The following is a 55598-nucleotide window of genomic DNA, read 5'->3' as shown; positions in this document are numbered from 1 at the left end:
TTTCAGGCTCTTTAATCGGAGGGCGGGTAATTATTTTATCCACACTCTCAATCGATTTAAAGGTACAAGAACATTCTATATTCTGGCACTGATAATAGGCTTCTTTTGTCTGCTCAGATAAATAGCGACTGGCGCGAGTATGAGACGAATGTTTACACACAGGACAACGCATCATAATTATTGCTCCCCAGTTGGATTAAGTTTTTCTCGTTTTTCCCGAATACGCTGCCCTAATAACCCACGTTTCATTGGGCTGTTGTTTAAGTCAGAGTCCACATAACCCGGTTGTGGTGTCTGTAGTGTGAGTTCGGCTAATATCGATTCTTTCTCCATATCAAACGTATAGACTCCCGCTAATGAAAGAAGAGTTGCTGTTAGTGTACCCAGAGCTTTCTCCGATGATGAATCTGTGTAGAGTTCGTTCACAGCGACCTTTATTTTCACTGCCCGGATGAGTTCTGGTGACAGAGTTTTCATTGCGGCAGACATTTCCATCTTCGCATATTCCATCAAAGCTACTTTATGCGTGTCTTTATAGGGTCTGGCAGAAGCGCATAATTGCAGTGACGTGTAATCTTTATCCAGTTCCAGTTCTTCAATCAGATGCCCGAATTCTTGCGCCAGCTCCCGCTGTGAAATCCGGCGGATATGTTCGGTTTGCAGTTCCTCGGTCATTTCACCGCGCAAGCTACGAAACAGTTTGCGCCAACTGCCGTCAGCCTGTTGGCTCTGGTTTTCCGCGTCGCGCTGTTTTTGCTGGCTACGGGCAATGGACGCAATAATTTCTTCGTAGGTTTCTTCATTCTTCAGGTGTTGCGCTTTCGCCGCTTTAAAACTTTCAAGGGCGGGTGTAATCGGGTGTGGGGTTGTTTGGCTCATCTAGTTATAACTCCGTCTCAGTCAAGGTGGAGTCATTTTGCAAGCTCTCACACAACGTCTCAATCCATGCCCGTTGTACCATTTCCCATACAACACTCTCCCCACGGCCAAGCTAAAAAGGCCATAAAGATAATAGTTTTATAAAAACTGTTCACTACTCTTCACTTTGAGAAAAAAGTATTAATAATCAATAAATAAAAGGGTGAACAGTTCACTTGAAACTATTCACCAAGTGTTCACTACTGTTCACTGGGTTAAAAAGAGCTTTTTCTCTGGCTAGCTAAAAAACCATTCAGACAGAATGATAATTAACCAATCACTTATACTGTTTTCGCATTAAAATTAATTTTATATTCCAACTTCTCCAATGAAATGAGAGTGAAAAATAAGCGAAATAGTCATAGAGGCAAACAAAGGCAAATAAAGGCAAAAGAAGGCAAATGCGGCGAGTTTCTAGGATGAGTTCGGTTTGGTGAGTTTGCTGAACCACACAACAACGGCTTGTTGCATCAGGTAAAAATATTCTAACAATAGGGGGCTACCCAACTGAATCCCAGCAAACCCGGCGGTATGTGGCCGGACAACAACAAGGTAGCTTTTCATGCTTACAATGACACAACCGGCTTTATCCAATACACCACCACCGATGGCAACGTATTATCCCCGTGACCGCTTTATGCGCCTGCCGGAAGTGATTAACACCACCGCATTATCCCGCTCAACTATTTATGAATTGATTAGCCGTGACCACTTCCCCGCACAGATTTCCCTAGGCGGTAAGAACGTCGCATGGCTGGCCTCTGAGATTGAGGGCTGGATGGCAGAGCGTATTGCTAACCGTCAGGGGGTATCAGCATGATCACCCTAAAAATCGGCGAGCAATTCTTCACTCTGAATGATGGCGACGTGCAGTACATCGCTGAGGCGTTCCAGATTGCGCAGCAACAACCCGGCCTTGCTTTACCCAAGTACCGCAGCCAGCTAAACGGCGTGGTGCAAGTGATGTCGGGCAGTGCGGCAGGCACGCCAGCACAGGCCAATTTCTACTCCCGCGCACCGGCACAGCCCAAGCCTGATATTCAGACTGACTGTTAAACCGATGACGCTCATCCCGCAAAAAGGGCTTTTCTCTGGCTTGCATTTTTTGCAGGCCTTGCGTTATAGTCGCCGTGCTGTCGCAAAATCGACAGCCGGGCGTGAGAACCCGTGTTACTTATTGGCGACACAACACGCGCCAGGCGTGTTTTTTTATGTCGTGGCCTCGGCCTACCAGTTTTTTGCACAGTGGTTTCGACATCACTGTCGCTATCAAGCAATGGTGGCTCAGGCGGGGCAGCCTTCGGGCTGGCCGGTTTCCAATAAGGCCGGTTTCTCACCCCCGTCTGGGCTACCACCCAAGTGTGAGAACTTCCGTGGTAGCAATAACCAATACTTATTGGAGGCTGCCACTATGGCTACATCCCTCACCCCGTTACACCCGCAATTTATCTATCTGTTTGCTGCTGTTCGTCGTACTGAATTAACGGCGCGTCCCTGCATGTTGCGTACCACCGCCAGCAGTGAGAAGAACGCCCGCCTGCGTTTAACCGGTGACTACATCCTGTCGTTTGCTGGCCGTCTGCCGCTTGGGGAGGTCGCATGAATACCCTTGCCGCCCGTTATGACTGTGATACGCAGTACAGCATCCCTCACGCTGATTTCTTACGCCTCCAGCATGCACACAATGTCGGTGTGACGTTCCTCGATATGCTGGAAACGCAAAGCAGCCTGTTGCACGGCATTACCCCACCGTCGCCTGAATCGTTCGCCTCAATGGTGGCGTTACTGACTGACCAGCTCGGACAGGTGATGAACACCTGCGAATCACAAATCTTATCCCGCATGGAGGCACCTATCGCATGAATACCCTCAATCAATCCTGTTTGCCCGTTGAAGTCCGTACCGCTGTTTATCGCCGTGCGTTGGCCCACGCTTATCTTGATGTCTGTTTGTCTCACGGGGTACGCCTTGGTTACTCGCTGGATGAATTACAAATGACCATTGCGATGGATATTGAGGGCTATTATGTGCGCCGGCACGGGCCAGAAGCCGGCATGGATATGGCCTGTACCATGCTCAGTGACATGGTTCAGCCGGATATTTTGCTGGCTCCGCCGCGCCTGACAGTATTAGGGCAAAAAATGATGGATGAACTGTGCCAAGCGCAGATAACCACAACCCGCAAGACCACCCTGCACTGAGGAGAAACAGAGAATGACAACATTAAACGTTTCAAAAACCTCACGTGCAGCCACCGGCCAGTGGCCGGTATTGCTCCCGGCGCTCGGTATTCATATCACCGCCGGAGGGCGAGCGCAGCCCTGCCCGATGTGTGGTGGTAAAGACCGTTTCCGCTTTGATAACCTGCAAGGGCGTGGCACATGGTTTTGTAACCAGTGCGGCGGCGGCGATGGCCTGAATCTGGTTGAAAAGGCGCTGGCGGTCACGACCAAGGAAGCCGCCTGCAAAGTGGCCGAGGTGTTAGGGGAACCATCGAACCCGCCATTACCGGCACACAATGCCGGGCAGGAAGCGCAGGAGAAAGCGCAAGCACGGCAGCGGGCCGCAGAACAGGCTAAACAACTGCTGACTGTCGCCCGACCACAGACCGGGAATGCCTATCTGACCGCCAAAGGCTGGCCGGAGTTGGAGACGCTGACATTACACGATAAACCGTTGTGTGTTGGGGGGATTGCCTATCAGCCCGGCGACCTCCTATTCCCCCTGACCGACAGTAGCGGTGAGGTGGTTAACGTTCAGCTAATTAACGCCAACGGTGACAAGCGCACGCTGGCCGGAGGGCAGGTGAAAGCCGCCTGTCATTTTTTGGCCGGACAGGATAACGCCGTTATCTGGCTGACCGAGGGCTATGTTACCGGGCTAACGGTGCATCATCTGACCGGGGAAACGGTGTGTGTCGCGCTCAGCGCTAACAATCTGCCCGCACTGGTGCAACAGTTGCGTACCCACTACCCGGATGCATTGCTATTGTTGGCCGCCGATAATGACGAGAACGGCACCGGCCAGAGCCGTGCAACAGAGGCTGCCCAATTGAGCGGTGGTAAACTGGCGTTGCCGCCGGTTGTGGGCGACTGGAACGACGTTTATCAGCAGCAAGGTAAACTGGCCGCCCTGACCCAGTTACAGGCATTCAATCAGCCGCAACAGCCCAGCCCGTTTGATACGCTCAGTGACGCCGACCTGAAAGCCATGAGCGCCAGTGAAAAGGCCGAACTATTAGCAGAGCACTATCAGCACTTATTGGCGGTGCCACAGGTGGGTGAAGACCTGTGCCGCTATGAAAAAGGGGCGTGGCAGGTGTTACCATATCGGGTACTCAGCCGGGAGATTGCCGCCCTGTTCCAGAAAATCCGCGCCCCGTTCTCAGCATCAGGGATAAACAGCGTACTTGATACGCTCAAGCTGATGGTGCCACAAATGGGAACACCCGCCCGGCACTTAATAGGTTTTCGTAACGGGGTATTTGATACCACTACCGGCCAGTTCAGTGCACACCAAAAAACGCACTGGTTGCGTACCGTGAACAGTGTGGATTACACCCCGCCCAAAGCCGGGGAAAATCTGTCCGACCATGCCCCGCACTTTTGGCGCTGGTTAACGCGGGCCGCCGGGCAACAACACGAGAAACAGGAGCGTATTCTCGCGGCGCTTTATATGGTGTTGGCGAACCGCTATGACTGGCAACTGTTCCTTGAGGTGACCGGGCCGGGCGGCAGTGGTAAAAGCGTGATGGCCTCAATCGCCAGCTTGCTGGCCGGTAAAGACAATACCACCTCGGCTACCATCGATACGCTGGAATCGTCGCGGGAACGTGCCTCCGTAGTGGGGTTCTCTCTGATTATCCTGCCAGACCAAGAGCGCTGGAGTGGTGACGGGGCTGGCATTAAAGCCATCACTGGCGGTGATGCCGTTGCTATAGACCCGAAATACCGTGATGCCTATTCCACTCATATTCCGGCGGTGATTCTGGCCGTCAATAATAACCCAATGCAGTTCAGTGACCGCAGCGGCGGCGTATCCCGTCGCCGGGTTATCCTGCCGTTCCCGGAAGTCATTCCGGCTAACGAGCGTGACCCGCTATTACTGGCGAAAATTACCGGTGAGCTGGCGGTGATCGTGCGCCACCTGATGCAGCGTTTTACCGCCCCCAATGATGCCCGTGCGCTACTCGAAGCGCAGCAGAACTCGGATGAAGCGCTGGAGATTAAACGCGGTGCTGACCCGTTGGTTGATTTTTGTGGTTATCTGCTGGCGGTTAATACCCCCAATGGCCTGTATATGGGGAATGCCAATATTATCCCGGCTAATCCGCGTAAATACCTGTATCACGCTTACCTGTCATTTATGGAGGCGCGCGGCCACCAACGGCCAATGAGCCTGACCGCATTCGGGCGCGCTGTGCCACAAACCTTGAGCGAATATGAAATAGCCTTATTAAAACGTAAGACCAATCAGGGGATGCAAACCAATCTGATATTAAGTGAAGACTGCGAGGCCGATTGGTTGCCTAAATGTGAAGCATATTGAATAAACAACATCACGATCGTTTCTACCGATCAATATGGCGTTATTGATCTGCCTAACCCATTGGACGCTATCAGTTATGACACTTATAGTTGCGTTGTACAAACCTCATACATCCAACACCGGGGAGCAATGTATCAGTGTGTACTTAGGCCTGCTTGCAGGCCTTTCTTTTATCCCCCATTCGTCCCACAACTCTTGGCACCTCAACAATAATCACACCGGCCTAGGCCGGTGTTTTTGTATTCAATGGCGACTGTTCACAGCAAGTGACTAGTTAGGCTAAACTCATCACTAACTCATCACCACTTAATCTATTGTATTTAAATGATTAAATTCAAAAGTGAACAGTGTGAACAGTTTTTCTATAAATCTTTTTTATATGCTTTTGAACAACCATTATTAACATGTTAACCTAATACGGCCCTTAGTTAGAGAGTGCCTAATATGGTTACTTTCTTGTGGTTGGTGTATAGCCGACCCGGTATTGTTGTTTGGTTTCTCATCGCAAGATCGGGCCGCGTCGGTAGACGCTTCCCGAGCCTGCGTCTCGTGACCTATGTAAGGGTATTTTTGAATGTGGTTCAAGCATCCTAAGTACATCAATGCACGAAGTGATTTTGTTAAAAACTTCTCAGCGAGCGAACTTACACAGTTAAGTTACTCGCTGCCGAAGATTCTCTTTATTTGTGGGGGAGAGGAGAAGTCATGTAAGAACCGTGCCATCCTTGAAAACTATATAACAAAGCATCATAAAGAATATTTGACCTTCAGAGCTGAACTTGCATGGGAAGTAATTAGCAATTCTGAAAGTAGTAAGAATGTTAATGCCTTAGCTTTAGAAGAATGGCTAGCTGACTTTTCGGACATTGTAATTATTCTAGTTGAAAGTTTTGGTACTGTAGCAGAGTTAGGAGCGTTCTCATTAAGTCAAGGATTAAGGAAAAAGCTACTACCTATTCTTGATAAGAAGTTTGAAAGGCATAATTCATTTATTAACACAGGCCCAGTGATGTGGGTAAATAATGACTCAAAATATAAACCCGCCATTTACTCTGATTTCTCAACAATACTGACCTGCATACCTAAAATTAATGAAAGATTAACTAGAAAGCTACGTTCATCAGTCTCCGACCATAATCTTTATGGTGACTACAAGTACTCACCCAAAGTTTTACTATTCTTCTTGCTATATCTAATAGCATCTTTAGGCCCTATTAGAGCCAGAGAAATATCAGAATTAACAAGTACCATTATTAACTTTAGGGATAAAAGCAAAAACAAAAGCACAATACATTTCATGTTGTCTTTAGGTGTCGCACTAGGATTATTTAAAGAGTCAAGACTACACAATCAATCTTATTACTCATGTGTTGATTTTGATAAGTTATTCAATCATAACTCGACAGAAAAAATACTAGAAAACATATTGAAAAGCAGAGCTCGCGCGCTATCCGACTTGATAATGATTTCGCATTTTAAAGAGGAATTACGGAAGGTAATGAACAATGCTACTTAAATATCTCTCTGAAAGCCTAATTTTAACCGCTGACTTTATAACTAACCTTTCTAATACAGCAGACGAAAGGTATAACAAATTCGGTATTCCAAAAAAAAATGGTGGGACCAGAGTTGTTTACCAACCTCAGAAAGAGTTGAAATTATTACAACGCGTGTTACATGATGACTTTCTAAAAAAAATAAATGTTCATATAGCATGCACCGCCTATTGTGAAGGCTCCTCTGTTTTAAAAAATGCTAACATTCATAAAGAAAATAAATACTTATTACGCCTTGATTTTGTTGACTTTTTTAAATCAATAACTTCTAACGACATTAGGTTATTCTTAAATGAAAAGAAGGGCGAATTTAGTGATTCTTGGGATGATCTCGACTCTGACTTATTTTTAAAACTGGTTTGCTTTAAGGGAAGATTGACTATGGGAGGGGTTGCCTCTCCAATGATATCTAATTTAATTTGCTATAAATTAGATCTTCTAATAAATGAACTTTGTTTATCATTAGGTGTAACTTACAGCAGGTACGCTGATGACATGTATTTCTCTACAAACACACCCGATATACTATTTACAATACCTAAACGTGTCATTAGTATACTACGACAATTAGACTATCCTAAAAAACTAATTCTCAACACAAATAAAACCAAACATTTATCTAAAAAAAGAAAAATGATAATAACTGGGCTAGTCATTACAAATACAGGGACAGTGTCTTTAGGTAGAGAAAAAAAAAGAGAAATACGAAGCCTTGTTTACAAATGGAATATCTTAGACGATAAGAAAAAGAAATATTTGCAAGGTTATTTATCCTATTGTGCAAGTGTAGAGCCTTTGTTTATTAATGCATTGTGTGAGAAATTCAGCTCGCAAGCCATTAGTGAAATACAAACATATTGTCCTCCATCGACTTAATCATGCTCATTGACTTTATGTCTAAGTGGCATAGGTTTTAAGTGTAATAAAAAAATACTCTCTCTTGTAGCTTAATTAGAATTATAACATTACAGGATTCTTGCGTAGAACGACTTTAGCAGTGATAAATGCTATCAACATTATTTCCACCACCGTAGATAGCACTCGGATAGGGGTCACACGTTGGACTGTTTTACATCATTTTTTGTGTTCCCCTAGTTATCAGAAACACTAACTAGAAGCCTCTGAAATATGAACACCACAAAGCGCGGTTATCTGCATTGGTATACGCTTAGGTATACACTACAAATCTGAAATCATATTTAACCATTTAAAACATAAAGTTAGTTATTTTCATCAACTTCCCCCAGCCCGCTTGGGCACGCAAGAGTCGATAATCAGCCCTTCATTGTCACTACAGGACGGGCGAAGCGAGAATTTGCTGGGGAGTCCATCCCGAAAGGTGGCACAGACAGAAGGCCATGCGGTGCGGTTTTCTTCATGCGCAGCCCATTTTCCCCAACGTTCAAACACTGCCCGTACATCTCGCATTATTCAGCCCACGCCCTATGCCATGCCCTAACCAATTGATTTTAATTAAACACGGTATTTCACCGTATTCACCAACCCAAAAAGAAAAAATGCGGCTGATGAATCCGCAAAAAATCACGGGCAGATGGAACGCAACGTTTACACTCCCACCTGTCACCGCGTATTATTCCCGGTGAAAACGACAAAGGACGGTAGGCTTGCTCCCCTCGCGTAGAGGGTGCCAGAAACCATACATGGCAAGGACAACACGCCCAATCACCTGTCAATTATGGTCTAAAAGTGATGATTGAAGGATTAGATGCGTGCAGCAATGATTTTCATGGCCGTCTCTTCGGGAATTTGAAGTAATGACACTTTCCCTAATCCCTTATTAGGGGATCAGGGGTTAATTATGTCAGCAATCCAAATATGATCCCAATCTATAGCCGCACTGCTCAATGGCTTGTTTTAATGCTGGCAACGTCAGGACGTCCAACTCGGTCAGCCGTGGATAGCAATAGCCACTGGTCATCAAGATTTTGTCGATAAACGCCGGATGGCACATCACTTCAATAGAGTTAATTCCTTTTTGGTCTGCACTTTCCAGTAACTGCAAAAAGGTCTGTTCAGATAACGTCTCACCATAAAAACCGGCATCAAACCACTCAGTGCTGCGAGGATTGTTAAGTAGAGTCCGGTTCTGTTGTACTTCATTGCGGTCGATGCGCAGCGGAAGAGATTTCTCATGGGCGAAGGATTCAACCAGCGGATAAATCTGCGGCAACATATGTACGTGATGATGACTGTCGATGTGAGTGGGTGGGCGGCCAAAAACAGCAACAAATTTATCAAATTGAGCAGTCAATTCCCGCGCTATCTCGTCCAGATTCAGCTCTCCCGCCTCGGCGCGCTGCCACAACCATTTGCCCAGTTCACCATTGGCATCAACCAAAGATGGCATCGCGGTTAGCGGCCGCCCGTAAGTGAGCACCCAATGCATCCCCACGGGCAAAGTTGGATTTTGTTCACTAAGTTCTGCTGCATGGTAGATATCTGCACAGTTCATCATCGCGGTGGTCGATGAGACAATACCATGCCGGAATGCTTCAATGATCCCGTAACTCTGGCCTTTGCATAGACCAAAATCATCAGCATTAACAATAAGTAACTTTTCCATTGAGGGCACCTTGTAAGGCCATTCCAGCAAGCGATATCTGGCCGGAAACTAATCGGATAACCCCTCTCTGACGCAGTTGAATTTTTTGCGGTAGTTCCCTGGCGTAAAAGAGGTGAGTTTTTTGAAGTTTTTAATAAATAACGTGGTATCGCTGTAACCCGCTTCAAAGGCAATATCTGAAACTAAGTAATTCGTCATTTCAAGCTGGGTTTTGGCAAAATTGACTCTGATTTCATTGATAATCTGCATCGGCGTTTTCTGGTAATAACGCCGGGTAGCACGGGTTAGGTACTCTTGAGTTTTACCTGAAAGTTCAATCATATTCGCCAGTGCTTTTTCACCAAACATCGATTTATCATGCATTTTGTCGATACTGGTCTTCAGCCACAGCGGAATATCGTCATTGGCTTCACTCTCTTTATGGTGGCTGATGCGGTTAGTCACATAAAAAGTCAGCAACTCTACCAGTTCAGTAAGTTCATCTTCCCTAAAGTGTGGCGCAGAAATCGCCGACTCAATATAGGAAAGAAAATCACCTTTCAGACGATAAGCTTGAGAGGCCACAATAGGCCGCGAGAGCAAATGGAAATAGTGCTCTTCAAAGAAGGTTTTACTGATCCCCACGTTCAGGATGCGAGTAGCACCAAATTCATAGAAACTTTTATGGTGGGATCCCATAGGAATAAAAACAAAATCTCCACGCTCTAAAAAGACTCGCTTGCCGTTGATCTCTTGATAGCACATCCCCGTTAATATCAGGGTATATTCATAATAATCATGTTGATGTAAGCCGGTAGCACTTTCCGTCTTATTATAAATAAATAGATGGAATTCCTTTCCGTTAAAAAAGTCTTTTTGACGTACTAATCTGACTTCCATCTTATTTACCTTCACTCTATCGTTCAAAATAGCCGACGGGTGATACCAGACTCACCGTGACTTTTGATGTAATTCGATAAGCTCAGCAATTAACTCTCGAGCTAACATCGCTGTCATTAAATGGTCCTGAGCATGTACCAGTACCAACGTCATTTTGGTTTTACCCTCGCCCTGATCTGCTTCAATCAGCTTGGTCTGGACCAAATGAGCCTCATTCAGAGCAAGACGGGATTGTGCCATTAACTCATGAGCTTGAGCAAAATCACCGGTTTTGGCGTGTTTCAACGCGTTGTAGGCCAAACTCCGAGCCTCCCCTGCGTTGATAATCAACCCCATAACCACATCCTCCAGTCCATCGGTGGGTTGCACATCATCAACGATTTTATCTAAATCAAACATACTGTTGTTACTCCGTAAATTAAAGCCACTAATTAAAACCATTTTGCCTTGCGACATCTGCAAACCAATAGCCACTTTTCTTCAATACCCGTGTCTGATCGGCAAGATTTAGCCGAACCAGTCCATAGCGATTTTTGTATGCGTTGAGCCAGGACCAGCAATCAATAAAAGTCCATAAATGGTACCCTTTGCAATTGCTGCCCTCCTGTAATGCCTGATGCAACCACGTCAAATGATCACGAATAAAATCAATCCGATATTCATCATCTACCATCCCAGATGGCGTAATAAACTGCTCTTCACCCTCAACACCCATGCCATTTTCAGAGATATAGCAGGGGATATTGCCATAATTCTCTCTCAGGTTTTTCAGGATGTCATACAGCCCTTTTTCGTATATTTCCCAGCCACGGTGCGGGTTAATTTTCCGCCCTGGCATCTCATAAAAACTAAACAAATCCTCTGGCGTTTTCACCCACCCCTGAGGAGTTGGGATATCTTTCGCTTGAACTCGTCTTGGCTGATAATAGTTAACCCCTAATAAATCGACGACTCCACTGGTAATAAGTTGGCAATCATCTGATTCAATCTGTGGCAATAAGTTGTGTTCACGCAGCAAGGTGATCAGTTCGGCAGGGTAAACACCTTTAGTGACGGGATCGAGGAAGCTACGGTTAAGCAGTAAATCAGCCTGATTTGCAGCGATCTGGTCTGTCGCACTGTCGGAGCGAGGATAGGTTGGGGTGAGGTTCAAAATGATACCAATTTCACCGCCCTGCTTCAGTTCTCGGTAGTTTTCCACCGCTTTGGCATGAGCCAGTACGCTATGGTAGGCGACAGTGATCGCGCGTTTGAAATCAACCACACCAGGATAGTGCAGGTCGTTCAAGTAACCGGCCTCAACGGGCACAATCGGCTCATTAAAGGTAAACCAGTGTTTTACCCGGTCGCCAAACAAGGTAAAACAGATTTTGGCATAACGGGCATAGGCAGCAACAACTGCGCGACTTTCCCAGCCGCCTTTCTCTTGCATGCACAGCGGCATATCAAAATGATAGAGATTGATAAAGGGGGTGATACCATTCGCCAACAGGCTGTCGATCACTGCGTTATAAAAAGTGACGGCTTTGGGATTAAGCTCACCATCACCATTGGGGATCAGCCTCGACCATGAAATCGATGTCCTGAAGCTGTTATGCCCCAGTTGCTTCAACAGCAAAATATCCTGTTGATAGTTATCGTAAAAGGTGGAGGTGTTTTCAGGGCCGATCTGACCATGAAAACGTTCTGGAACGCTGTCATACCAATAATCGAAAATATTCTGGCTCTTGCCATCCCGCAATGACGCCCCTTCAGATTGGGTTGCAGAGGTGGCACTACCCCACCAAAAATTATCGGGAAATTGATATTTCATTCCAGCCTCCAGCCTCGTACGTTAATTAGGTCTAACGATTAGAATTTCAAGCTGTCAGCAATTTCTTCTTCGCTTTCAACTTCACGGTCTATCTCGTTTTGTGCTTTATTGGCAATAATCACGAACGGCAGATAAATCAGCGTTGCTATTCCGAGGTTGAACAAACTTAATAACATCGCCGCAATACTGCCGTTAGTGTTAAAGAAGGCACCCAAGCCAACCGGCATGGTCCACGGTGCAATATTGGTGATTGGTGGAATTAAGCCAGTGTAATACGCCACTGAAGTGATAATTGCCAAAACCGGCTGAACCAAGATAAACGGAATAAAGAACAGCGGGTTCATAATGACCGGTAGGCCAAACAGAATAGGTTCATTAATCTGGAAAATACTTGCCGGAGCACCCAGTTTTGCCACCTGACGATAATCTTCACGGCGGGAGCCAATAAAGATAGCAATAACCAGCCCAAGTGTTGCCCCGGTACCGCCCAGGAAGATATAGGAGTCAACAAATGGCTTGGCCCACATATGAAATTCTTTGCCGGCAGCTAATGCCGCAGCGACTGAACCATATTGGGTATAGGTTGCCACGTTTTCCAAGGCAAACGGCATCATGATACCGCTTTCCAGTGCAGATAATGCCATCGCACCGTGTATCCCGAAGAACCACAACAGCGAGGAACACATGACATATACCCATCCCACGACACTGCCCATTTTCGACAACGGCGATGAAATACTGTCCATAATGATCTGGTGGAAGTTGGTGCCATGCAAGCCAAGGGCATAAGCAATCACGCCCATAATGGAAAGAATAATAAAACCGGGGATCAAGGCAGAGAAAGAACGGGAAACTGATGTCGGTACGCTATCTGGCAGACGGATAACCCAGTTACGTCGCACGATAAAGGCAAAGACCTCTGCAACCACCAAGCCGATGATGATACCGGATATGATGTTAGCACCGCCCAACCAGTTGGCACCGACCGCGTAGGCTTCGCCAACACTGTATGGGGTCACGGTCATAAAGGCAGCGATTGCCAGCAGAGCCGCGGCCAGAGGATCGACTCTCTTCTCTTCAGCCAAGGCCATACTAATAAAGAATGGCGTCATTAACGACATGATGCCCAGGGTACCGTTATAAACATTGCCGCCTATCGCTTTTAAACCATTCAGGGTGGTAATGGTATCGGCATCTAAACGTACGCCCATCGAAAAAAAGAACGACCCTTCGCCAAAACTTAAGAAAACGTTGTTAATAAGGACAAACATGGCACCCGTCAGGGTTAACGGCATCAGGCGGATAAATCCATTCTTGATGGCATTAATATGTTGCTGTTTGCCAATTTTAATGGCGAAGGGCAATATGGCCCTTTCCAGAGTATTAATAAATGCGCTCACAGTGATCCCCTTATTGTTTTGCTTTTTTTATTGCGGCCACAGCAGCTTTTAACACCCCTAAACCATCAATTTTGCCGTAAAGGATCGAGTCGATCACTTCAACGGGTTTGTTGGGGAACAATTTTGTCACTTCTGGCAACATGTAAGCGATCTGCGGTCCTAGCAGGATCACATCCGCCTCCTTACCATGCTGTGCCGCGAGTGCTTCAGGGAACGCATTGATGATCACTGGCACTTCATACTTCTCTGCTTGTACTTTCATTTTGGAAACCAGTAGCGAGGTAGACATACCGGCAGAGCAAAACAGATAAATTTTTTTCTTTTCCATACCCAACACCTTTTGAGGTTCAAAAGACACACATTAAATATATGCCAGCGCAATGGTGAATTCCCTTTATCTGTACTTTATCGTGCCCCCTGCCCAGCCCCATTGTTTCTGGTTGTCGGCAGTATACGGTGTTGATAGTTAAGCCAGTAATTCAACTATCACTATAATCGTCTCTCATTGACTTTTCAGATTGATGCCCTTCACATTTCTTAGCGATTACAATGTGATGTTTATCGCAAAATAGTTATTTTTTTTCTCGGCGAATTAAGTTTAAATCATTTGTATTTCATATGGTTGATTTTTGTTTATGGATTTATGTTAGAAATACGTCATTGCAAAAGACAATTGAAACTTACATAACGATAAATAAGCAAATCTTATCGGTTTAAGAATAGTCTTATCCAAGCTTTCCTGGTTTTTATCGCGGTTCCGTACAGTGGCTTTATTCGTGGTGCGAAGTGCCTATCTGCTACTCCGGTGTTCATCGCACTGCCCCTATGTCCCCATAAGCCAAGCACTTTAAGACCAGTAATAGCCGATTCCTATTTAATACTCTAAAGTTAACCGGTGTTTGAACAACTATGGAGTGACTAATGACGTTATGTGGAAATAGAACACCAGGTTATCACCTGAGATTACAGTTACTAAAATTGATATTACTCAGTGTGTTTATCCCAATGACTGCAATCGCAGCACCCGCAGTGACAGTGACTGAATTACAAGATGGGTTGGACCACCCGTGGTCGCTGGCATTCCTGCCTGATAACAGCGGGATTTTAATCACCGAACGTTCCGGCCAATTACGCTTATGGCAGCCGGGAAAGCCGCTGTCAGAACCCTTAAAAGGGGTGCCAGAAGTGTATGCCAAGGGGCAAGGCGGTCTGTTGGAAGTCGCATTATCGCCGAAATTTGCCCAAGATCGCCGTGTATACCTTAGTTTTGCCGAGGCAGGAAAAGAGGGCAAAGCGGGTACTGCGGTGGGTTATGGTCGCCTTAATCCACAGGGGAGTGCCATTGAAAACTTCAGGGTGTTCTTCCGCCAGCAACCGAAATTATCTACCGGCAACCATTTTGGCGGTAAATTGGCCTTTGATGAACAAGAGCATCTGTTTATTACTCTAGGTGAGAATAATCTGCGTCCGACAGCTCAGGACCTGAGCCTCCATCAAGGCAAAATGGTGCGCCTGACCCTTGACGGTAAGGTGCCTAAAGATAATCCCTTTGTGAATAAATCATCAGCCAAACCTGAGATCTGGTCCTATGGTCATCGTAATCCACAGGGACTGGCGCGGAACCCCTGGACCGGGGTGATGTGGGAGAATGAACACGGCCCTAGAGGTGGCGATGAAATCAATATCCCTATGGCCGGGAAAAACTACGGCTGGCCACTGGCAACTCACGGGGTTAACTATTCAGGCTCAGCGATCCCAGAGGCTAAAGGTACCCATCTAGAGGGTACCGAGCAACCCGCTTATTACTGGGAAAAGTCTCCCGGTATCAGCGGGATGGCTTTCTATAACGCCGACCGCTTCCCTACATGGCAATATTCGCTGTTTATTGGGGCTTTGGCTCAAAAAGAGCTGATTCGCTTACAACTGGATGACGATAAAGTGATTACGGAGGAACGCTTACTGGGTGATCGCGCTGAACGTATCCGCGATGTGCGGATTGGTCCGGATGGCTATGTTTATCTGTTAACTGATGAGAGCGACGGTAAGTTACTGAAAGTTGGCCTTGCGGCTGATTAATACCCCCCTTATGGCCAGAAATTGGTGGTGCGTTAAACCAAGTATAAAATATAAAGCCGGAGATTTTTCCGGCTTTATTGTGTTATCCGCCTCACTGAGACAGGTTACACATTAGCGGTCCGAAGAAGCCTGCCACAAATTTAGCTGCCCATCAGTGACGTGCTGATCAATCGCAGCCAGCTCTTCAGCACTAAAGCTCAGATTGGTGAGTGCGGCGCAATTCTCCTCTAGCTGCTCAGGGCGGCTGGCACCAATCAATACCGAGGTCACACGGTTATCTTTCAACAACCAGCTTAATGCCATTTGCGCCAATGATTGCCCACGTTGTTCAGCCAATTCATTCAGCGCCTTGATACTGCGCAGATTTGCCGCCGACAACATGTTTTCCTTCAGCGATCCACCGGCTTCTTTTTTCATCCGGGAATCATCCGGAATGCCATTGAGATATTTACCCGTCAACAGCCCCTGTGCCAGCGGAGTAAAAGCAATACAGCCAACGCCATGTTGGTCCAACGTCTCTAATAGATGGGTTTGTTCAACCCAACGATTCAGAATATTGTAAGAAGGCTGATGGATAAGGAGTGGGATCTTCCATTGCTGTAAAAGCGCCACCATTTTGGCGGTGCGCTCAGAAGAATATGATGAAATACCCACATATAGCGCTTTGCCGCTTTGTACTGCCTGAGCCAGTGCCGAGGCAGTTTCTTCCATTGGCGTGCTTTCATCTACCCGGTGCGAGTAGAAGATATCAACATAGTCCAGCCCCATACGCTTCAAACTTTGGTCCAGGCTGGCAAGCAAGTATTTCCGCGAACTACCCGCACCATAGGGGCCGGGCCACATGTTATAACCCGCTTTGGTCGAGATTATTAGCTCATCACGATAAGGTTTAAAATCATCGTGTAACAACTTACCAAAATTTTGCTCGGCTGATCCCGGTGGTGGGCCATAGTTATTGGCTAAATCAAAGTGAGTAATCCCCAGGTCAAAGGCTTTACGCAGTAACGTCCGTTGTGATTCTAATGTATTGTTAAAACTAAAATTATGCCAAAGTCCAAGCGATAATGCCGGAAGCTGCAAGCCACTTTTGCCACAAAAACGGTACTGCATTTGCTCATATCGGGATGGATCTGCATTGTAGGGCATGATGGCTCCTGTTTTCACTTATCGGATTTTTGAAACGGTATTTCTATTTTAACGCCATCCTTTTTCCCGACAAGTGATACCCTCCACGTATTCAGCATAAACTTAACCCTATCTATTTATTCGGCTGTGACATTGATGAAATTTTATGACGAAATAATATAAGAATGAAACTATATTTAATCACAGTTATTTTCATCAAAAACACTGCCAATCTTAATTTTATTGATATTGATAGCACTTTATAAAACTCGAATAAAACTTTAGATTTAAGACAAATAATTAGGCATATCCGAATATTCATACAATATATTTGTACTACAATTATACTTACTCTAGCGAATTGCCATTGAGGGCTTTGTGATGACTGCAATCGATATAATGTGGGTTGGGTTGGGGGGAGGTATTGGGTCACTTTTACGCTGGTGGATAGGGCTTGGCGTCGGAAAAGTATATAAAGGTCATTTTCCTCTTGGCACTTTTCTGATCAATATTTCAGGTGCATTTATTATTGGTTATCTGAGTATTCTGTTTAGTGTTGACTGGCGTGATCGCTATGGTGACTTAATGAATGCAGCCGTGTTGACCGGTATTTTAGGCGGTTATACCACCTTTAGTAGCATGCAATTAGATGCGGCAAAACTGGCCACAGCTCGCGGCAGAGCTATTGCTGCCGGATATCTGATTATTTCTGTATTGGCAGGTCTGGCAGCAGCGGCATTTGGTGCCTGGCTGGCTTATTAAACCGAGAGACAGGTTGATTAATAGGAGAATGTTATGCCGAATCTTATTATTTTAGTCTTTGTTGGCGGCGCTTTTGGTGCTATGTGTCGTGAATTTATCATGCTGTCGGTACCACGACTGGCCGATGGTTTCCCCATGGATATCTTCGTCGCCAACATCCTTGCAGCATTTTTATTAGGGCTAACCACCTCTTGGTTTAAAAAAGATAAAATTAACCAATATGTACATCTGATGGTTGGGACCGGGATCATGGGCGGCCTTTCGACATTTTCTAGTTTTGTCTTTGGTGCAGTCGAAATGATGAAAAACCCAACCGGAGTTTTAGTCTCAATTTGTTATTTGGTCGCCAGCCTGATTGTCGGCTTTATTGCTGTTGAATTAGGTTTGATGGTTGGCCCCAAACAGCCCCCCAAAGATCCACAGGCAGCGGCTGAATAAATACGCCACCATAAACAAAAAGAAACACCCTCAGCCAACGAGGGTGTTTTTATGTGTTATTACACTTAACAACTCAGCAAAGTTAGTCCAACTTCTCACACTTACCAAAGAACATTTCTGTAATAAGGGAATTATTGATAGTGTCACCGTTCAATGTTCGGACCAAAATCTCACTACCCAGTAATGGCAACGAGAAGACCATATCAGGATTCACACGCTTAACTTTTTCCAGGTTCTGGGTGTCGTTTACCAACGCCAGTGTTTTAGTGTCTTTACCCGCAATTTCTTTAGCAGCCAGAATGGTAAAGGTATTATCAGCATCACTGTTACACAAGGCGATGATATATCTTGCCCTGGCAGCACCCGCCAATTCTAGTGTGGCTACCGAGGAGGGATCGCCCTCTATAATATCGGCATGGGCAGGAAAACCATGTTGGCTACCCACTGCGCAAACCACAGTGACATCATCACCCCGGTCACGCAGACCGTTATATACATTCAGTGCCAAAGAATTGGTACCGACAATAATAAAATGATTTTTACGTTCCACGTGAGAAATCCTACCTTTAACTATACGTTTGATATTATTACTGATTATCGGACCAGCAATAGAGGCAATGGAAGTAGCAAAGACCGTAATACCGGCAATAATCACTGTAAGAGTAAACATTCTTGCTACTGTGGTATGTGGGATAATATCCCCGAATCCCACCGTCGACATACAAACAATCGCGAAATAGAATGCTGTCGGTACATCAGTGACGACAGGTGCAAACTCATCGCCCATATAAAGTGTACCCAACATGCTATAGACGATCAGTGATGCAATACTGACGACCGCAAAGAACGTGCCGCTACCAAGACTGTAGTAATCAAACTCCCGCCAATAAAAGAGCAGTGCGACAATAACCACCAGAGAGTATGTCGTCAGCTTATCCTGATCTTTCAGAATAAAGATATTGATAGCAACGATAGTAAACAGCAATAACACGGTGAGAAACCACGCGGTGCGGGTTTTCATCGATAAGGCAAACGCCATCAATATCAATACCAGGCCGATCATAAATCGCGGAATTTCAAATAACTCAAGAAAACTTAATGCCTCCTTCCATGTACTGAAATTATTGATTGCTTCGGTTGAATGAGCGATCGCCCGAAAGAGTACTGGGCTTAAAACCAGATATCCATTAATTGCCACCAGAATAGCCAGGCAAACGGGTATCGACAGCTTAGACTTAATTTCCTGTAATATTTTCATCAATAGAGTGACTAAAATGGTTATAGGTAGATTGAGTATAGATAAAAAACCAGATAATTCATGGTTAAATGAAATTATTTTTGATAAAAATCAAATAATAACTTAACTTAACATTTACAATTTATAGCCATCTAATATTCACGCAGCGAAACAAAATTAAAAACTAAAAATAATAATTATTATCGAGTCGATGAATTTCATTCATCTAGTTGAATAGCAAGATGTTTTTACACAATGTAAAGTTATCCATACTGAATATTGTCTGAAGTGATATATTTTACGATTGGCATTAATCTCATTTATAAATAATAATGTATGCGTCCTCTGGCACACAATAGCGCTGGGGTTCGTATACTTGAGTGATATATATCACCCTTAGTTTAATTTTGTAAATATTCCACAATATTTAACAGATAAATAAGGAAATAAGCATGTCCTACAAATCACTTCGTAATATTGCATTGACGAGTTTATTGCTTACCGCTGCTGCAACAAGCTTCGCAGCCACAACCGCGAAAGCAACAGCCACCACTCCGAGTGATATGACCTGCAAAGAATTCCTCGACCTGAACCCTAAGTCATTTACTCCGGTTGTTTTTTGGGTGCTGAACGATGATACTCAATATAAGAAAGGCGATTATGTTGACTTTCAAGAAACAGATACTATCGTGACACCGAAAGTTGTCGAGGTATGCAAAAAATCACCGGAAAGTAAGCTATCTGAAATTAAACAGGATATTGTAGGTTTCGCTAAGAAACATATGTAACTTGTGGGTGTGTAAGTTTTAAATACATACTCATAAAGTCAGTAAGGCGCTAATTAACTTTAAGTGTTTAATTAGCGCCTTATATTTTTGTAAAAAAGACAACATTAACGGCTAACACTCAATTTATCATAACCTCGGACATAATAATTAATGACAGAAACGACCCAACACAGTATAAACATGCCAATAATCCAGTAACCTATCTCACCTAAGTTTTCACTGACATTATTAATCGGCGTCCAAATACCACCAGTTAAATTAAGTTTATCTGCAATTAACCCCAAAGCCTCAATCCCGCCAATAAAGAAAGCAATGATAACCGAGGCCGCAGTAATGGTTATATTGTAATACAGTTTTCGTATCGGTTTAGAGAAAGCCCAGCCATACGCGCCAATCATCACGAAATTATCAAGTGAATCAATCAGTGCCATCCCGACAGCGAATAAAATCGGAAATACCATAATCGACCACAAATTCATCCCCTGGGTGGCACTGGCCGCTGAAATGCCTAACACCCCGATTTCAGTCGCCGTATCGAAGCCTAAACCAAATAAAAAACCTACCGGATACATATGCCAACTTTTATTGACCATATTAAATACCCGCCGGAAAATTCTGGCGAGCAACCCACCATTATTGGTCACCAGCAGATCAAGCTCTTCCTCTTCATACACATGACCCGCTTTGACCTTCCTAAACTTTTTATACACTGAAATCAGAATCGTTAAATTGAGAAAAGCGAACAATAATAAGAATACGGATGAAACCAACGTGCCGATTAACCCCCCCGTTTCATGAAACCACGCCATATCGTTCTTAAAGGCCATGGCGGTCGCGGCAATGGCCAGTGATGCCAATATCACGATAGTAGAATGCCCCAGGGAGAAGAAGGTTCCAACAGCAATGGGCGTCTTACCCTGTTGCATGAGTTTACGGGTTACGTTATCAATGGCGGCAATATGATCCGCATCGACGGCATGGCGTAGGCCAAAGCTATAAGCCAGAAACGCCATGCCCATCAGTACGGCATTGTCATTAAATTCAGTGAAGGCCCAAACCCATGCCAGCCCGTTAACCACCAATAAGCCAATCAGCAGGTAGATGGCACGACGTTTAGTTTGCCGATTGCCAAATGCGCTACTTTTCGCTAATCCTGTCGTCATATTGGTACTCCAGAATAAAATAGTTATTGTCGATGCGCTGGCATCACTTCTTTATTCGGTACCAGGAATAACCATGAAGCGAGAACGAAAGGCATGGTTAAAGTCGGAATACCAATAGGTGACAATAGGGTATTTAACGCACCCTGTACGAACACGGTAAAAATAACCCCGACAATGGTGTAAGCCAGAACCCGCCAACTGGGTTTATTAAAGGTAGATCCCAAGGCAATCGCCGTTAATACGGCACTGAAAGCGTACAGGCCGGTATTAATGCTGTGGTGATCGGCATCAAGGAAAGACGCAGTGAGGGTAGCCAACAGTGCCCCGCATAATGCAAAAACAGCCGCCCACAGGGATTCAATGGCTAAACCGATAACAAATAAGATGCCGGCAATCAGGCTACTGAATAAGAATACCTGTGAAATACCGTTAAACATGCTGAGAAAAACATTAGTCCCATCGAAAGTATGACCTGCCTCCAAAACCAGCGGATGCGGTAAGGCCGGAGCCGGTAATCCGCCGCTATGTAAACCGGCAAAGGCATAACTGGCCAGCAGTATCATCCAGGTCGTTAATACAAAAGGAGCTGTTAGCGCCGCAACTTTCCAGGTTTTTAGAATATCGGCGATGCAGACCATGACAATCACCGATACGATGCTGCCCAAAACGATACAGGCCCAAACCACTGGCGTAGCAACCAAAAATGTCGGTAATGCCGCCCCCACCAAACATCCGTTATAACCGTATAATCCTAAACGCCATGATTTACGGTCGCGCATGGTTAACCCGGTGAGTGTCGCAACCACGGTACCCAGCACACAACCATAAGCTACCGCCGGGTTCCCCTCCCCATAGGCTCCGACAAATATCGCGATAAAAAAGAATAGCCCGGTTAATGGATTATTCTGGAACATGACCTGAGCACAGCCGCGCAGAGTTGTATCGATAAATTCAATGAAAACATTCGAACTGGCGAGCTGGGTCCAGCCGGATTGGTTACCTGTTTTTGCATTCATTATTTTACCCTTTTTACTTGAAGCCGCAGCGCTGTTAGCTGCTCTCTCACCCGAATCACTTACTGATGTAAACTCATCAAGATTAATGAGCCTCTGTGAGGCTCACCCTGCGGGCTAGCCTAGATGCTGTTCAAACCGATCTTGACCGATTTGTCATTCGTTTGCTGCCTTGCTGAAAATTCATAAAGCCAGTTACCCGGCCTGGCCCCTTAACGCCACAAGAATTTTTCCGGCAACGTCACACCGAGAATTTCCTCACGGGCTATTTTCCAGAATTGCCGAATTTCCGCTTTAACACCGGCGCTGTCGATGCCCAGCGCTTTAAACACCAAACCGCAGTCATTAGGTAAGCGTGTCGCTCCACTGGCAATCCCCCCTTTGATATCAAAGTGTGCGGGAACTCGCGCCAAAATACGGTCATGATGCTCTTTAGGGGTCAGTAAAATCACGTTGCCAAAAGCATCAAATGTTTGCATCACCCCAATCGCATCAAGGCTCTCTGACTTCGGCTCCAGTATATATTTCTCAACAAACAGCTCTTTACCCGCCAAATTATGTGCGGCCACTCTCGAGGAATAAACATCAAAACCGAACCGCTCTTCAGCATGGTGATATTTACGCCCGGACATCAGCACTTCTGAGTAAATCGCCGTCGCCGTGGGATGAATATTGATAGTGGTATCAGTAATAAAGCGCGAATTACGGTGTGGGATCAGCGGATCCGGCATAAATTCCAGATAGCCGCCCTCTTCCACGGTAAAATGCTGTATCTGCGAAGCATAATTCGCATTCATCATGTGAACCTTGGTCGCCGATTGGGTGGTGACATGAGCACAAGCCCCGGCCTCCACATGCACATCGGTAGCCAATCGGTCCCCTTGTAAGATGCAGCCTGAGGTCGAAATCATGGTGACACAAGGTAACTCAGGCATTTCTTCATCCCAGTACAACGCCTTTTGCACCAACGATGGCACTCGTCTTTCCATTTCCGCCAAAATACTGCGATGTTCACGTTTGGCAAACCTCAGTTTGAGATAACCACTTTTCCCTACGGCCCCGCTACGCATTTGCGCCGGTTCATCCTGATACTTCGCTAATTCCGGCGCGTTAACACCTAATGCGTGAGCGCGAACCCGTGAAGGAGTTTCCACGATATTCTGGCTCTGCGATGTCATGCATTGGCTCCTTCAGGTTGTACGTGAGTAAACAGAAAATCGCGCATAATCATATCCACCAGCTCTTCAATGCCCTGCCCGGTTTTGCAGTTAGTCAGAATATAAGGGCGCGTGCCACGCACCACTTTGGTATCACTTTCCATCACATCCAGACTGGCACCGACATAAGGAGCGAGGTCAATTTTATTGATGACCAGAATGTCTGCCTGAACCAGACCTGGGCCATTTTTACGCGGGATTTTTTCCCCTTCAGCCACATCAATAACATAGATATAGAAGTCAGCCAGTGCCGGGCTAAAGGTTAGCGTCAGGTTGTCACCGCCACTTTCAATCATAATCAGGTCGCTGTCAGGGAAGCGCTCTTCCATTTCTTCCACTGCGGCGATGTTCATGCTTGGGTCTTCACGCACCGCCGTATGTGGGCAGGCACCGGTTTCAACCCCGAGGATTTTCTCTTCATCCAAAATACCTTTCAGGGTACGTTTCACCTGTTTGGCATCTTCTGTGGTGACAATGTCATTGGTGATGATCAGTGGCTTAATGCCACGTTTAATCAGGATCGGGGTGATAACTTCGATGATGGCGGTTTTACCTGAACCTACCGGGCCACCAATACCAATGCGGGTAATCTTTTTGCGTTTATCGGTTGAATGGCTATTCACGGGATAATCCTCTTAATTTTAATCTGATTTTGGGCCTGTGCCCGGTTAGTAGGAAACCCAGCACTCAGAATTTACTTTTATAATCAGTGGATTGCTGACTGATTAATGACTGTTGTATCAATTACTAAACAAGCGGACGTGCGCTTTCACATGTACTGCGGCCAAAACATCCACAATCGGCACATAAGACGACATTTGCTCGATATCACCTATTTCGGCAATATCACAAAACGTTTCAATGTCATGGTTCAGCTCAAACAAGATGTGTTGAGTATCAAAATGAGTCACACGCATCAAACGCATGGCTGCACTTAATATCGTCATCGCCACACCATATTGATGCATCACGACCACTTCCCGTTGTCCTATCCCTTGAGCGGCCATGACGACCGCCTGAGTCACTGGATAAGTTCCTGCGGTAGTGCCATTTTTTATCTGCACCAGCCACCAACTGATCAGCGGATGCTCCACCACATGGATAGACATCTCTGCCAATTTCTTCCCCATACGGGTTGCCATCAGGCGGCTTTCTTCATTTAACTTACGGTTATTCACTGCCCAATCAGCACGGATGATACCGTCACGATCATCAGCCATGACGGCTCGATGGGCGGCGACAACCCCCATTCCATCACAACTGGCGGCCTGCTTCAGTGCAGTCAAGACAAAACCTTTCAGTGTCGGCACATCATGAACCACGCCGGTTTGAATGGCAGATTCCACACCATTAGAAAACGTAAAGGCTCCGACTGGCAGTACCGAATCACCAAATTGCATGATACGAATAAGATCTGATGCATTCATTGCGCTGCCTCCCTGCCCGAATCAGTGTTTATGGTCGTGATCGCCGTGGCTATGATCATGACTGTGGTCGTGATCATGGTCATGGCTGTGGTCATCGCCATGGGAATGAATACTGTGAATATGTAAGCCGGAACCATGGGGTTCATCCAAAGGACTGGCGACATGTACGTGAGTATCAGTGTCCTCTGCGCCACCAAACAGTAGCCGAGCTTCAGAGTTACTCAGTAATGGCAGGATCTCCGCTCCCTTAACAAAACGGAAAGGCAAATGCTGGAAACCGTGCGTTCTCATGACGGAATCCATCATGGTGGTGGCGACGGTAAGAGGGACATACACCTCATTATTTTTAGTGACTGCTTTCCAGTGCTGATTACCCAGTGCGTGCCCCAGCTCAAAGCAGGTTTTAATTAACTCATCCGGTGAACGGCTTTTCAGTTCACTCAAGTCAATCACCATCACATCACGCAAATTGATCTGCACCACCACGGCTACGCGGGTTGCTTCATCCCATGCCAGCACATCACCATCAGCAAGTACCACGTTGCGATCGAGCGAAATACCGAGATCCAATCCCTGAGTACTGAGTTTACGGCAGCGGCTTTTTTGCGCTTCTCGTTGATCTAATACCAAAATATCAAAAGTGGCATCTTTGAGTTTCGCCTGCCAAATCGGATCTTTTTTCACATTGCCAAGAATGTGCTCTATCAAAATCATGTTGTTGACTCCTTGCGTATATCAGTTGGCAAAAATCAGTTGCCCACAGTAATAAAATCCTTTTCTGTATCCTTCCAGCACCTGTTTGTCACCCCAATAAAGAAGCTGAATGGCACTTACCTTGGCAAGCTGAAGTCGGTTTCCGGGGAGTCAGCGCCCCCCGGTAAACACCTTATGCAGGATTAACGTTCAAAACTCCCCCATTAGCCAAAGAAATAGCGCTGGTTCATTGACGCTGTTTCGATAGGTTCACAGGTGGCATGGACGCCATCCACTTTCACCGCGAAGGTTTCAGGATCCACTTCAATCAGTGGTGTTTTATCATTACGTACCAGATCCCGTTTAGAGATAGTCCGACAGTTTTTAACCGCTATAACCTGACGTTCCAGCCCAGCTTTCTCTTTGACGCCATCGTCAAGAGCAGCCTGAGATACGAAGGTGACGCAGGTGTCTTGCATGGTTTTACCCATCGCACCAAACATTGGGCGGTAGAACACCGGTTGTGGGGTTGGCAATGACGCATTAGGATCACCCATTGCCGCCCAGTTGATCATGCCGCCTTTGATAACCATCTTAGGTTTAGCACCAAAGAAACGCGGATCCCACAGCACCAAGTCTGCCATTTTGCCCACTTCAACCGAACCGATAACATGGCTGACACCTTGCGTGATCGCGGGGTTAATGGTGATTTTCGCCACATAACGCAGTACGCGGAAGTTATCATTGCCCGGCGCATCTTCTGGCAATTTGCCGCGAGATGCTTTCATCGCATTGGCGGTTTGCATCACACGCAACCAGTTTTCTCCAACACGCCCCATCGCCTGTGAGTCGCTGGAGAACATGGAGATAACCCCCATATCGTGCAGAACGTTTTCTGCCGCAATGGTTTCCGGGCGCACACGACTTTCAGCGAAAGAGACGTCAGCCGGTACATTCGGGTTGAGGTTATGGCACACCATGATCATGTCGAACAGCTCAGCCTGGCTGTTAACACCGTATGGCAGGGTTGGGTTAGTCGAGCTTGGCAAGACGTTAGATTGGCTGGCTACCCGGATAATATCTGGCGCATGCCCCCCACCGGCACCTTCGGTATGGAAAGTATGAATAGTACGGCCTTCGAATGCATCAATAGTATCTTCTACATAGCCACATTCGTTTAAGCTGTCGGTATGCACGGAAACCTGAATATCCATTTCATCCGCCATCCGTAATGCATGGCGCAAGGCATTAGCTGTCGCACCCCAGTCTTCATGGACTTTATAGCCCACAACACCAGCAATCGCCTGTTCCAATAAGGGGCCACGGCCGTAAGAGTTACCTTTACCCAAAATACCGATATTGACCGGCAGGCCTTCAACTGAACGCAGCATCTGACGAATATTCCATGGGCCGGGTGTTACCGTCGTCCCATTGGTACCATCTGTTGGCCCAATCCCCCCGCCGAAGAAGGTTGCCACACCATTAGATAATGCGTGGTAAGCCTGCTGCGGAGAGATAAAATGAACATGGGTATCAATACCGGCGGCGGTAAGAATCAAATGCTCACCGGAAATTGCATCGGTACTGACACCAACCACCATGCCAGGTGTAACCCCGTCCATAACGCCTGGGTTACCACTTTTACCGATACCGGCAATTTTACCATCGCGGATACCGACGTCTGCTTTAATTACCCCTAAGCGGGCATCGACGATTGTGACGTTGGTTATTACCAGATCCAGCACACCATTATCGCGGGTCAGATGGTTATTAGCCCCCATCCCGTCACGCAATGATTTACCGCCACCGTAAACTGACTCTTCACCATACCCACGCAGGTCTTTTTCGATTTCGATAAACAAATTGGTGTCACCCAAACGTATTTTATCGCCCGTCGTTGGGCCAAATAGACCCGCGTATTCTTGCCGAGAAATTTGAGGCATCTGTCGCTCCTTTCTTTTTCCGGGGCGTGTAACTATATCGTTGATTACACGTATATAGCGGATTACACGTATGCGAATTTCGATGATTTTTTATTTACATAAGGCGTTATTTGGATGATTTGAAACCACGTTCAGCCGCACGGCGAATCGCTTCTAGCTTATCCGGGCGTTCACTGTTTGGCACCACCCCCTCACCAGCCCAACCATCCACCAGGTTGTTAAAGCCATACAGTGTTTGCTTGCCACCGAAAGGGATCAGCAGAACTTCGGTTTCATCACCGGGTTCAAAACGGATGGCGGTCGTTGAGGAGATATTCAGCCTCTTGCCATAAGCCGCAGCACGGTCAAACTCAAGTGCGCGGTTAACTTCAAAGAAGTGGAAATGCGACCCCACCTGAATTGGCCGGTCACCGGTATTACGAACGTTGACTTTGGTAACGGGTTTATTCTCATTAAAGGTGATCGGCGTATCGGCCAAGATGCAGCCACCGAGTGGGGTATTTTGTTCTGCGTTATCTTTAGTACTTTTCTTTGCGCTCATGCTTTAATCCTCTGCAATAATCAGTTCAGGTTTTACTCGCATGTTGCCGTAACTCATTTAATGGGGTCGTGCACCGTGACCAAACGGCTACCATCGGTAAAAATCGCTTCAACCTGAACATTCGGAATCAAATCTGCCACCCCGTCCATCACGTCATTTTTAGTAAGAACTTTGCTAGCTTCTTTCATCACATCCTCTACGGATTTGCCATCTCTGGCCCCTTCCATCGCAGTCACTGTAATGATCGAAACAGCTTCTGGATAATTGAGTTTCAAGCCACGTGCTTTACGTTTGAACGCCACGTCAGACAGCGTGTAGATCATGAGCTTTTCAACTTCTCTTGGGGTGAGCTGCATAAGCCCTCCTGTATCGTGTTAAGAAAGTGAAAGTGGGAAAAACAACTTACTGAAAACGACAAGTAACCATACGGGTTACTCCATCAGATTCATTTGCATGATGATTTATTCAGATGGTCCCTTACCGATTTTAGTTATTTAAATCAATAATAAATTAGCGTTCAGTAATACTTTTCACTAAAGCAATAACGTATTACTGCATTTATCCACAGTAACCAATAAATGAACAAATTGATTAATCGCTTACCTTCCATAGCCAATGCCATAGCTAATTAATGCCTTTATTTAAAGCTAGATTTCGGTATAACATCTTTGTAACAGAGCGACAAATCAATGAGTTACTATAATTAATAATGTCTTTAACTAATATAGACCAAAATTTGAAAAACACCTCAATAATTGCAAACTTAATATAAAACACCTAAAAAAAATATTTTTCATTTAAAAACAACTGGTTATGAATTTATCTCAACTGATTTATATTTAGCGAAAATAAAGAATACAACACGTGCCACATACGTTATTTATGTGATAGAAATATTAAAATGATCTTAATCAAGACATTTGTAATAATCAGCCACAAACCAACTGATACGCCAGTTAATTATCACGTGATATGATTATTTTTCAGTTGAATTTTCTTACCACTTTATTATTTTACACCATATTAACCCTACCCTATTTTTACCATTGCCAGACTAAGATTAGGCTTAACCCCGGGTATTGGATAAAGGCAGTTTTTATTTTCGCGCTCTGGTATCCATATGCGTGAACATACCTTTGCTAATAAGGACTTATTGTGACTGAAAACGATTATTCCCAATGGGCGCTGTGCGGCCTCTGCCAGCAAAACTTGCCAGATTTGTGCCTGAACATGCGCATCCAGTTGCGCAGTCACTTCGTCAGCAATCAAATAACGGGTACGCGGGTCGAGCGCCCGCAACAGTGCAATTCGCGCCAATTCGCCTCCGGATAACTCATCTGGCCGGCGCTTCAACCAGGTAGGGTTAATAACCATCCGTTCAAGCCAATGAGCATCTGGCCACCAGGCATCATGCAGGCTATCTCCCGTGGTTCGATAGGGGTTGAAGCTTTGTTCCGGATGTTGAGGCACCAATTGAACCGGGCAATAGCCTTTTTTAACGAGTGGCGCGCCTCCCAGCAGAATCTGACCCGTGGTGGCAGACTGCCATTGCGCCAGTACCCGACCAAGGGTCGTTTTACCGAAACCGCTGGGCGCTGAAATGCCCAATCGCTCTCCCGCAGCCAAAGAAAATGAGATGGAATCCCACAGCCGCTTCCCTCCCTGGTCAATGGTCAGATTATCAACGCTAAACATACTCTGCCACCTCCATCGGCGGGATCTGCCGACTAACAAATTGCTGCTCCGGTAACGCCGCCCACAGCGATTGTAACCACGGGCTACCTCCGTTATTTTTCAGCTCATCGGCACTCAGCGTTTCGTGTAATTCACCTTTATGTAGTACCGCAATCCTATCGGCAAAACGCGCAGCCAGCGCCAAATCGTGCGTAACCCACAAAATACCGCGCCCTTGCTGACAGAAAGCCCGCAAATGAGTCAGTAGCTGACAAGCATGTTCATCATCCAGCCACGAGGTCACTTCATCGGCCAAGATGTAGCGGGCGTGAGTCAGGGTTGCACAACTGGTAAGCACCCGTTTTGCCATGCCACCAGAGAGTTGGCGGGGGAAGTTATCGACCAGCCCCGGTGCAAGATTATAGTTTTGCAGTTGCATGGCTACATCTTCCAGCCGTAGTTTCACGCCGCTGAGTTGCGCTGCTCGGGTCATCTGTGAACCAACTTTGATCAATGGATTAAGGGCGCTGACCCCTTGAGGCACATAACATAAGGTTTTACCACGCCGTTCAATTTTGTCGCGGGCGCACAGAACATCACCATCAAGGATAATCTCACCATGGCAACGCATGTTATCTGGCAATAAACCCAGCGTACTTTGCAGTAATAGGCTTTTACCTTCACCACTGCCACCGACTAAAGCGACCAATTCCCCCGGATTCACCTCTAAAGAAATATGACTCAGCAGAGGATGCCAGGTTTTTCGTCCTAACCAACGGTAATGGGCAACATCAATGGCAAAGTTTGCAAATTTCAACATCAGCTTATCCTCACCCACAGTTGTTGCAGTGACCGGGCAAACTGGTCAAATACCAGCACTAATCCCACCAAAATCAGACCGGGGAAAAATGCCAACCACCATGCCCCGCTGCTCAAATAACGCAATGCATCAGCCAATAATATCCCCAACGACGGCTCATGAGGCGATAAGCCGAACCCCAGAAAACTGAGTGCCGCACTGTGTAACACCGCATGTGGAAACATCAATAACGTACCAACAATCCATTGTGGTAGTAATAACGGTAGCAGATGATGACGCCAACGGTAAAAATTACTGTTACCTAGCCGATGAGAAAGCATCACATAATCAGTCTCACGAATACGTAAGATCTCCGCACGTAAAATCAAGGCGAGCTTTGGCCAATGGGTCAATGCCACAGCCAAAATAACGCCATGTTTTCCGCCACCTAAGGTGAAGCAAATCAGCACCAATAGCAGCAAATGAGGCAATGCCAGCATGCTGTCAATCAGCCCACGAATCAGATAATCCAGCGTTTTATTGATGGCACACAAACTGGCAGTGAGCATCGCCAACAGGCCACTGGCGAAAGCAGCAATCAGGCCAATCTGTAAACTGGTGGTCATGCCCTGAAAACAGCGCAGCCACAAGTCACGCCCCAAGCTATCAGTACCAAACCAATAGGCTTGTGAAGGTGGTTGGCGGCGCGCCATCAAATCCATTGGTATATCAACAGGATAAATGGCCCATCCATAGACTATTAGAATGGATAGTAGCGCCAATGACACGAACAGTCGGAACAAAGCCCGGTTTGGGTTATAAGTCATAATTGCCGTGCAGCTCCCCTATTCAGGCGGTGTAACAATGCGTTGGCAATGCTATTCCCGCAAAAGACCAAGATGGCGCAAAACATGACAATCCCCATCAATAACGGAATATCACCGTGTAACCCGGCATCAATGGTGGCCTGCCCTAACCCCGGATAGGCAAAGACTTTTTCAGCTAATAGCGAGCCACCCAATAATTCACCCACAGAGGCGAATTGCAGGCAAAGTGCCGGTGTAATAGCATGGCGTAAAATATGGAAGTTGACCAACGGCCAGCCTTTATCCCCCTGTGCCCGCGCATAGCGGATAAATTCACTGTTCATCACCTCGGCCACTCTGGCACGGGTATGCAGAGCAATGTTGCCCACGCCCAATAACCCTAAAGCCAGCATTGGCAGAATGAGATGATGCAGTTTGTCACTCCAACTGGCCATTTCGCTGTTACTTCCAGGTGTCCATGCACAGCAAATCGGTGCCCAATTCAGTTGTACTGCAAATAATGACAATAGTAATAAACCAATCCAAAAAGTAGGCAGTGAAGCCAGTAAATATGACAGCGTTGAAATCAAACGATCCGGCCAGCGATTGAGATAGCGCCCGGCAGTCAACCCCAGCAAGAGTCCGACAATTCCAGAGAAGAGCCACGCCGAAAACAGTAATGCAAACGAAGTAGCAAAACGCTCGCCGATAACCTGTGAAACTGGCGCGTTATACAACATTGAGTAGCCAAAATCACCTTGCAGAACCTGAGCAAACCAATGCAGAAAACGCTGCCACAAAGGCAGATCCAGCCCCCAACGTGCCGCAATCAACGGATATTGCTCCGGCGGAACATGCAACAGATCACTGCCAATATAGGCGCGGATAGGGTCAACCGGGGAGAAACTCAGTAGCGTAAAAGTGCCTACTGCGGTGATCAGCAGCAGGCACATTAAACGCAAAGTAAATAGCGAGAACCCTTTCATCACTGGCAGGTCCATTTCCAGCTATCCAGGCTATTCAGCAATGACCAGGCACCATGAATTTCCGGCGCACCTTTACCTAAATCAATACAATTGTTGGCCAGATAAGTATGCTGGATATTCAGTAGCCATGCCCATGCAGCATCACCACGAATACCGGCACCGGTAGTCCCATCCCAATCCACCTGTTGCCAGAACGGTACCGCTTGTTCCCAGGTTGGCGCGTCCAGTGCTTGTTGCAGATGTTTATCAACCACCGGGTTTTGGTAGTAGCCAGGATTATAATATTCAACCCCCGCCGCCTTACTGCTGTAATGGTGATAAAGCTCCATCGGGTCGAGGCTACCCCAGCCAAATAGGGTTGGATTGGCGTGCATATTACGTTCTACCGTTTCCCAACTACCGGATTTCAAATCAACATCAATACCGATAGGTTTCAGCATCGAACGCAGCGCCTGCGCTAAATCACGGCGCGTGGTATCCCCACTGGTATACCAAAGCGTTATTTTGGCTGGAACACCATTTTTCTCTCTGATGCCATCGCTGTTCACCTTCCAGTCAGCCTGTTCCAATATCTGTTTGGCTTTTTCGATATCACCGTCTTTAATGACTGAGTCCGGATTATTCCATGGCAGACCCTGCACACCGCTATAAGCGGGAATAGCGTGGCCTTCCATGATTTGATCCGCCAGTTGTTGGCGGTTGATGGCATAGTTAATGGCACGACGGACAGCAACATCGGCCGTTACGTCATTACCAATCGGGTAACCCTGCGCATCTTTTTTACCTGATGGTGTGGTCGGGAACACAATGCCACGGTTTTCCACACTTGGCCGGACCCATAACTTCATGTTATTGACCGGCCCTACCGCCATAGAAGGGGGAATACGGACTACACCTAATTGCCCACTTTGTGCTGCCGCAAAGGCACTGTCTTCATCAAGAAAAACAAAAATCAGCTTATCAAAATCATTTTTATTACCCGCATAATAAGGATTCGCTTCCACTATCATTTGCTGACCGGGTTGGAAACTCACTAAGCGGTATGGGCCAGCACCAATAGGGTTCTGTGCATAGGTTTTGGCATTGTATTTATCTGCTGAAACAATCCCCAGGGAACCTAACACGTTTACAAAGGTGCTTTGTGGGGCTTTCAGTTGAATACGAATATTGAGGGGGTCAATTTCTTCCGCACTGAGGAAGTTCCCCATATCGACCTTGCCGCCACTGGCAGCCGCATTGTTATAGGTAAACACCACATCCTTGGCGGTTAAAGGAGAGCCATCAGAGAATTTGAGGCCAGGCTTGAGCGTCAGTAACCAGGTCTTACCGTCGTCACTGGTTTTATACTGACTCAGTAGAAAATTATTCCAGCTAAGATCTTCATTTTGTTTCAGTAGTGGGCTGTGCAGTAACAGATAACTGCCGTGACTCCACCCTAACATGGGGTCAAAACCCTCGGTGGGTTCGTCACCGATAGCCAGTTGCAATGTGTGAGTTGCAGTACTGGCCGGAACAGAAAAAGCCGTTAATAAAGCCGCGGTTAATAAGGTATTTCGGAGCCATAGACGTTTAGACATGCATCATCCTCTGATAGATTAGCCAGCGTATATAGGTCATTGCCTGTTAGACAAAGATTCAGCAAACAATTAAGCGTAGCACTAAACATTAACATGGGTAATGTAGAGTTTTTTTAGCATTAACAACTAATCTTTATTAAATTATTGGATTTTAAAAGCATTTATGTGATAAACATCAGATTTAGATGAGGTAAATCAAAAAAAACCAAACCAGATATAAAATCGATTATTAATAAAATTGATCTATATCTATAAAAGTGACAAAAAATAGCAAATTAAATGGTTAAGATAATCCCTATCATGCCATTTCACCCCAAGGTCCACCTCTTAGCACTCACCGCACCAATAGACATAACAAATTGATTATAATGCTTATTATTTATCTTTTCTTTATCAAGATGGTTAATTATTGATTGCTCTTTTGAACCGTTATTTTGGTAGAAATAAATAAGAAAAACTTCAACCAGATATTCTTACCCTCTGATCGAAACTTATCATAATAAGACGAGGAAGAGGGTGATTGAGCTGGCATTCCTTAGCATAGAAATAATTCTGTGGCGCCCGGCTTCAATGATTAAGTTGCAGTACGAAAGAATGAACAGAGCGAAAGAATTACTGGAGGGAGATGAATATTGCAGTGATTGCCGAATATTGTGGATCCCAGGCAATTGAAGGCGTTAGGCATGCATTCCGCCACATGGCCGGTATCACACCGGCAGTATATCGATGGCAGTTTAAATATTCAGAATAACAAAAAAGCCACATTCAATTAAGAATGTGGCTTTTTATTACAGCGAAACCTGTATTAAGCAGTGTAAATTACAGTGCTACTACGTTTACCGCTGAAGGGCCTTTCTGGCCTTGCTCGATGCTGAACTCTACGTTCTGGCCTTCATCAAGAGTTTTGAAATCAGTACCCTGGATTGCAGAGAAATGTACGAATACATCTTTGCTGCCGTCTGCAGGAGAAATAAAACCAAAACCTTTACCAGCATCAAACCATTTTACTAAACCAGTCATTTTATTAGACATAAGATATTTCCTTCATTATTAGTGCCAATATGTGGCAATTGAGGTCTGCTTATCAAGAGTTACTTATGGGGGCACTAAAGAAGGAAATTCGTCGGAGAAGTGATGTCTAAAAATATCGCTTTAACTAGGAACTGCTTTACTTAAATGGCTTACATAAATAGGTCTGTGCTACAAACCGATGACGTATTAACGCATGCTGAGGTATTAATAGCAAGGCTTATTTATTTTGCACATTAATGAATGATAAAAACAAATCACAGATAAATTGTGATAAAACCGACAGCAATGCATCGTCCGGTGAGGCCCAGCCTGCGGAACGAAAGAGAGATTCTAGCGGATGAGGTTATGCTCAAATTTCGTTATACTGCCACTGAATATCGGAAGCCGTCATAAAGGAAAAGCAATGACAATGCGTGAGCTTGAAGTAAAGTTTCTTAATGCAATGAGTGAGTTGCAGTCAACTTTTGAAAAGCAGCACCAGACATGGCAGGCAAGCTACAACGCGCTGCAACATGAGTTGGAGCAGTCAAAAGCCAGAGAAACAGCATTGCGTGCTAAAAATGATATGTTGCTGAGAAAGCTCAATACGGCCAATACGTTGCCGGAACAACACTCGTTGGTCAGGCAGATCAAAGTTCTGGGTGCGCATCTTGATGCACTAGCAAAAGACGCGGCCGCTTTTAATCATCATCTGAATAATCAGCAAAAAAACAGTGATAACTTCAGTGGCAACACACCTTAAACACCTCGTTGATTTTATCGGTTCAGGCGATTTAACAGCCAGATAATTTTACGTTGTCAATTTCACCTTTTATGGCGCAAAGAAATACTCAATGACGTGGATAATTATTGCTGTTTTGATCGTGGTTTTTATTGTGGGCTACCGTGTGTTGACGTCAGATACCCGCAAAGCCGTGGACACACTGGCTAATTTACTGAAGATAAAACCAATATATATTGAATCGATGTTGCAAGAGATGGGGCCACGCCAAACACAAATGTTTATTCGCTCCACCAGCAATGGCTATGCCGAAGATGTCAGAAAGGCGGCTTATCTGGTATTTATCTACCAAACCTTCATCAAAGATCCTTCCGACGAAAATGTGATGCAATGGCGCAATACGCTGATTCGATCACATATATCCCCCATGCTAACGGCCGAACATACCGAAGCGGCTTTGTTCTATTTTGCTGAGCTGGATTTAGATGCCTTTGAATTGGCGCAATTTCGCCGTCATTATAATCAGCATTTTAATCAGGAAGCGGACGCCGTATTGCATTAATTAGGGTACCAGGCACTACGGCGTGATGAGACTTGATGGCAGCAGGGGGAGAGTAATATTTATGGGTACATACTGTTTAAGTAACGCAATAACATTTCCCTTGAGCTAAAACCGTGGGCAATACCGTAGCGGTGGTCAGCTTCACCGGCCAGATAGAGTGGAAACTCAACGTACTTATCACTGATACGAATAGTTGCCGTAGGTGTAGCGAACAACAAGCTTTTGTCTTTTTGTGCTGGGTGGATAACCAATGCTGTCCTGCCCATACGGGCTTCACGGTTGACATAAACGTAATGCTCCGCTTTCCGGTAACCGTAAGCTTGATCGACCGTATAATCCCGCTCAAAGCCGGCATTTTCCAGGACCTTAGCCACTTCATCTGGCCGTAAATACATTTATTTCCCCTTTTTTTGACTATTATTGAGCGACCTTACCGCAATAAATAAGGGAAACCACGTATTTATTGGTTCAAAGCGACTATTTCGGAATAGTCTACACCCCATCAGGCCGGACTGCGCTGTCTGTGCTTTGCTGACGCTGTAATAATCGCAATGTAAGCAGCACGCCGAATACGACCATCAATGCCGCCCCCAGATAAATCGCTGGTATACCAAAGCGCCCAATTGCCAACCCTGCCAGCAATGAACTGTAACCCAGATGGTTATGAACAAAACCGGGCAATACCGCCAACGGTAGACCAATCGTCAGATAACAAACGAAAGTAAAAATGACAATCGATAGAATGCGTTTATTGATTTGACGGTTAGTAAATGACGTATTATTAGCCACCACGGGGACTGAACCAGCAGACATAAACATGGCTCAAACAAAAAATAAACTGTGATTCACCATACGCCAATAAGCTTTCAGGCTGAATCAGATAGGTATAATAAAATGCTATTTTCTTATTACATCATTCCCACTGACACAAGATTTGGAAAGCTAGATAAACGAATGAGTCAAAAATAGCGCACAAGCAAGTAATACCCCACACAGTGTCATCACACTGAAAATCAGTTCGAACCAATAGCGATTGATCATGATGGTTAGCCTATAAAAAAAGACACCCGGCATTAACCGGGTGTCTGGAATTGGCTAGACTGTGCGGTACTCAGTGCCCCGCATTCCGGCGTAATTATGCTGCTGGAGCTGTTACTGATTTTTTAGCGGCTTTATGGTGTTTTTTAGCCGCCTGGGCTTTTTGAGCAGGTGCTGGTTGGGCAGATGCTTTTTTCACGTGTTTTTTAGCCGCCTGAGCTTTTTGTTCTGTAGTTTGTTTAGTTGCTTTATGTTTTTTGTGATGAGTTGCTTTAGCAGGTGCCGCATTCTCTGCAGCAGGCGCAGCAGCAGTAGTGCTGGTTGCCGCTGGTGCTGCTGTAGCAGTGGTTTCAGCAGCGAAAGCAACAGAAGACAGACCCATAGTTGCAGCAACGATCAGCGCTAATACTTTTTTCATTTTAAAATCCTCAGAGTTTGTTTCGCTAAGCCCCCGGTGGGGCCGTTGGAAGGATCATAGAGGAATGAAATTTTCCTTTCCGTGAGTCATTGGTTTCGCTAAGTAACCAAATGTACAAAGTAATAGTGATTATTCTTTAGTCATCAGTTGACGCCAGTAAGAAATCTCCCTCGCTAAAACCGGCAATATAAATATTTTTATCCTGCTTACTATTATCAAACTCTACCGCCAACCCCGTACTGGCGGCTTTGTCTCTGAACTGCTCATGAATTACACACAAATAACTACATGTAGTGTGGTTGAATTAAATAAACACTAGATATAGTATTTAATCTATCATCCTCGGAAATGAAACCGTAGCTGATAATCAGAGGCAGGTCGTCGCGACACACTAACAACCTGCTAAATGCGTCTTTCCTCAAAACAAAGAGTAAATACGAATCATGAGCATTATTATTTACAGTAAACCCAATTGTGTCCAGTGCAATGCCACTTATCGTGCATTGGATAAACACGGGATCGCTTATCAGATCATTGATTTAACCGAAGATTTACAAGCATTTCGTTATGTGAAATCTCTGGGTTATCAGCAGGTGCCGGTGATTGTTATGGACGATGATCATTGGTCTGGCTTCCGCCCTGACAAAATAAATGCACTGGTTCAGGCCGTGAGTACCTGATGAGGGGGCTGAAATGAATCCTCTGGTGTATTTCTCCAGCACCTCGGAGAACACCCACCGTTTTGTCGGGAAGCTGGATCTGCCAGCAATACGTATCCCAATCGCCGGTGTGCGGGAAAAACTACGGGTCGAGCAACCCTATATTTTATTAGTACCCAGTTATGGTGGTGGCAGCTCGGTCGGGGCAGTACCGATTCAGGTTATTCGATTTCTGAATGATCCCCATCACCGTTCATTGATTCGCGGCGTTATTGCGGCGGGAAACACTAATTTTGGCGACGCCTATGGCCTGGCAGGCAAAATCATTGCCCAAAAATGTCAGGTCCCTTATCTGTATCGCTTCGAACTACTGGGTACAGCAGAAGATGTAGCAAACGTGCGCAACGGAGTAACTGAATTTTGGCAACGACAGAACTGAACATCACCGATCCATCCAGCAGCGAGCTTGACTATCACTCACTGAATGCGATGCTAAATCTCTATGATGCCAACGGGCGTATCCAGTTTGATAAAGACCGGCTGGCCGCACGGCAATACTTCTTGCAACACGTCAATCAAAACACGGTGTTCTTCCATAATTTACAGGAAAAACTCAATTACCTGGTTGCCGAGGGATATTACGAGAAAGAGGTGCTGGCGAAATACGACTTCAGCTTTATCAAGAGCCTATTCCTGCAAGCTTATAGCAAAAAATTTCGCTTCCCCACCTTCCTTGGCGCGTTTAAATATTACACCAGCTACACCCTGAAAACCTTTGATGGCAAACGTTATTTAGAACGCTACGAAGACCGGGTCTGCATGGTGGCGCTGACATTGGCGGCTGGCAAGCAGTCACTTGCGCAAGAATTGGTAGAGGAAATCATCTCAGGCCGCTTCCAGCCCGCCACTCCGACCTTCCTCAATTGCGGTAAAAAACAACGTGGGGAGTTGGTTTCCTGCTTTTTGCTACGCATTGAAGACAATATGGAATCCATTGGCCGCGCCATAAACTCAGCATTGCAATTATCCAAACGTGGCGGTGGCGTGGCTTTCCTGCTGAGTAATATTCGTGAAGTCGGTGCCCCCATCAAACGAATTGAAAACCAATCATCCGGTGTTATCCCGATTATGAAAATGCTGGAGGATGCCTTCTCCTATGCTAATCAATTGGGTGCGCGTCAGGGCGCGGGGGCGGTGTATCTTCATGCTCATCATCCGGATATTGTGCGTTTTTTGGATACCAAACGAGAAAATGCCGACGAAAAGGTGCGCATTAAAACCTTGTCCCTGGGGGTCGTTATCCCGGATATCACTTTTGAGCTGGCGAAGAACAATGAGGAAATGTACCTATTCTCTCCTTATGATGTCGAACAAGTTTACGGTGTGCCAATGTCTGAAATCAGTATCAGCGAAAAATACCGCGAAATGGTCGATAACCAACGCATCCGTAAAAGCAAAATCAAGGCACGCGAGTTCTTCCAGATTCTGGCCGAGATCCAATTTGAGTCCGGCTATCCCTATATGATGTTTGAGGACACGGTTAACCGGGCCAATCCGATTAAAGGCCGGATCAATATGAGTAACCTGTGTTCAGAAATCTTGCAGGTTAATTCACCAACCGAATACAACGACGATCTTAGTTACCGCCATATTGGTAAAGATATCTCCTGTAACCTGGGTTCACTGAATATCGCCCATACCATGGATTCACCAGACTTTGGCAAATCGATTGAAATTGCCATTCGCGGGCTGACTGCGGTCTCTGATATGAGCAATATCCGCTCGGTACCCTCAATCGAGAAAGGCAATCAAGGATCCCATGCCATTGGTCTCGGGCAGATGAACCTGCACGGCTATCTGGCGCGCGAACGTATTTTCTATGGCTCGGAAGAAGCACTGGACTTCACCAATATCTATTTCTATACCGTGGTATATCACGCTCTTCGTGCTTCCAATCAATTGGCTATAGAACGCGGCAGCCACTTTAAAGGCTTCGATGAATCAGCTTATGCTTCGGGGGTTTATTTCAGTAAATATGTCGAGCAGAGCTGGCAGCCTAAAACGGCCAGAGTAAAGGCGCTGTTTGCTGATGCCGGCATTGCCATTCCCGACCAACAGGATTGGGTCGTACTGCGCCAGTCAGTCATGGCACACGGCATTTATAATCAGAACTTACAGGCGGTACCGCCCACCGGTTCCATTTCCTACATCAATCACTCGACATCAAGTATCCACCCGATTGTCTCGCCGATTGAGATCCGTAAAGAAGGCAAGATTGGCCGTGTGTATTATCCCGCACCTTATATGACCAACGATAATCTTGAATATTATCAAGATGCCTATCAAATAGGGCCAGAGAAAATCATCGATACCTACGCCGAGGCCACTCAGCACGTTGATCAGGGGTTGTCACTGACACTGTTCTTCCGCGATACCGCCAGCACGCGTGATATTAACAAAGCGCAGATCTATGCCTGGAAGAAAGGGATTAAAACCATTTATTACATTCGACTGCGTCAGATGGCACTGGAAGGAACCGAAGTCGAAGGTTGTGTTTCCTGCTCGCTGTAATACGCACCACCGAATAAATAAAATAGGCTAATAAGGGAGTAATAACATGCACGTAATAAAACCGATCACTCACGTCAGCGCCATCAACTGGAATAAAATTGAAGACGATAAAGACCTGGAAGTGTGGAGCCGCCTGACGGCTAATTTCTGGCTGCCGGAAAAAATCCCGCTATCGAATGATATCTCGTCCTGGGCGACGCTGACCCCGAATGAACAGCAACTCACTATTCGTGTTTTTACCGGCCTGACGCTACTGGACACCATTCAGAATACACTGGGTGCACCGGCGTTAATTAAGGATGCCATTACCCCCCATGAGGAAGCCGTATTCTCCAATATCAGCTTTATGGAAGCAGTACACGCCCGCTCCTATAGCGCTATTTTTTCTACCCTTTGCATGACATCTGATGTAGATGATGCTTATCGCTGGAGTGAAGATAATCGCCCGCTACAAAAGAAAGCCAATATTATCCTTCAGCATTATCATAATGACGATCCACTGAAGAAAAAGATTGCCAGTGTATTTCTTGAATCATTCTTATTCTACTCTGGTTTCTATTTACCGATGTATTGGTCCAGCAGGGCGAAATTAACCAATACCGCCGACCTTATTCGCCTTATTATCCGTGACGAAGCAGTGCATGGTTATTATATCGGCTATAAGTTCCAGAAAGGTCTAGAAAAAGTAGATAATAACCGGCGTCAGGAAATAAAGAACTTTGCCTTCGATTTGTTGCAAGATTTATATGATAATGAAGTGCGCTACACCGAAGACCTTTATGATAAAGTCGGTTGGACGGAGGATGTCAAAAAATTCCTTCATTATAATGCCAATAAAGCCTTAATGAACTTAGGCTATGAAGCCTTATTTCCCGCCAGCCAGGCGGCTGTTAGCCCAGCCATTCTGGCGGCATTATCGCCAAATGCAGATGAAAATCACGATTTTTTCTCCGGTTCTGGCTCATCTTATGTGATGGGTAAAGCGGTCAATACTGAAGACGAGGACTGGGATTTTTAGCTTTTCCTGACTGGCATATTCTCCCCTTTTCGATAGCATAACAAAGGGGAGAACCACGCCCACGGGTAGCCCTGGCGAGGTTGACAAGTTCAGCACTCAAAACCGAAATGTTTATCGACCGGCTCATCTGGCTACAGACCAGAGTATCAGGGGGGTCCGCCGCTGCCACTGCAGGAAATATACCCTGCTATAATATAGAAAATATATTGCTGATATATGTTCAATATTCACACTATTAACGTCTAAATTAGCGATTAGACTCATCAGTAATATTATGCGATTCATCGAAAGTAAAAAACCACAATATTAACGCAAGTAAATTAACAGGTTGAAAAGCTATATATTGAGATGAGAGCTATCGCAAAATTGATTATAAGGATATTGAGGGTTGTCTCAGATTCTCATTGTGTTAGGGTATATGGCGTTCTATTTTTCCATCAGGATAACAACGATCGAATAAAAATAATTCAAAATTGACAGAGGAATACACCAGCTGCATGGCAATTAAACTCGAAGTAAAGAATCTATATAAAATATTTGGTGAGCATCCCGAACGGGCTTTTAAGCTGCTTGAGTCAGGTAAGAATAAAGAGCAGATATTTGCCAAGACCGGTTTGTCCGTTGGCGTTAAAGATGCCAATCTGGCCATTGAAGAAGGCGAGATATTCGTCATCATGGGGTTATCCGGTTCCGGTAAATCCACCCTGGTACGCCTTCTCAATCGTCTGATAGAACCCACCCGTGGTGAAGTACTGATCGATGGCGAAGATATTGCCAAAATATCTGATAGCGCCCTGCGCACCGTTCGCCGTAACAAGATCAGTATGGTATTCCAATCCTTTGCATTAATGCCCCATTTGAATGTCCTCGATAATACCGCATTCGGTATGGAGCTCGCTGGCGTCCCTCTACAGGAACGTCAAGAAAAAGCACTGGAGGCATTACGTCAGGTGAGTCTGGAAAGCTACGCCCATTCATATCCCGATGAGCTTTCAGGCGGGATGCGTCAGCGCGTTGGTTTAGCCCGCGCAATGGCTAATAACCCCGATATCTTATTAATGGATGAGGCTTTCTCGGCGCTCGACCCATTAATACGAACCGAAATGCAAGATGAATTGGTCAAATTACAGGCCAAACACCAAAGAACCATTGTCTTTATCTCTCATGATCTGGATGAAGCCATGCGCATTGGTGATCGCATCGCCATTATGCAGGGCGGCGAAGTGGTACAAGTCGGCACCCCGGATGAAATTCTGAATAATCCGGCCAATGACTATGTGCGTACCTTCTTCCGTGGCGTCGACATCAGCCATGTCTTCAGTGCCAAAGATATCGCGCGCCGTCGCCCGGTATCCTTGATCCGTAAAACTCCAGGTTTCGGCCCGCGTTCAGCGTTAAAACTGCTTCAGGATGAAGATCGCGATTACGGCTATGTGCTGGAACGCGGGCAGAAGTTTATTGGCGTGGTCTCGATAGATTCACTGAAAAAAGCATTGGCAGAGAACCAACCGCTGGATAGTGCCTTACTGGACTACCCGGCACCGGTTCCTGGAGATATGCCCCTCAGTGAGCTGATTTCACTGGTTGCGCAGGCACCGTGCGCGGTTCCTGTGGTCGGTGAAGATAACAGCTATATCGGTATTATTTCCAAAGCCATGCTGTTGCAGGCTTTAGATAAGGAGACGCCAAATGAGTGATCAAATCCAAAACAGCACCCCCGTAGACAGCAACCCGTGGGCGACGGATGCGACAACGTCAGCAGCACCGGTCGCTACGGATCCTGCTCCTCAGACCTTATCAGCCGCTGCTGACCCATGGGGAGCAAGCATGGCCGAGGGTAGCCATGCCACAGGCAGTGCCAGCCATGAGGTTGCTTCTCAGGCGGTGCAGAGCCAGGCCGCACAAAGTACCGATTGGCTGAACAGCGCTCCGGCGGCAGCTCCTGAACATTTCAGCCTGATGGATCCATTCCATAACACTTGGGTGCCATTGGATTCGTGGGTTACCCAGGGTATTGATTGGGTAGTATTGCATTTCCGCCCGCTGTTTCAGGGCATCCGCGTGCCGGTTGATTTTATCCTCAGTGGCTTCCAACACTTGTTGCTGGGCATGCCTGCTCCGGTCGCGATTCTGGTCTTCGCGCTGATCGCCTGGCAGTTCTCCACCTTAGGAATGGGGGTCGCAACCCTGATATCACTGATTGCCATCGGTGCTATCGGCGCGTGGTCGCAAGCCATGGTGACACTGGCGCTGGTTCTGACCTCGCTGTTCTTCTGTATCCTTATTGGGCTGCCGCTCGGGATATGGCTGGCACGCAGCAATAATGCCGCACGTATCATTCGGCCTTTGTTGGATGCGATGCAGACCACACCAGCATTCGTTTATCTGGTGCCCATTGTCATGCTGTTTGGTATCGGTAATGTCCCCGGCGTGGTAGTGACCATAATCTTTGCCCTGCCACCGATTGTTCGTCTGACTATTCTGGGTATCAAGCAGGTGCCGGAAGATCTGATCGAAGCCGCAGAATCCTTTGGTGCTAATCCACGCCAGTTATTATTCAAAGTGCAATTACCTCTGGCGATGCCAACCATCATGGCGGGCGTAAACCAGACCCTGATGCTGGCACTGTCGATGGTGGTTATCGCCTCGATGATCGCGGTAGGAGGTTTAGGCCAGATGGTACTGCGCGGTATTGGCCGCCTGGATATGGGGCTAGCGGCGGTGGGTGGTGTCGGTATCGTGATTCTGGCGATTATTCTTGACCGACTGACTCAATCCTTAGGTCGTGACCGTCGCAGCAAAGGCATTGGCCGCTGGTATGCGGCCGGCCCTATCGGGCTGCTCACCAAACCATTCCGTAACACTAAGTAATTTCAATTCATTACGCTCAAATTTAAGCGTAATTGTCGCAGACAGTTTGGACACGGACAGCGCGCAATCACCGCAGCGTACACGTAGTACGTGAGGATGATGAGCACTGCCCAGGTTCAAACTGGCAAGTAAAATAGCTTAAGATGGGGAAAATTATGCGTAAGACAGGAATTTGGGTGTTAGCCCTCACCACACTGATCAGCACTCAGTTATCCGCCGCAGAATTACCGGGCAAAGGCGTTACCGTCCAACCGCTGCAAAGTACCATTTCGGAAGAAACCTTCCAGACCTCACTGGTCAATAAAGCGCTGGAAAAACTCGGTTACGACGTCCAGCCGACTAAAGAGGTAGACTACAATGTCGCCTATGCCTCCATTGCCGCAGGTGATGCCACTTATCTGGCAGTAAACTGGGATCCGCTGCATAACGACCAATATGCAGCCGCAGGTGGCGACGCCAAGTTTTACCGTCAGGGTAACTATATCGAAGGACTGGCACAGGGGTATTTGATCGACAAAAAAACTGCCGATAAATACCAAATCACCAATATTGAGCAGTTGAAAGATCCGAAAATCGCCAAACTCTTTGATGCGAATAACGATGGCAAAGCGGATCTAACCGGCTGTAACCCAGGTTGGGGCTGTGAAGCACCGATTAACCATCAGATCAAAGCCTATGGCCTGAGCGATACCGTGACCCATAATCAGGGTAACTATGCCGCGATGATTGCCGATACCATCACCCGTTACAAAGAAGGCAAACCTATCCTGTATTACACCTGGACCCCGTATTGGGTCAGTGATGTACTGGTACCGGGCCGTGACGTGGTGTGGTTGCAGGTACCCTTCTCTTCCCTGCCAGATAAAACTATCGATACCAAGCTTTCCAACGGTGCCAACTATGGCTTCCCACCGAGCGTGATGCATATCGTCGCCAACAAAAAATGGGCCGAAGCCAACCCAGCCGCCGCTAAGCTGTTCTCCATAATGAAACTATCGATTAATGATGTGAATGCCCAGAACATGCGGATGCATGCCGGTGAATCTTCAGATGCCGATATCGAGCGTCATGTGAACGGCTGGATCCAAGCTAATCAGGCAACCTTTGATGGCTGGGTGAAAACTGCCGCCCAAGCAGGTGAGGCTAAAGCTGTAGCACAATAGTTAATACCAGTCAGCCGCTATAACGCTAAACAGATACCCTTGGGTGTCTGTTTTTTTTGCCTCTAATTTGCAGTGATGGCTTACCGACATATGGATGCTAACGGGGGAGAGACATAGATTTATGCACGTAAAAGTGAGGAAAGATTGAATCGCTTAAAAACAACGAAGCCCTGAGTTATTACTAACTCAGGGCTTCTAAATGTTGGCGGTGCGGACGGGACTCGAACCCGCGACCCCCGGCGTGACAGGCCGGTATTCTAACCGACTGAACTACCGCACCACGCTGCTGTTCCGGTTAAGAACGAGGCGAATATTACGTATAGAACACAATTTCGTCAATACTTTTCCAGCAAAATAAGTCGGTTGCACCGTTTTCACCTGCATGTCGTTTTATTCTGCGTTTGTGTTATCTTCCGATTCAAACGGCTTGCGCCACAAACAACTACCGCCCTTTTTCATCACCAAATCCAGACGTGATTCATGGGCTGCTAACTCATCTTCAGCGGCATAAATTATTTTCAGCCCAGATGCTGGCCGGGCAATACGCTGGATATCGTCTGAAGAGTCGTTGTGCGACTGATCGCCTTCCATTGAGAACGAAAGCGACGTCTGGCCGCCAGTCATCGCCAGATAAACTTCCGCCAGAATTTCGGCATCGAGTAACGCGCCGTGCAATGTTCGCTTAGTATTATCTATCAGGTAGCGATCGCACAAAGCATCGAGATTATTACGCTTGCCGGGGAATAAACGGCGCGCCAATAACAGGCTATCGGTGATGGTACAAAAGGTATCCGTTTTCGGAATATCCTGCTGCAACATGCGGAATTCATAATCCATAAAGCCGATATCAAACGCCGCGTTATGGATGACTAATTCAGCCCCACGGATAAAATCGAGAAACTCAGGTGTAATATCGGCAAATGTAGGCTTATCAGCCAAAAACTCATCGCTAATACCGTGAATACCATAGGCTTCTGGATCGACCAGACGATCCGGTTTCACGTAAACGTGGAAATTTCTGCCGGTCAGGCGGCGGTTGATCACTTCCACAGCACCGATCTCAATAATCCGATGGCCTTCATAATGAACGCCCAGCTTATTCATACCGGTGGTTTCAGTATCCAGAACAATCTGCCTGGTCGGTGTAACTTGCATATTGCCAGTGCTCATAGCGCTCGTTTATGTCAGACTTAACGTTTAAACAGATAGGAAGAGTCTACCAGAGATGACTAAACAGGTAGAAATTTTCACCGACGGATCTTGCCTTGGCAATCCGGGCCCCGGTGGTTATGGCGCAATTTTGCGTTACAAACAGCACGAAAAAACATTTAGCGCCGGCTACTATTTAACGACTAACAACCGTATGGAGCTTATGGCGGCCATCGTTGCGCTAGAGGCGTTAACCTCGCCTTGCGAAGTCACAATCAGTACCGACAGCCAATATGTGCGCCAGGGTATCACCCAGTGGATCCACAACTGGAAAAAACGCGGCTGGAAGACCACTGATCGCAAGCCGGTGCGTAATATGGATTTATGGCAGCGGTTGGATCTTGCTATTCAGACCCATCAAATACAATGGGAATGGGTAAAAGGCCATGCTGGTCACCCGGAAAACGAACGTTGTGATGAACTGGCCCGGCAAGGCGCTAATTCACCGACGATGGATGATACCGGCTATAACCCCGATTAACCTTGTACATTTGACGTTGTAACAGAGTCAGAGTGGATCGCGATAGCTTTTGGTTGCACCTACCGCACGGCTGAACCAAGGTTTACGTGCACCGAACTTCATCGGATTGAACGTCAAGGGAACGGTACGCTTACGGGCAACAATCAGGCTGATACAACCCAATGCAGGCAAGTGGGTGCTAATAAAGTGCCCACCTTCTTTATGCCACGGTAAAACGTGAAAACGTGATAGATGTAATACTTCATAATTCAGTAAACTCAGCCAATCCAATAAGCGCATCTGGGTGAACATTCGGCTGGCGTATGGCTGCCGTTGGCGTAATAACGGAACCAATTTACCTGCACCCAACACACTCAGTGGATTAAAATTACTGATAACCAACCAACCATCATCGATAAGCACCCGATCCACCTCACGTAAAATACGATGTGGGTCAGCGGCATAGGCTAAGGTATGAGACAATAAACAGGCATCGACTGATTTTTCGGCAAAAGGTAACTGGTACGGGCTGGCAAGCACCTGCATATTGTTACCCTGTTCCCCCACATTAACTTGATGGGAGATAGCGCATTTATCGCTGGCAATTTCAGCACTCAAATGGCCTATTTTCAACAAGTGAAAACCAAAGAATTTCGACCACCAAGGCTGCAATTGTTGTTCAATCGCCGCGCGATAATACTCTCCCCAAGGTAATTCAGCCCAGGATACAGGTGCATCTATCTTTTGGCGTGTTTGCGCTGGTTTCATTTTTTATTATCTTCTTTCAAACTGTTGCCAACGAGAGGTATCTAATGAATCTTATCAGCATTCCGGCATTTCAAGACAATTACATTTGGTTATTGGCAAATCAGCAAAAACATTGCGTTATTGTTGATCCAGGGGAATCTGCTCCCGTGCTGGCGACACTGGCTCAAAACCAATATATTCCTCAAGCTATATTACTCACCCACCACCATAACGATCACGTAGGTGGTGTGGCTGATTTACGCCACCATTTTCCCGATATTCCGGTCTATGGGCCACAAGAAACCGCGAGTAAAGGTGCGACAATTATGGTGAATGGGGGTGATAACCTGACCATTGACGGCCGAAATTATAGGGTAATTGCCGTCCCCGGCCATACCCTCGGGCACATTGCATACTACAGCAAACCTTATCTTTTCTGTGGTGACACCCTATTTTCTGGCGGTTGCGGCAGGCTGTTCGAAGGCACCCCAGAGCAAATGTATGCTTCTATTCAACGACTCGCACAACTCCCTGACGAAACCTTAATTTGCAGCGCGCATGAATACACGCTAGAAAACCTTAAGTTTGCCCGTTTCATTTTGCCCTCAGATGCAGATATTGCTACATATCAACGACAAATCATGCAATTACGGGCAAAAAACCTACCCAGCCTGCCGGTAAAATTACAATTAGAGCGTAAAATTAATGTTTTCTTACGCTGCAATGACATTGATTTACAAAGGAAATTATCAGTAATCTCGCCCCCCAGCTCACTTGCTTCAGTTTTTTCCGAATTACGCGCCCAGAAAGACCGCTTCTGAGCTTTTAGTTGTGTTTTTTGTCGAAGCAAAGTATGATTGCTCGTCTTTTAAGCAACTGACATTGACACACACATGAAGACCAAAGCGATATTTCTCGCCTCAGTCTTGCTTGTTGGGTGCCAGACGTCCAAGCAGGACGTACAGGTTCCCGTACAGCATGCACAGAGTTTGTCTTCAGCAGGTCAAGAGAGTGAAGCAGGAGAGTACACAAATAGTGCCCGAGAGGGTTCCGCGCGATGGCTTGATAGTGAAAGTAGCCTCGCGCAGCAAGATTTGTGGAACTTCATTAGCGACGAGCTGAAGATGAAGGTTCCGGAAAATCCCCGGATCCGTGAACAAAAGCAAAAATACTTAAAAAATAAGAGCTATCTCCACGATGTAACATTACGGGCAGAGCCGTACATGTACCTGATAGTCGAGCAAATTAAGCAACGTAAGATGCCGATGGAACTGGTACTGCTACCCATAGTGGAGAGCGCTTTTGACCCACACGCGACATCATCCGCCAACGCCGCAGGGCTATGGCAGATCGTGCCGAGTACCGGTCGAAATTATGGCTTAAAACAGAACCAATGGTATGACGGCCGCAGAGATGTGGTTGCTTCTACCAAAGCAGCGCTTGATATCATGGAGCGCCTGAACAAAATGTTTGACGGTGACTGGTTGTTAACAGTCGCGGCTTATAACAGTGGTGAAGGCAGAGTCATGCAAGCGGTGAAAGCCAATAAGGCGAAGGGTAAACCGACGAACTTTTGGGCATTGTCGCTTCCTCGTGAAACGTCAATTTATGTTCCAAAAATGCTGGCCTTGGGTGATTTAATCAAGAATAGCAAAAAGTACGGTATAAACTTGCCTGATACCGACAAAGACCGTGCATTAGCGCGTGTTGATGTTGGTCAGCAGATAGAGCTAACTCAGGCGGCTGAGATGGCGGGGATGTCACTGACAAAGTTGAAATCCTTTAATTCTGGGTATAAGCGCAATGTAACGGCACCAACTGGACACGGTCCTCGTTATATTATGTTGCCGAAAGCCCATGCTGAGCAGCTTAAAGATTCATTGGCAGATACTGATATTGCCGCCGTTCAACCAACCAAATTGGCACAGAACAGCACAAAATCAGCATCAGGTTCGCAGTATAAAGTTCGCTCCGGCGATACGTTATCAACGATTGCCAAGCGGTTGAATATCAAGACCAGCGATTTGCAGAGTTGGAACAACTTACGTGCCAAGAGCACCTTAAAAGTTGGGCAAACCCTGCAACTGGCAAGCAATACAACAGCCAGCAACAGCATCACCTATCAAGTGCGTAAAGGTGATTCATTTGCCAGTATTGCCAAGCGTCACGGTGTAAACACCGACGATGTGATGCGATGGAATTCGGTAGTCAGCAACGCTAATAGTTTACAGCCAGGCTTGAAATTGACGTTGTTCGTTAACGGCAAATCAACCCCGGATACGTAGAGTTAGAATCACAATTAAAGCTGTTAAAAAGCACCCTTCGGGGTGCTTTTTTTATGGCTGAAATTCAACTAAAAGTGGGTTGTGATCAGAGGCTCGAGTCACTAATACCGAGGCATCAGCAAGCGTAAGACCACGATAAAAGACAAAGTCGAGAGGCCGGCCAAAAGCACGGCTGCGGTTATCCGCCCGAAATTCAACTTCCGCCAAACTCACACTTTGGGCGAAGCGCAGCAAAGCATTAACCCGTTGCCGGCTCCAGGCATTGAAGTCCCCCGCCAAAATCACCGGACCACGATGCATAGCAATTTGTTCACCAATCGGCTCGAGCTGTTTACTGTAAACATCGACGCCGAGACTGAAATTTACCGCATGGATGTTCACAACCATTAATAAACGACCATCATGAATGGGGTAAACGGTCACTAATGCTGATTTAGATAAGCGCAGTAGTGGCTCACGCTCACGCAGTGGGCAACAGTAGACTGGGTGCGTGGCTGCTAACGTCATCACGCCTGAGGGATGCTGAGGCAGCGCAAAAGCGGGAACTTGATCGGCAGCCTGATAGTGAGACGTAGCAAACCTCACCAACTCGGGTGTTGTTTGCGCTTCTTGCAGTAGCATCAGTTGAGCATCTCGCCCGAATTCTTTGAGCACAGACAGCCACTCAGCCCGCTGCTGCTTAAAGATATTCCACACCATCACACGTAGAAATTCAGAGGTAGGCAATGGCGCGCCTGGCGGTAACCCCTGCCCCAGTTGACTCGCGGAGCCTGGGAAAATCTGTTCAACTGGTTGACCTGCAACATAGCGCATTGCATATGTTCGTTTCGGCACTTTGATGGCCTATTCCTTATTCGAAATCACGTTGGCTCATGAGGTAACAGCAGTCGGTAGTTCAGTGATTATACGCTCAGATACTCCGGCCAGTAATTTCTTTTACCCACCATATAATTCTGATATTGGGATCCTCAAGGAGAGATTCAATCTATGTGATTCATAATGCACTAATAAGCTATCTATTAATAAAAATAGCCCGCAAATTGAACCGCGGGCTAGAAATGGGTATCGAAAAGATTCTCTTGTCGGAACTTAGTTTGTAACAATCTGACGCTGATGCTTCTTATCCAGTTTACCACTCAGGGTAACCAGTAATAGCGCACCGATAACAATCACCCCACCGATCCATGGCGTCTGTGCCAGCCCAACTCGGGTAACCGCTTGACCGCCAATAATTGACCCTAATGCAATACCTACATTAAATGCTGCGATATTCAGACCAGAAGCAACATCAACAGCATGAGGTGTATATTCCTCCGCTTTCTGCACCACATAGACCTGTAATCCGGGGACATTACCGAAAGCGAAGACCCCCATAATAAGCAAAGTAATTAATGCTGCAACACTGTGGCTGGCACTGAACTGAAAAACGAATAGCAAGGCTGCCAGTGCGGTAAAAATAAAGCTCAACGCAGGCACTGCACCATGGCGATCCGCCAGTTTGCCACCCCAGATATTACCAATTGCGACCGATACACCGTACGCCAGTAAAATCCAACTCACTGCGGCAGGCGAGAACCCAGCCAGCTCCTGCATGACCGGAGCCAGGAAAGTAAACATGGTGAAAAAACCACCGTATCCCAATGCAGTAATAGCATAAATCAGCAATAAACGTGGATGAGTTAACACCTGTAACTGCTGCTTTACACTGGCAGAAGCTTTATTCGGGATATTATTCGGAACCAGAATAGCGCTGGCAATAATGGCAACAACACCAATAAGTGACACCGCCAGGAAAGTTTCTCGCCATCCGAAATGCTGCCCGATAAATGTCCCTAGCGGAACGCCGGTCACCAGCGCCACCGTCAAGCCACCGAACATAATAGCAATAGCTGAGGCTGCCTTCTCTTTAGGTACCAAACTGGTGGCAATTGTTGAACCGATTGAGAAGAACACCCCGTGTGCCAGACCTGTCAATAAACGGGCAACGATTAATGATTCATAACCGGGTGATTGCCAGGCTAATAAGTTGCCTAGGGTGAATAACACCATCAGCCCGATCAAGAGCATTTTACGCGGAATACGCCCTGTTAATGCGGTTAACACCGGAGCACCAATAGCGACCCCTAATGCATAAATGGAAACTAATAAACCTGCGGAAGGGACAGAAACACTTAATTGTTCAGCAATCGTCGGCACTAGCCCGACAATGACAAACTCCGTGGTACCAATAGCGAATGCACTGATGGTCAGTGCCAGTAGGGCAAGCGGCATATCTACTCCAGAAACCCGTTAATTAAAAATAAGTCAATTTGATAGCAGCTATTATGTCCCTATGGTTAAATGACAAAAATGCTCAATATATCAAAATATTTTTGCTGGAGTAGCAATAATGAAAGCCAACTCAGATGAACTGATTACCTTTGTTACGGTGGTAGAATGTGGCAGCTTCAGCCGTGCCGCAGAACAATTAGAACAAGCAAACTCGGTAGTCAGCCGGACAGTAAAAAAGTTGGAAAATAAGCTGGGGGTGACTCTACTTAATCGTACAACCCGACAAATCAGCCTGACCCAAGAAGGAGAACACTACTTCCGTCGAGTACAAAATATTTTGCGTGACATGGCTACCGCCGAAAATGAGCTACTAGACAACCAACTGAACCCCAAAGGATTACTGCGCATAGATGCTTCAACCCCTGTGGTGTTGCATATTCTGGCACCGCTAATGGCTGAATTCCGTCAGTATTATCCTTTGGTGACTTTATCGCTGGTTTCATCTGAGACGTTTATCAATCTCATCGAACGAAAGGTTGATATTGCTATCAGGGTTGGTACCTTGCAGGACTCGACCTTACGTGCCAGAAAGCTGATGACCAGTTACCGCCATATTCTGGCCTCACCGGCATACCTGAGACAGCATGGCACGCCGCAGACTGTAGCTGATTTGCAGCACCATTTGTGTCTGGGATTTAATGATTTACCGGTGTTAAATCGTTGGCCAATTGTAGGGAACGATGGGCAGCTTTATGAAATCAATTCAGATTTAACGTCAAACAACGGAGAGACTCAGCGCCGCCTGTGTCTTGAGGGGAATGGCATTGCCTGTCTATCAGATTTTATGATCCAACAGGATCTACAACGTGGGAATTTGATACCGATACTGGTAGAGCACACTCTGCCGATCTCAATGCCGATTAATGCCGTCTATTACAGTGATCAGGCAGTCAGTAACCGATTACGCTGTTTTATTGATTTTATCAATGAACACCTGGCATTAGCCGCTCCTGAAAAATAAAAAGCCACCTCAATTTAGAGGTGGCTCAATCAGTACCTAACCTATAATTAATCCCACATTGGTGCCAGACCATCAGGGCTGACTAATCGTTCGCCACGATCCAAACTGGCGATCAGCGCCATATTCTCTGCACTCAGGCATAATTCCCGCGCCAATAAGTTACTGGCCAAATTATCCACTTTGGTTGATGACGGGATAACGCTATAACCTAGTTGCATCGCCCAACTTAAAATCACCTGAGCGGGGGTTGCACTATGTTGTTCAGCAATGGCTTTAATCACCGGTTCACCTAACGCTTTGCCATAGGCCAGTGTCATATAGGAAGTAATCGCAATATCATTTTCTCTCGCGAACTCAACAACGTCGCGGTTTTGCAATAATGGCGATAACTCTATTTGGTTGGTCGCAATTGCCTCCGCTCCCACCGCTGCAATTGCCTGTTTCATTAAATCGATGGTGAAATTAGAAATGCCAATCTGGCGGGTTAACCCTAGCGCTTTTGCCTTACTTAATTCAGCCATAAATTCAGCAACCGAAACTTCATCATTAGGTGAAGGCCAGTGAATCAAGGTCAAATCTACATAGTCTGTTTGCAGCTTCAATAAACTCTCTTGCAGGCTAGTAATTAATTTCCCCTGGGCTAAATTAGCAACCCAGATCTTAGTAGTGATAAATAACTCATCACGGTTAATACCACTTTGTGCGATAGCTTGGCCAACCGCAGCTTCATTTTCATAGATTTGAGCTGTATCAATAGCCCGATAGCCCAATTGCAACGCCTGGCTAACTGAATCAATAACAACTTGATCTTGAAGACGAAAAGTTCCCAAACCGAATGCAGGTACGCTCATAGTAATTCCTTATTTTGAACCGAGATGATTTTTATCGTGGCTAGTATGCTGTAAGACAAAAAGCCATTAGTGTTTAAAACTGGCGATTATTGGGAGGCAACGACTCAAACTTCCCGGTAAAAATCTGCAGTGATTATGCCAAGAGTCTTATTGCCAAAAAATGCCGCATTCAACACAATACTTTTGATAAAAAATCAACAATGAGGGGATCAATAACGGTTATAACCACCTACGAGTTACCGATTCAACGATCCGACGGTGCAGAACCCTTAAAAAGAGCGATTAAAGTACTCTTCGAGCTCACTAAGCACTCTAGAATCAAGAGAAAAATCATCCCGAATGACATGATAACGCTGAATGCGATTGATCATGTGGTTTGGTGACCACCTGATATACCAGAAAATACTCGGTCTTATACTTATAGTAAGCAGATAAATCGGCATGGTGAAAAGGGCAATCTATAGATCAGGATGGTATGTCTGATGGAACTCAGCAACCATCTAATCAGAGGCCGTGCTTTTGACAGTTACAACACCACTGAAAAAAGCCTTGCTGCACATCTGGCTGACCAGACAGATCACACCCGCAGTAGATGTCAGTGAGTTTTATAGGCACCGTTGGGAATAGAACTGGGTTACAGGGAGATAACGCTGGACGCCACTTGGCAAGCTGCTGGAAATGGTAAGGCAGCAGCCAGGCCCGCACGTCAGAACCCATAACAAAAAAGGCCACCCGTTA

General features: G+C 46.2%; 58 protein-coding genes, 1 tRNA gene and 1 pseudogene. 25 read left to right on the top strand and 35 right to left on the bottom strand.

Annotated features, from left to right (window positions below; all coding sequences use genetic code 11):
- On the bottom strand, positions 1-175 hold a 175-nt coding region (locus tag AEP37_RS25055; RefSeq protein WP_072086328.1), incomplete at its 3' end, for an ogr/Delta-like zinc finger family protein.
- Between the two features lie 2 nt (positions 176-177).
- On the bottom strand, positions 178-879 hold the full coding sequence (locus AEP37_RS16175) for a hypothetical protein (protein ID WP_049614312.1): 702 nt from the start codon (positions 877-879) through the stop codon (positions 178-180).
- A gap of 601 nt (positions 880-1480) precedes the next feature.
- Between AEP37_RS16175 and AEP37_RS16170 the strand changes: the two genes are divergently transcribed.
- From AEP37_RS16170 to AEP37_RS16135, 8 genes are all read left to right on the top strand, one after another.
- A complete protein-coding gene (locus AEP37_RS16170) occupies positions 1481-1738 on the top strand; it encodes a helix-turn-helix transcriptional regulator (RefSeq protein ID WP_050691828.1) in 258 nt (85 codons plus the stop codon).
- A complete protein-coding gene (locus tag AEP37_RS16165; RefSeq protein ID WP_235801333.1) occupies positions 1735-1974 on the top strand; it encodes a hypothetical protein in 240 nt (79 codons plus the stop codon). The genes AEP37_RS16170 and AEP37_RS16165 overlap by 4 nt, the downstream gene beginning before the upstream one ends.
- 4 nt (positions 1975-1978) lie before the next feature.
- Complete coding sequence (locus AEP37_RS16160; protein ID WP_049614311.1) at positions 1979-2521, top strand: host cell division inhibitor Icd-like protein; 543 nt, start codon at positions 1979-1981, stop codon at positions 2519-2521.
- The gene (locus AEP37_RS16155; protein WP_005172893.1) at positions 2518-2781 is read left to right on the top strand and encodes a hypothetical protein; all 264 of its coding nucleotides are present in this window, start codon (positions 2518-2520) and stop codon (positions 2779-2781) included. The genes AEP37_RS16160 and AEP37_RS16155 overlap by 4 nt, the downstream gene beginning before the upstream one ends.
- Entirely contained in the window at positions 2778-3119 is a 342-nt protein-coding gene (locus tag AEP37_RS16150; protein ID WP_046051905.1) for a DUF5375 family protein, read from the top strand. Before AEP37_RS16155 ends, AEP37_RS16150 begins: the two co-directional genes overlap by 4 nt.
- Before the next feature lie 13 nt (positions 3120-3132).
- Positions 3133-5466, top strand: coding sequence for a primase-helicase zinc-binding domain-containing protein (locus AEP37_RS16145; protein ID WP_049614310.1), 2334 nt, complete (start codon positions 3133-3135; stop codon positions 5464-5466).
- A 574-nt stretch (positions 5467-6040) separates the two neighbouring features.
- Positions 6041-6982, top strand: coding sequence for a retron St85 family effector protein (locus AEP37_RS16140; protein ID WP_050691829.1), 942 nt, complete (start codon positions 6041-6043; stop codon positions 6980-6982).
- Complete coding sequence (locus AEP37_RS16135) at positions 6972-7898, top strand: retron St85 family RNA-directed DNA polymerase (RefSeq protein WP_049614309.1); 927 nt, start codon at positions 6972-6974, stop codon at positions 7896-7898. The genes AEP37_RS16140 and AEP37_RS16135 overlap by 11 nt, the downstream gene beginning before the upstream one ends.
- Positions 7899-8255: 357 nt before the next feature.
- On the opposite strand, the gene AEP37_RS27925 is transcribed toward AEP37_RS16135, so the two are convergent.
- From AEP37_RS27925 to AEP37_RS16105, 7 genes are all read right to left on the bottom strand, one after another.
- Positions 8256-8450 carry an antiterminator Q family protein gene (locus AEP37_RS27925; protein WP_072086327.1) on the bottom strand — a complete coding sequence of 65 codons (195 nt, stop codon included), beginning with the start codon at positions 8448-8450 and terminating at the stop codon, positions 8256-8258.
- 394 nt (positions 8451-8844) lie between these two features.
- Positions 8845-9606, bottom strand: a complete 762-nt coding sequence (gene chbG, locus AEP37_RS16130; protein ID WP_049614308.1) for a chitin disaccharide deacetylase — start codon at positions 9604-9606, stop codon at positions 8845-8847.
- 48 nt (positions 9607-9654) lie between these two features.
- Complete coding sequence (chbR, locus tag AEP37_RS16125; protein WP_408068339.1) at positions 9655-10500, bottom strand: transcriptional regulator ChbR; 846 nt, start codon at positions 10498-10500, stop codon at positions 9655-9657.
- Positions 10501-10536: 36 nt separating this feature from the next.
- Positions 10537-10884, bottom strand: coding sequence for a PTS N,N'-diacetylchitobiose transporter subunit IIA (gene chbA, locus AEP37_RS16120; RefSeq protein ID WP_049614306.1), 348 nt, complete (start codon positions 10882-10884; stop codon positions 10537-10539).
- A gap of 28 nt (positions 10885-10912) precedes the next feature.
- Positions 10913-12298 (bottom strand): glycoside hydrolase family 1 protein, encoded by a 1386-nt coding sequence (locus AEP37_RS16115; RefSeq protein WP_049614305.1) that lies wholly within the window; start codon positions 12296-12298, stop codon positions 10913-10915.
- A gap of 38 nt (positions 12299-12336) precedes the next feature.
- On the bottom strand, positions 12337-13698 hold the full coding sequence (chbC, locus tag AEP37_RS16110) for a PTS N,N'-diacetylchitobiose transporter subunit IIC (RefSeq protein ID WP_049614304.1): 1362 nt from the start codon (positions 13696-13698) through the stop codon (positions 12337-12339).
- A 10-nt stretch (positions 13699-13708) separates the two neighbouring features.
- The gene (locus AEP37_RS16105) at positions 13709-14026 is read right to left on the bottom strand and encodes a PTS sugar transporter subunit IIB (protein ID WP_049614303.1); all 318 of its coding nucleotides are present in this window, start codon (positions 14024-14026) and stop codon (positions 13709-13711) included.
- A gap of 593 nt (positions 14027-14619) precedes the next feature.
- Here AEP37_RS16105 and AEP37_RS16100 point away from each other — a divergent pair.
- Positions 14620-15774 carry a PQQ-dependent sugar dehydrogenase gene (locus AEP37_RS16100; RefSeq protein ID WP_049614302.1) on the top strand — a complete coding sequence of 385 codons (1155 nt, stop codon included), beginning with the start codon at positions 14620-14622 and terminating at the stop codon, positions 15772-15774.
- A 111-nt stretch (positions 15775-15885) separates the two neighbouring features.
- Here the strand turns inward: AEP37_RS16100 and mgrA are convergent, their stop codons facing one another.
- Positions 15886-16920: an L-glyceraldehyde 3-phosphate reductase gene (gene mgrA, locus AEP37_RS16095; RefSeq protein ID WP_049614301.1), complete on the bottom strand. Its 1035-nt coding sequence runs from the start codon at positions 16918-16920 to the stop codon at positions 15886-15888.
- Between the two features lie 360 nt (positions 16921-17280).
- Between mgrA and AEP37_RS16090 the strand changes: the two genes are divergently transcribed.
- A complete protein-coding gene (locus tag AEP37_RS16090) occupies positions 17281-17661 on the top strand; it encodes a fluoride efflux transporter FluC (protein WP_049614300.1) in 381 nt (126 codons plus the stop codon).
- Between the two features lie 33 nt (positions 17662-17694).
- Positions 17695-18099: a fluoride efflux transporter CrcB gene (gene crcB / locus AEP37_RS16085; protein WP_049614299.1), complete on the top strand. Its 405-nt coding sequence runs from the start codon at positions 17695-17697 to the stop codon at positions 18097-18099.
- A gap of 82 nt (positions 18100-18181) precedes the next feature.
- Here crcB and kch read toward each other — a convergent pair whose 3' ends face one another.
- Positions 18182-19357 carry a voltage-gated potassium channel protein gene (gene kch / locus AEP37_RS16080; RefSeq protein ID WP_049614298.1) on the bottom strand — a complete coding sequence of 392 codons (1176 nt, stop codon included), beginning with the start codon at positions 19355-19357 and terminating at the stop codon, positions 18182-18184.
- 431 nt (positions 19358-19788) lie between these two features.
- On the opposite strand from kch, the gene hdeB reads away from it, so the two are divergent.
- Positions 19789-20124 (top strand): acid-activated periplasmic chaperone HdeB, encoded by a 336-nt coding sequence (gene hdeB, locus AEP37_RS16075; RefSeq protein ID WP_049614297.1) that lies wholly within the window; start codon positions 19789-19791, stop codon positions 20122-20124.
- Positions 20125-20228: 104 nt separating this feature from the next.
- Here the strand turns inward: hdeB and AEP37_RS16070 are convergent, their stop codons facing one another.
- From AEP37_RS16070 to cspE, 15 genes are all read right to left on the bottom strand, one after another.
- A complete protein-coding gene (locus AEP37_RS16070) occupies positions 20229-21287 on the bottom strand; it encodes a HoxN/HupN/NixA family nickel/cobalt transporter (RefSeq protein ID WP_049614296.1) in 1059 nt (352 codons plus the stop codon).
- A gap of 23 nt (positions 21288-21310) precedes the next feature.
- Positions 21311-22303 carry an urea transporter gene (gene yut / locus AEP37_RS16065; RefSeq protein ID WP_049614295.1) on the bottom strand — a complete coding sequence of 331 codons (993 nt, stop codon included), beginning with the start codon at positions 22301-22303 and terminating at the stop codon, positions 21311-21313.
- Between the two features lie 209 nt (positions 22304-22512).
- Positions 22513-23478 (bottom strand): urease accessory protein UreD, encoded by a 966-nt coding sequence (locus AEP37_RS16060; protein WP_049614294.1) that lies wholly within the window; start codon positions 23476-23478, stop codon positions 22513-22515.
- Positions 23475-24140, bottom strand: coding sequence for an urease accessory protein UreG (gene ureG / locus AEP37_RS16055; protein WP_005188826.1), 666 nt, complete (start codon positions 24138-24140; stop codon positions 23475-23477). Before ureG ends, AEP37_RS16060 begins: the two co-directional genes overlap by 4 nt.
- A 117-nt stretch (positions 24141-24257) precedes the next feature.
- Positions 24258-24944 (bottom strand): urease accessory protein UreF, encoded by a 687-nt coding sequence (locus AEP37_RS16050; protein ID WP_049614293.1) that lies wholly within the window; start codon positions 24942-24944, stop codon positions 24258-24260.
- A gap of 21 nt (positions 24945-24965) precedes the next feature.
- Positions 24966-25658 (bottom strand): urease accessory protein UreE, encoded by a 693-nt coding sequence (gene ureE, locus AEP37_RS16045; protein WP_049614292.1) that lies wholly within the window; start codon positions 25656-25658, stop codon positions 24966-24968.
- 203 nt (positions 25659-25861) lie between these two features.
- The gene (locus tag AEP37_RS16040) at positions 25862-27580 is read right to left on the bottom strand and encodes an urease subunit alpha (protein WP_049614291.1); all 1719 of its coding nucleotides are present in this window, start codon (positions 27578-27580) and stop codon (positions 25862-25864) included.
- 106 nt (positions 27581-27686) lie between these two features.
- On the bottom strand, positions 27687-28121 hold the full coding sequence (gene ureB, locus AEP37_RS16035) for an urease subunit beta (RefSeq protein ID WP_049614290.1): 435 nt from the start codon (positions 28119-28121) through the stop codon (positions 27687-27689).
- Between the two features lie 53 nt (positions 28122-28174).
- Complete coding sequence (locus tag AEP37_RS16030; RefSeq protein ID WP_049614289.1) at positions 28175-28477, bottom strand: urease subunit gamma; 303 nt, start codon at positions 28475-28477, stop codon at positions 28175-28177.
- Between the two features lie 673 nt (positions 28478-29150).
- A complete protein-coding gene (locus AEP37_RS16025; protein ID WP_049614288.1) occupies positions 29151-29816 on the bottom strand; it encodes an ATP-binding cassette domain-containing protein in 666 nt (221 codons plus the stop codon).
- Complete coding sequence (locus tag AEP37_RS16020; RefSeq protein WP_049614287.1) at positions 29809-30615, bottom strand: ATP-binding cassette domain-containing protein; 807 nt, start codon at positions 30613-30615, stop codon at positions 29809-29811. Before AEP37_RS16020 ends, AEP37_RS16025 begins: the two co-directional genes overlap by 8 nt.
- Positions 30615-31421 carry an ABC transporter permease gene (locus AEP37_RS16015; RefSeq protein ID WP_049614286.1) on the bottom strand — a complete coding sequence of 269 codons (807 nt, stop codon included), beginning with the start codon at positions 31419-31421 and terminating at the stop codon, positions 30615-30617. Before AEP37_RS16015 ends, AEP37_RS16020 begins: the two co-directional genes overlap by 1 nt.
- Entirely contained in the window at positions 31418-32386 is a 969-nt protein-coding gene (locus tag AEP37_RS16010) for an ABC transporter permease (protein ID WP_156168626.1), read from the bottom strand. Before AEP37_RS16010 ends, AEP37_RS16015 begins: the two co-directional genes overlap by 4 nt.
- Positions 32386-33963 (bottom strand): ABC transporter substrate-binding protein, encoded by a 1578-nt coding sequence (locus AEP37_RS16005; RefSeq protein WP_049614284.1) that lies wholly within the window; start codon positions 33961-33963, stop codon positions 32386-32388. Before AEP37_RS16005 ends, AEP37_RS16010 begins: the two co-directional genes overlap by 1 nt.
- Before the next feature lie 819 nt (positions 33964-34782).
- Entirely contained in the window at positions 34783-34995 is a 213-nt protein-coding gene (gene cspE / locus AEP37_RS16000; RefSeq protein ID WP_049614283.1) for a transcription antiterminator/RNA stability regulator CspE, read from the bottom strand.
- A gap of 403 nt (positions 34996-35398) precedes the next feature.
- Between cspE and AEP37_RS15995 the strand changes: the two genes are divergently transcribed.
- Positions 35399-35737: an MbeD/MobD family mobilization/exclusion protein gene (locus AEP37_RS15995; RefSeq protein ID WP_049614282.1), complete on the top strand. Its 339-nt coding sequence runs from the start codon at positions 35399-35401 to the stop codon at positions 35735-35737.
- Positions 35738-35828: 91 nt separating this feature from the next.
- Positions 35829-36278, top strand: a complete 450-nt coding sequence (locus tag AEP37_RS15990; protein ID WP_049614281.1) for a DUF1198 domain-containing protein — start codon at positions 35829-35831, stop codon at positions 36276-36278.
- 59 nt (positions 36279-36337) lie between these two features.
- Here the strand turns inward: AEP37_RS15990 and AEP37_RS15985 are convergent, their stop codons facing one another.
- The 3 genes and pseudogenes from AEP37_RS15985 to asr all read right to left on the bottom strand — a co-directional run bounded on the left by AEP37_RS15985 (position 36338) and on the right by asr (position 37734).
- A complete protein-coding gene (locus AEP37_RS15985; RefSeq protein ID WP_049614280.1) occupies positions 36338-36673 on the bottom strand; it encodes a DUF2002 family protein in 336 nt (111 codons plus the stop codon).
- A 166-nt stretch (positions 36674-36839) separates the two neighbouring features.
- Positions 36840-37091 (bottom strand): annotated as a pseudogene (locus AEP37_RS25040) (MFS transporter); the annotation flags it as partial.
- A 322-nt stretch (positions 37092-37413) separates the two neighbouring features.
- The gene (gene asr / locus AEP37_RS15975) at positions 37414-37734 is read right to left on the bottom strand and encodes an acid resistance repetitive basic protein Asr (RefSeq protein WP_049614278.1); all 321 of its coding nucleotides are present in this window, start codon (positions 37732-37734) and stop codon (positions 37414-37416) included.
- Positions 37735-38177: 443 nt separating this feature from the next.
- On the opposite strand from asr, the gene nrdH reads away from it, so the two are divergent.
- The 7 genes from nrdH (at position 38178) to proX (ending at position 46016) form a co-directional block, all read left to right on the top strand.
- Positions 38178-38414: a glutaredoxin-like protein NrdH gene (nrdH, locus tag AEP37_RS15970; protein WP_049614277.1), complete on the top strand. Its 237-nt coding sequence runs from the start codon at positions 38178-38180 to the stop codon at positions 38412-38414.
- Positions 38415-38427: 13 nt separating this feature from the next.
- On the top strand, positions 38428-38832 hold the full coding sequence (gene nrdI / locus AEP37_RS15965) for a class Ib ribonucleoside-diphosphate reductase assembly flavoprotein NrdI (protein ID WP_049614276.1): 405 nt from the start codon (positions 38428-38430) through the stop codon (positions 38830-38832).
- Entirely contained in the window at positions 38814-40964 is a 2151-nt protein-coding gene (nrdE, locus tag AEP37_RS15960; RefSeq protein WP_049614275.1) for a class 1b ribonucleoside-diphosphate reductase subunit alpha, read from the top strand. Before nrdI ends, nrdE begins: the two co-directional genes overlap by 19 nt.
- A gap of 46 nt (positions 40965-41010) precedes the next feature.
- Positions 41011-41982 carry a class 1b ribonucleoside-diphosphate reductase subunit beta gene (gene nrdF / locus AEP37_RS15955; RefSeq protein WP_049614274.1) on the top strand — a complete coding sequence of 324 codons (972 nt, stop codon included), beginning with the start codon at positions 41011-41013 and terminating at the stop codon, positions 41980-41982.
- A 497-nt stretch (positions 41983-42479) separates the two neighbouring features.
- Positions 42480-43679 carry a glycine betaine/L-proline ABC transporter ATP-binding protein ProV gene (gene proV, locus AEP37_RS15950; protein ID WP_049614273.1) on the top strand — a complete coding sequence of 400 codons (1200 nt, stop codon included), beginning with the start codon at positions 42480-42482 and terminating at the stop codon, positions 43677-43679.
- Entirely contained in the window at positions 43672-44853 is a 1182-nt protein-coding gene (proW, locus tag AEP37_RS15945; RefSeq protein ID WP_049614272.1) for a glycine betaine/L-proline ABC transporter permease ProW, read from the top strand. Before proV ends, proW begins: the two co-directional genes overlap by 8 nt.
- A gap of 155 nt (positions 44854-45008) precedes the next feature.
- A complete protein-coding gene (proX, locus tag AEP37_RS15940; protein ID WP_049614271.1) occupies positions 45009-46016 on the top strand; it encodes a glycine betaine/L-proline ABC transporter substrate-binding protein ProX in 1008 nt (335 codons plus the stop codon).
- 203 nt (positions 46017-46219) lie between these two features.
- Here the strand turns inward: proX and AEP37_RS15935 are convergent.
- Positions 46220-46296: transfer RNA gene (locus tag AEP37_RS15935), tRNA-Asp, on the bottom strand.
- 110 nt (positions 46297-46406) lie between these two features.
- A complete protein-coding gene (gene dnaQ / locus AEP37_RS15930) occupies positions 46407-47171 on the bottom strand; it encodes a DNA polymerase III subunit epsilon (RefSeq protein WP_049614313.1) in 765 nt (254 codons plus the stop codon).
- A gap of 70 nt (positions 47172-47241) precedes the next feature.
- Between dnaQ and rnhA the strand changes: the two genes are divergently transcribed.
- Positions 47242-47706, top strand: coding sequence for a ribonuclease HI (gene rnhA / locus AEP37_RS15925; RefSeq protein WP_049614270.1), 465 nt, complete (start codon positions 47242-47244; stop codon positions 47704-47706).
- Between the two features lie 27 nt (positions 47707-47733).
- Here the strand turns inward: rnhA and AEP37_RS15920 are convergent, their stop codons facing one another.
- A complete protein-coding gene (locus AEP37_RS15920; RefSeq protein WP_049614269.1) occupies positions 47734-48453 on the bottom strand; it encodes a class I SAM-dependent methyltransferase in 720 nt (239 codons plus the stop codon).
- 44 nt (positions 48454-48497) lie between these two features.
- On the opposite strand from AEP37_RS15920, the gene gloB reads away from it, so the two are divergent.
- Complete coding sequence (gene gloB, locus AEP37_RS15915; RefSeq protein WP_049614268.1) at positions 48498-49253, top strand: hydroxyacylglutathione hydrolase; 756 nt, start codon at positions 48498-48500, stop codon at positions 49251-49253.
- A 72-nt stretch (positions 49254-49325) separates the two neighbouring features.
- Positions 49326-50717, top strand: coding sequence for a murein transglycosylase D (mltD, locus tag AEP37_RS15910; protein ID WP_049614267.1), 1392 nt, complete (start codon positions 49326-49328; stop codon positions 50715-50717).
- Between the two features lie 51 nt (positions 50718-50768).
- On the opposite strand, the gene AEP37_RS15905 is transcribed toward mltD, so the two are convergent.
- Both AEP37_RS15905 and AEP37_RS15900 read right to left on the bottom strand, forming a co-directional pair.
- Positions 50769-51551 (bottom strand): endonuclease/exonuclease/phosphatase family protein, encoded by a 783-nt coding sequence (locus AEP37_RS15905; RefSeq protein ID WP_072086325.1) that lies wholly within the window; start codon positions 51549-51551, stop codon positions 50769-50771.
- Positions 51552-51806: 255 nt separating this feature from the next.
- Entirely contained in the window at positions 51807-52988 is a 1182-nt protein-coding gene (locus AEP37_RS15900; protein WP_049614265.1) for an MFS transporter, read from the bottom strand.
- A gap of 118 nt (positions 52989-53106) precedes the next feature.
- Between AEP37_RS15900 and yafC the strand changes: the two genes are divergently transcribed.
- Positions 53107-54009, top strand: a complete 903-nt coding sequence (yafC, locus tag AEP37_RS15895) for a DNA-binding transcriptional regulator YafC (protein ID WP_049614264.1) — start codon at positions 53107-53109, stop codon at positions 54007-54009.
- A gap of 47 nt (positions 54010-54056) precedes the next feature.
- Here yafC and dkgB read toward each other — a convergent pair whose 3' ends face one another.
- Positions 54057-54860, bottom strand: coding sequence for a 2,5-didehydrogluconate reductase DkgB (gene dkgB, locus AEP37_RS15890; RefSeq protein ID WP_049614263.1), 804 nt, complete (start codon positions 54858-54860; stop codon positions 54057-54059).
- Positions 54861-55598: the final 738 nt, after the last annotated feature.

The sequence above is a fragment of the Yersinia pekkanenii genome, assembly GCF_001152565.1.
GTDB lineage: Bacteria > Pseudomonadota > Gammaproteobacteria > Enterobacterales > Enterobacteriaceae > Yersinia > Yersinia pekkanenii.
Note: the sequence above shows the minus strand (reverse complement) of the source record. Positions and strands in the feature narration are given on the sequence as shown.

What these genes read in the sequence shown, in the direction of transcription:
- AEP37_RS16160 (WP_049614311.1), top strand. Translation starts at nt 1,979, where the DNA reads ATGACGCTCATCCCGCAAAAAGGGCTTTTCTCTGGCTTGCATTTTTTG.
- proW (WP_049614272.1), top strand. Translation starts at nt 43,672, where the DNA reads ATGAGTGATCAAATCCAAAACAGCACCCCCGTAGACAGCAACCCGTGG.
- hdeB (WP_049614297.1), top strand. Translation starts at nt 19,789, where the DNA reads ATGTCCTACAAATCACTTCGTAATATTGCATTGACGAGTTTATTGCTT.
- AEP37_RS16165 (WP_235801333.1), top strand. Translation starts at nt 1,735, where the DNA reads ATGATCACCCTAAAAATCGGCGAGCAATTCTTCACTCTGAATGATGGC.
- nrdH (WP_049614277.1), top strand. Translation starts at nt 38,178, where the DNA reads ATGAGCATTATTATTTACAGTAAACCCAATTGTGTCCAGTGCAATGCC.
- AEP37_RS16135 (WP_049614309.1), top strand. Translation starts at nt 6,972, where the DNA reads ATGCTACTTAAATATCTCTCTGAAAGCCTAATTTTAACCGCTGACTTT.
- ureB (WP_049614290.1), bottom strand. Translation starts at nt 28,121, where the DNA reads ATGAGCGCAAAGAAAAGTACTAAAGATAACGCAGAACAAAATACCCCA.
- nrdI (WP_049614276.1), top strand. Translation starts at nt 38,428, where the DNA reads ATGAATCCTCTGGTGTATTTCTCCAGCACCTCGGAGAACACCCACCGT.
- AEP37_RS16015 (WP_049614286.1), bottom strand. Translation starts at nt 31,421, where the DNA reads ATGACTTATAACCCAAACCGGGCTTTGTTCCGACTGTTCGTGTCATTG.
- AEP37_RS16145 (WP_049614310.1), top strand. Translation starts at nt 3,133, where the DNA reads ATGACAACATTAAACGTTTCAAAAACCTCACGTGCAGCCACCGGCCAG.
- chbA (WP_049614306.1), bottom strand. Translation starts at nt 10,884, where the DNA reads ATGTTTGATTTAGATAAAATCGTTGATGATGTGCAACCCACCGATGGA.
- AEP37_RS16090 (WP_049614300.1), top strand. Translation starts at nt 17,281, where the DNA reads ATGACTGCAATCGATATAATGTGGGTTGGGTTGGGGGGAGGTATTGGG.
- yut (WP_049614295.1), bottom strand. Translation starts at nt 22,303, where the DNA reads ATGAATGCAAAAACAGGTAACCAATCCGGCTGGACCCAGCTCGCCAGT.
- dnaQ (WP_049614313.1), bottom strand. Translation starts at nt 47,171, where the DNA reads ATGCAAGTTACACCGACCAGGCAGATTGTTCTGGATACTGAAACCACC.
- AEP37_RS15900 (WP_049614265.1), bottom strand. Translation starts at nt 52,988, where the DNA reads ATGCCGCTTGCCCTACTGGCACTGACCATCAGTGCATTCGCTATTGGT.
- nrdF (WP_049614274.1), top strand. Translation starts at nt 41,011, where the DNA reads ATGCACGTAATAAAACCGATCACTCACGTCAGCGCCATCAACTGGAAT.
- AEP37_RS15985 (WP_049614280.1), bottom strand. Translation starts at nt 36,673, where the DNA reads ATGTATTTACGGCCAGATGAAGTGGCTAAGGTCCTGGAAAATGCCGGC.
- AEP37_RS16105 (WP_049614303.1), bottom strand. Translation starts at nt 14,026, where the DNA reads ATGGAAAAGAAAAAAATTTATCTGTTTTGCTCTGCCGGTATGTCTACC.
- AEP37_RS15995 (WP_049614282.1), top strand. Translation starts at nt 35,399, where the DNA reads ATGACAATGCGTGAGCTTGAAGTAAAGTTTCTTAATGCAATGAGTGAG.
- AEP37_RS16150 (WP_046051905.1), top strand. Translation starts at nt 2,778, where the DNA reads ATGAATACCCTCAATCAATCCTGTTTGCCCGTTGAAGTCCGTACCGCT.
- rnhA (WP_049614270.1), top strand. Translation starts at nt 47,242, where the DNA reads ATGACTAAACAGGTAGAAATTTTCACCGACGGATCTTGCCTTGGCAAT.
- cspE (WP_049614283.1), bottom strand. Translation starts at nt 34,995, where the DNA reads ATGTCTAATAAAATGACTGGTTTAGTAAAATGGTTTGATGCTGGTAAA.
- dkgB (WP_049614263.1), bottom strand. Translation starts at nt 54,860, where the DNA reads ATGAGCGTACCTGCATTCGGTTTGGGAACTTTTCGTCTTCAAGATCAA.
- AEP37_RS16155 (WP_005172893.1), top strand. Translation starts at nt 2,518, where the DNA reads ATGAATACCCTTGCCGCCCGTTATGACTGTGATACGCAGTACAGCATC.
- AEP37_RS15990 (WP_049614281.1), top strand. Translation starts at nt 35,829, where the DNA reads ATGACGTGGATAATTATTGCTGTTTTGATCGTGGTTTTTATTGTGGGC.
- AEP37_RS16060 (WP_049614294.1), bottom strand. Translation starts at nt 23,478, where the DNA reads ATGACATCGCAGAGCCAGAATATCGTGGAAACTCCTTCACGGGTTCGC.
- AEP37_RS16070 (WP_049614296.1), bottom strand. Translation starts at nt 21,287, where the DNA reads ATGACGACAGGATTAGCGAAAAGTAGCGCATTTGGCAATCGGCAAACT.
- AEP37_RS16170 (WP_050691828.1), top strand. Translation starts at nt 1,481, where the DNA reads ATGCTTACAATGACACAACCGGCTTTATCCAATACACCACCACCGATG.
- kch (WP_049614298.1), bottom strand. Translation starts at nt 19,357, where the DNA reads ATGAAAATATTACAGGAAATTAAGTCTAAGCTGTCGATACCCGTTTGC.
- mltD (WP_049614267.1), top strand. Translation starts at nt 49,326, where the DNA reads ATGAAGACCAAAGCGATATTTCTCGCCTCAGTCTTGCTTGTTGGGTGC.
- AEP37_RS16140 (WP_050691829.1), top strand. Translation starts at nt 6,041, where the DNA reads ATGTGGTTCAAGCATCCTAAGTACATCAATGCACGAAGTGATTTTGTT.
- AEP37_RS16050 (WP_049614293.1), bottom strand. Translation starts at nt 24,944, where the DNA reads ATGAATGCATCAGATCTTATTCGTATCATGCAATTTGGTGATTCGGTA.
- proX (WP_049614271.1), top strand. Translation starts at nt 45,009, where the DNA reads ATGCGTAAGACAGGAATTTGGGTGTTAGCCCTCACCACACTGATCAGC.
- AEP37_RS16115 (WP_049614305.1), bottom strand. Translation starts at nt 12,298, where the DNA reads ATGAAATATCAATTTCCCGATAATTTTTGGTGGGGTAGTGCCACCTCT.
- AEP37_RS16175 (WP_049614312.1), bottom strand. Translation starts at nt 879, where the DNA reads ATGAGCCAAACAACCCCACACCCGATTACACCCGCCCTTGAAAGTTTT.
- AEP37_RS16010 (WP_156168626.1), bottom strand. Translation starts at nt 32,386, where the DNA reads ATGAAAGGGTTCTCGCTATTTACTTTGCGTTTAATGTGCCTGCTGCTG.
- AEP37_RS15920 (WP_049614269.1), bottom strand. Translation starts at nt 48,453, where the DNA reads ATGAAACCAGCGCAAACACGCCAAAAGATAGATGCACCTGTATCCTGG.
- AEP37_RS16030 (WP_049614289.1), bottom strand. Translation starts at nt 28,477, where the DNA reads ATGCAGCTCACCCCAAGAGAAGTTGAAAAGCTCATGATCTACACGCTG.
- asr (WP_049614278.1), bottom strand. Translation starts at nt 37,734, where the DNA reads ATGAAAAAAGTATTAGCGCTGATCGTTGCTGCAACTATGGGTCTGTCT.
- chbG (WP_049614308.1), bottom strand. Translation starts at nt 9,606, where the DNA reads ATGGAAAAGTTACTTATTGTTAATGCTGATGATTTTGGTCTATGCAAA.
- AEP37_RS16025 (WP_049614288.1), bottom strand. Translation starts at nt 29,816, where the DNA reads ATGTTTAGCGTTGATAATCTGACCATTGACCAGGGAGGGAAGCGGCTG.
- gloB (WP_049614268.1), top strand. Translation starts at nt 48,498, where the DNA reads ATGAATCTTATCAGCATTCCGGCATTTCAAGACAATTACATTTGGTTA.
- yafC (WP_049614264.1), top strand. Translation starts at nt 53,107, where the DNA reads ATGAAAGCCAACTCAGATGAACTGATTACCTTTGTTACGGTGGTAGAA.
- AEP37_RS16005 (WP_049614284.1), bottom strand. Translation starts at nt 33,963, where the DNA reads ATGTCTAAACGTCTATGGCTCCGAAATACCTTATTAACCGCGGCTTTA.
- crcB (WP_049614299.1), top strand. Translation starts at nt 17,695, where the DNA reads ATGCCGAATCTTATTATTTTAGTCTTTGTTGGCGGCGCTTTTGGTGCT.
- mgrA (WP_049614301.1), bottom strand. Translation starts at nt 16,920, where the DNA reads ATGCCCTACAATGCAGATCCATCCCGATATGAGCAAATGCAGTACCGT.
- proV (WP_049614273.1), top strand. Translation starts at nt 42,480, where the DNA reads ATGGCAATTAAACTCGAAGTAAAGAATCTATATAAAATATTTGGTGAG.
- AEP37_RS27925 (WP_072086327.1), bottom strand. Translation starts at nt 8,450, where the DNA reads ATGCGAGATGTACGGGCAGTGTTTGAACGTTGGGGAAAATGGGCTGCG.
- AEP37_RS16040 (WP_049614291.1), bottom strand. Translation starts at nt 27,580, where the DNA reads ATGCCTCAAATTTCTCGGCAAGAATACGCGGGTCTATTTGGCCCAACG.
- ureE (WP_049614292.1), bottom strand. Translation starts at nt 25,658, where the DNA reads ATGATTTTGATAGAGCACATTCTTGGCAATGTGAAAAAAGATCCGATT.
- AEP37_RS16100 (WP_049614302.1), top strand. Translation starts at nt 14,620, where the DNA reads ATGACGTTATGTGGAAATAGAACACCAGGTTATCACCTGAGATTACAG.
- AEP37_RS16020 (WP_049614287.1), bottom strand. Translation starts at nt 30,615, where the DNA reads ATGTTGAAATTTGCAAACTTTGCCATTGATGTTGCCCATTACCGTTGG.